Origin of the sequence: Mesorhizobium sp. M0227, assembly GCF_040321855.1 — a bacterium.
Taxonomy (GTDB): Bacteria; Pseudomonadota; Alphaproteobacteria; order Rhizobiales; family Rhizobiaceae; genus Mesorhizobium.
In genome coordinates this window covers 55,553-109,838 of record NZ_JAMYSJ010000015.1, presented here as the reverse complement: position 1 = coordinate 109,838, position 54,286 = coordinate 55,553, and the positions used below count along the sequence as shown (strand labels likewise).

The 54,286-nt window shown below is 63.4% G+C and carries 60 protein-coding genes (2 of these 60 cut by a window edge); 37 read left to right on the top strand and 23 right to left on the bottom strand.

The window, feature by feature from the left end:
- Window positions 1–636, top strand: partial view of a LysE family translocator gene (locus NKJ00_RS20860; RefSeq protein ID WP_127296353.1) — the 3' portion only. 6 nt of this gene lie to the left of the window's left edge; 636 of the gene's 642 nt are visible here — the last part of the coding sequence; its start codon lies off the left edge, out of view; the stop codon is at window positions 634–636.
- A 6-nt stretch (window positions 637–642) separates the two neighbouring features.
- Here the strand turns inward: NKJ00_RS20860 and NKJ00_RS20855 are convergent, their stop codons facing one another.
- The 6 genes from NKJ00_RS20855 to NKJ00_RS20830 form a co-directional block, all read right to left on the bottom strand.
- Window positions 643–1,122, bottom strand: coding sequence for a hypothetical protein (locus tag NKJ00_RS20855; RefSeq protein ID WP_352612829.1), 480 nt, complete (start codon window positions 1,120–1,122; stop codon window positions 643–645).
- Window positions 1,122–1,532: a hypothetical protein gene (locus tag NKJ00_RS20850; protein WP_352630973.1), complete on the bottom strand. Its 411-nt coding sequence runs from the start codon at window positions 1,530–1,532 to the stop codon at window positions 1,122–1,124. The genes NKJ00_RS20855 and NKJ00_RS20850 overlap by 1 nt, the downstream gene beginning before the upstream one ends.
- A gap of 35 nt (window positions 1,533–1,567) precedes the next feature.
- Window positions 1,568–2,803 (bottom strand): dual-specificity RNA methyltransferase RlmN, encoded by a 1,236-nt coding sequence (gene rlmN, locus NKJ00_RS20845; RefSeq protein ID WP_127321010.1) that lies wholly within the window; start codon window positions 2,801–2,803, stop codon window positions 1,568–1,570.
- 192 nt (window positions 2,804–2,995) lie between these two features.
- Window positions 2,996–3,499, bottom strand: a complete 504-nt coding sequence (locus NKJ00_RS20840) for an invasion associated locus B family protein (RefSeq protein ID WP_023811316.1) — start codon at window positions 3,497–3,499, stop codon at window positions 2,996–2,998.
- A 270-nt stretch (window positions 3,500–3,769) separates the two neighbouring features.
- Window positions 3,770–4,132, bottom strand: coding sequence for a YkvA family protein (locus NKJ00_RS20835; protein WP_023811315.1), 363 nt, complete (start codon window positions 4,130–4,132; stop codon window positions 3,770–3,772).
- Between the two features lie 122 nt (window positions 4,133–4,254).
- Complete coding sequence (locus NKJ00_RS20830; RefSeq protein ID WP_023811314.1) at window positions 4,255–4,551, bottom strand: 4a-hydroxytetrahydrobiopterin dehydratase; 297 nt, start codon at window positions 4,549–4,551, stop codon at window positions 4,255–4,257.
- A gap of 50 nt (window positions 4,552–4,601) precedes the next feature.
- On the opposite strand from NKJ00_RS20830, the gene NKJ00_RS20825 reads away from it, so the two are divergent.
- On the top strand, window positions 4,602–5,120 hold the full coding sequence (locus tag NKJ00_RS20825) for a low molecular weight protein-tyrosine-phosphatase (protein WP_352630970.1): 519 nt from the start codon (window positions 4,602–4,604) through the stop codon (window positions 5,118–5,120).
- Here NKJ00_RS20825 and thpR read toward each other — a convergent pair.
- Complete coding sequence (thpR, locus tag NKJ00_RS20820; protein ID WP_127382293.1) at window positions 5,024–5,620, bottom strand: RNA 2',3'-cyclic phosphodiesterase; 597 nt, start codon at window positions 5,618–5,620, stop codon at window positions 5,024–5,026. The genes NKJ00_RS20825 and thpR overlap by 97 nt on opposite strands.
- A gap of 125 nt (window positions 5,621–5,745) precedes the next feature.
- On the bottom strand, window positions 5,746–6,390 hold the full coding sequence (locus NKJ00_RS20815) for an arylesterase (protein WP_128304279.1): 645 nt from the start codon (window positions 6,388–6,390) through the stop codon (window positions 5,746–5,748).
- Between the two features lie 84 nt (window positions 6,391–6,474).
- Between NKJ00_RS20815 and NKJ00_RS20810 the strand changes: the two genes are divergently transcribed.
- The 4 genes from NKJ00_RS20810 (at window position 6,475) to NKJ00_RS20795 (ending at window position 11,410) form a co-directional block, all read left to right on the top strand.
- Complete coding sequence (locus NKJ00_RS20810; protein WP_023811310.1) at window positions 6,475–7,170, top strand: ABC transporter ATP-binding protein; 696 nt, start codon at window positions 6,475–6,477, stop codon at window positions 7,168–7,170.
- Window positions 7,170–9,719, top strand: a complete 2,550-nt coding sequence (locus NKJ00_RS20805) for an ABC transporter permease (protein WP_023811309.1) — start codon at window positions 7,170–7,172, stop codon at window positions 9,717–9,719. The genes NKJ00_RS20810 and NKJ00_RS20805 overlap by 1 nt, the downstream gene beginning before the upstream one ends.
- A gap of 228 nt (window positions 9,720–9,947) precedes the next feature.
- Entirely contained in the window at window positions 9,948–10,727 is a 780-nt protein-coding gene (locus tag NKJ00_RS20800) for a Bax inhibitor-1/YccA family protein (protein ID WP_023811308.1), read from the top strand.
- Between the two features lie 110 nt (window positions 10,728–10,837).
- Window positions 10,838–11,410, top strand: coding sequence for a GNAT family N-acetyltransferase (locus NKJ00_RS20795; protein ID WP_023811307.1), 573 nt, complete (start codon window positions 10,838–10,840; stop codon window positions 11,408–11,410).
- Between the two features lie 155 nt (window positions 11,411–11,565).
- On the opposite strand, the gene NKJ00_RS20790 is transcribed toward NKJ00_RS20795, so the two are convergent.
- On the bottom strand, window positions 11,566–11,952 hold the full coding sequence (locus NKJ00_RS20790) for a DUF2794 domain-containing protein (RefSeq protein ID WP_023811306.1): 387 nt from the start codon (window positions 11,950–11,952) through the stop codon (window positions 11,566–11,568).
- A gap of 604 nt (window positions 11,953–12,556) precedes the next feature.
- Window positions 12,557–13,357, bottom strand: coding sequence for a DUF1223 domain-containing protein (locus NKJ00_RS20785; protein ID WP_352612834.1), 801 nt, complete (start codon window positions 13,355–13,357; stop codon window positions 12,557–12,559).
- 172 nt (window positions 13,358–13,529) lie between these two features.
- Between NKJ00_RS20785 and NKJ00_RS20780 the strand changes: the two genes are divergently transcribed.
- On the top strand, window positions 13,530–14,201 hold the full coding sequence (locus tag NKJ00_RS20780; protein ID WP_128304276.1) for a ceramidase domain-containing protein: 672 nt from the start codon (window positions 13,530–13,532) through the stop codon (window positions 14,199–14,201).
- A gap of 88 nt (window positions 14,202–14,289) precedes the next feature.
- Here NKJ00_RS20780 and acnA read toward each other — a convergent pair whose 3' ends face one another.
- The gene (gene acnA / locus NKJ00_RS20775; RefSeq protein ID WP_352612836.1) at window positions 14,290–16,980 is read right to left on the bottom strand and encodes an aconitate hydratase AcnA; all 2,691 of its coding nucleotides are present in this window, start codon (window positions 16,978–16,980) and stop codon (window positions 14,290–14,292) included.
- A gap of 280 nt (window positions 16,981–17,260) precedes the next feature.
- Here acnA and ccmA point away from each other — a divergent pair, with 280 nt between their 5' ends.
- From ccmA to NKJ00_RS20755, 4 genes are all read left to right on the top strand, one after another.
- Entirely contained in the window at window positions 17,261–17,866 is a 606-nt protein-coding gene (gene ccmA / locus NKJ00_RS20770) for a heme ABC exporter ATP-binding protein CcmA (RefSeq protein WP_352555580.1), read from the top strand.
- Window positions 17,867–17,891: 25 nt separating this feature from the next.
- Entirely contained in the window at window positions 17,892–18,557 is a 666-nt protein-coding gene (gene ccmB, locus NKJ00_RS20765; protein ID WP_352442575.1) for a heme exporter protein CcmB, read from the top strand.
- Between the two features lie 123 nt (window positions 18,558–18,680).
- Complete coding sequence (gene ccmD, locus NKJ00_RS20760; RefSeq protein ID WP_013528831.1) at window positions 18,681–18,848, top strand: heme exporter protein CcmD; 168 nt, start codon at window positions 18,681–18,683, stop codon at window positions 18,846–18,848.
- Entirely contained in the window at window positions 18,845–19,426 is a 582-nt protein-coding gene (locus NKJ00_RS20755; protein ID WP_352612838.1) for a DsbE family thiol:disulfide interchange protein, read from the top strand. Before ccmD ends, NKJ00_RS20755 begins: the two co-directional genes overlap by 4 nt.
- Before the next feature lie 103 nt (window positions 19,427–19,529).
- On the opposite strand, the gene NKJ00_RS20750 is transcribed toward NKJ00_RS20755, so the two are convergent.
- The gene (locus NKJ00_RS20750) at window positions 19,530–19,697 is read right to left on the bottom strand and encodes a hypothetical protein (RefSeq protein WP_013528833.1); all 168 of its coding nucleotides are present in this window, start codon (window positions 19,695–19,697) and stop codon (window positions 19,530–19,532) included.
- A gap of 364 nt (window positions 19,698–20,061) precedes the next feature.
- Here NKJ00_RS20750 and NKJ00_RS20745 point away from each other — a divergent pair, with 364 nt between their 5' ends.
- The gene (locus NKJ00_RS20745; protein ID WP_352612840.1) at window positions 20,062–20,982 is read left to right on the top strand and encodes an SMP-30/gluconolactonase/LRE family protein; all 921 of its coding nucleotides are present in this window, start codon (window positions 20,062–20,064) and stop codon (window positions 20,980–20,982) included.
- Between the two features lie 73 nt (window positions 20,983–21,055).
- A complete protein-coding gene (locus tag NKJ00_RS20740; RefSeq protein WP_352612841.1) occupies window positions 21,056–21,262 on the top strand; it encodes a tautomerase family protein in 207 nt (68 codons plus the stop codon).
- Window positions 21,263–21,538: 276 nt separating this feature from the next.
- On the opposite strand, the gene NKJ00_RS20735 is transcribed toward NKJ00_RS20740, so the two are convergent.
- The 8 genes from NKJ00_RS20735 to NKJ00_RS20700 form a co-directional block, all read right to left on the bottom strand.
- Window positions 21,539–22,069, bottom strand: coding sequence for an NADPH-dependent FMN reductase (locus NKJ00_RS20735; protein ID WP_352612843.1), 531 nt, complete (start codon window positions 22,067–22,069; stop codon window positions 21,539–21,541).
- Between the two features lie 39 nt (window positions 22,070–22,108).
- Entirely contained in the window at window positions 22,109–22,729 is a 621-nt protein-coding gene (locus NKJ00_RS20730) for a pyridoxamine 5'-phosphate oxidase family protein (protein ID WP_352612845.1), read from the bottom strand.
- Window positions 22,730–22,780: 51 nt separating this feature from the next.
- Window positions 22,781–23,455, bottom strand: coding sequence for a septation protein A (locus NKJ00_RS20725; protein WP_023811294.1), 675 nt, complete (start codon window positions 23,453–23,455; stop codon window positions 22,781–22,783).
- Between the two features lie 61 nt (window positions 23,456–23,516).
- Window positions 23,517–25,328 carry a signal recognition particle-docking protein FtsY gene (gene ftsY / locus NKJ00_RS20720; RefSeq protein WP_023811293.1) on the bottom strand — a complete coding sequence of 604 codons (1,812 nt, stop codon included), beginning with the start codon at window positions 25,326–25,328 and terminating at the stop codon, window positions 23,517–23,519.
- 12 nt (window positions 25,329–25,340) lie between these two features.
- Window positions 25,341–26,654, bottom strand: a complete 1,314-nt coding sequence (gene mtaB / locus NKJ00_RS20715) for a tRNA (N(6)-L-threonylcarbamoyladenosine(37)-C(2))-methylthiotransferase MtaB (protein WP_352555106.1) — start codon at window positions 26,652–26,654, stop codon at window positions 25,341–25,343.
- Window positions 26,654–27,538 (bottom strand): diaminopimelate epimerase, encoded by an 885-nt coding sequence (dapF, locus tag NKJ00_RS20710; RefSeq protein ID WP_023811291.1) that lies wholly within the window; start codon window positions 27,536–27,538, stop codon window positions 26,654–26,656. The genes mtaB and dapF overlap by 1 nt, the downstream gene beginning before the upstream one ends.
- 96 nt (window positions 27,539–27,634) lie before the next feature.
- Window positions 27,635–27,796: a DUF1328 family protein gene (locus tag NKJ00_RS20705; RefSeq protein ID WP_023811290.1), complete on the bottom strand. Its 162-nt coding sequence runs from the start codon at window positions 27,794–27,796 to the stop codon at window positions 27,635–27,637.
- A 77-nt stretch (window positions 27,797–27,873) separates the two neighbouring features.
- Entirely contained in the window at window positions 27,874–28,893 is a 1,020-nt protein-coding gene (locus NKJ00_RS20700) for an MBL fold metallo-hydrolase (RefSeq protein ID WP_128304268.1), read from the bottom strand.
- A 260-nt stretch (window positions 28,894–29,153) separates the two neighbouring features.
- Here NKJ00_RS20700 and NKJ00_RS20695 point away from each other — a divergent pair, with 260 nt between their 5' ends.
- From NKJ00_RS20695 to NKJ00_RS20625, 15 genes are all read left to right on the top strand, one after another.
- Entirely contained in the window at window positions 29,154–29,693 is a 540-nt protein-coding gene (locus tag NKJ00_RS20695) for a protease inhibitor Inh/omp19 family protein (protein WP_023811288.1), read from the top strand.
- A gap of 53 nt (window positions 29,694–29,746) precedes the next feature.
- The gene (gene zapE / locus NKJ00_RS20690) at window positions 29,747–30,949 is read left to right on the top strand and encodes a cell division protein ZapE (protein ID WP_128304267.1); all 1,203 of its coding nucleotides are present in this window, start codon (window positions 29,747–29,749) and stop codon (window positions 30,947–30,949) included.
- Window positions 30,950–31,695: 746 nt separating this feature from the next.
- Window positions 31,696–32,664, top strand: a complete 969-nt coding sequence (gene mdh / locus NKJ00_RS20685; RefSeq protein ID WP_013528846.1) for a malate dehydrogenase — start codon at window positions 31,696–31,698, stop codon at window positions 32,662–32,664.
- A 43-nt stretch (window positions 32,665–32,707) separates the two neighbouring features.
- Window positions 32,708–33,901, top strand: coding sequence for an ADP-forming succinate--CoA ligase subunit beta (gene sucC, locus NKJ00_RS20680; RefSeq protein WP_128304265.1), 1,194 nt, complete (start codon window positions 32,708–32,710; stop codon window positions 33,899–33,901).
- A 4-nt stretch (window positions 33,902–33,905) separates the two neighbouring features.
- Entirely contained in the window at window positions 33,906–34,277 is a 372-nt protein-coding gene (locus NKJ00_RS20675; RefSeq protein ID WP_127296324.1) for a cupin domain-containing protein, read from the top strand.
- Between the two features lie 64 nt (window positions 34,278–34,341).
- Complete coding sequence (locus tag NKJ00_RS20670) at window positions 34,342–34,572, top strand: hypothetical protein (protein ID WP_023811284.1); 231 nt, start codon at window positions 34,342–34,344, stop codon at window positions 34,570–34,572.
- Window positions 34,562–34,981: a PIN domain-containing protein gene (locus NKJ00_RS20665; protein ID WP_127296323.1), complete on the top strand. Its 420-nt coding sequence runs from the start codon at window positions 34,562–34,564 to the stop codon at window positions 34,979–34,981. Before NKJ00_RS20670 ends, NKJ00_RS20665 begins: the two co-directional genes overlap by 11 nt.
- Window positions 34,982–34,995: 14 nt before the next feature.
- A complete protein-coding gene (gene sucD, locus NKJ00_RS20660; protein WP_023811282.1) occupies window positions 34,996–35,898 on the top strand; it encodes a succinate--CoA ligase subunit alpha in 903 nt (300 codons plus the stop codon).
- Between the two features lie 149 nt (window positions 35,899–36,047).
- Complete coding sequence (locus NKJ00_RS20655) at window positions 36,048–39,035, top strand: 2-oxoglutarate dehydrogenase E1 component (RefSeq protein WP_128304263.1); 2,988 nt, start codon at window positions 36,048–36,050, stop codon at window positions 39,033–39,035.
- Window positions 39,036–39,082: 47 nt separating this feature from the next.
- Window positions 39,083–40,363: a 2-oxoglutarate dehydrogenase complex dihydrolipoyllysine-residue succinyltransferase gene (odhB, locus tag NKJ00_RS20650; protein ID WP_023811280.1), complete on the top strand. Its 1,281-nt coding sequence runs from the start codon at window positions 39,083–39,085 to the stop codon at window positions 40,361–40,363.
- 59 nt (window positions 40,364–40,422) lie between these two features.
- Complete coding sequence (locus NKJ00_RS20645) at window positions 40,423–40,941, top strand: hypothetical protein (RefSeq protein ID WP_352630964.1); 519 nt, start codon at window positions 40,423–40,425, stop codon at window positions 40,939–40,941.
- Window positions 40,938–41,693 (top strand): SDR family oxidoreductase, encoded by a 756-nt coding sequence (locus tag NKJ00_RS20640; protein ID WP_352630961.1) that lies wholly within the window; start codon window positions 40,938–40,940, stop codon window positions 41,691–41,693. The genes NKJ00_RS20645 and NKJ00_RS20640 overlap by 4 nt, the downstream gene beginning before the upstream one ends.
- Window positions 41,694–41,753: 60 nt before the next feature.
- Window positions 41,754–43,184 carry a dihydrolipoyl dehydrogenase gene (gene lpdA, locus NKJ00_RS20635; RefSeq protein ID WP_352630992.1) on the top strand — a complete coding sequence of 477 codons (1,431 nt, stop codon included), beginning with the start codon at window positions 41,754–41,756 and terminating at the stop codon, window positions 43,182–43,184.
- A 41-nt stretch (window positions 43,185–43,225) separates the two neighbouring features.
- Entirely contained in the window at window positions 43,226–43,531 is a 306-nt protein-coding gene (locus tag NKJ00_RS20630; RefSeq protein ID WP_352630959.1) for a hypothetical protein, read from the top strand.
- A 302-nt stretch (window positions 43,532–43,833) separates the two neighbouring features.
- Window positions 43,834–44,313, top strand: coding sequence for a DUF2867 domain-containing protein (locus NKJ00_RS20625; protein WP_352555115.1), 480 nt, complete (start codon window positions 43,834–43,836; stop codon window positions 44,311–44,313).
- Window positions 44,314–44,323: 10 nt separating this feature from the next.
- Here the strand turns inward: NKJ00_RS20625 and NKJ00_RS20620 are convergent, their stop codons facing one another.
- Together NKJ00_RS20620 and NKJ00_RS20615 are read right to left on the bottom strand one after the other, a co-directional pair.
- Window positions 44,324–45,394 carry a TraB/GumN family protein gene (locus NKJ00_RS20620; RefSeq protein ID WP_352630989.1) on the bottom strand — a complete coding sequence of 357 codons (1,071 nt, stop codon included), beginning with the start codon at window positions 45,392–45,394 and terminating at the stop codon, window positions 44,324–44,326.
- A gap of 123 nt (window positions 45,395–45,517) precedes the next feature.
- On the bottom strand, window positions 45,518–46,456 hold the full coding sequence (locus tag NKJ00_RS20615; RefSeq protein WP_352630957.1) for a tyrosine recombinase XerC: 939 nt from the start codon (window positions 46,454–46,456) through the stop codon (window positions 45,518–45,520).
- A 129-nt stretch (window positions 46,457–46,585) separates the two neighbouring features.
- Here NKJ00_RS20615 and rimM point away from each other — a divergent pair, with 129 nt between their 5' ends.
- Both rimM and trmD read left to right on the top strand, forming a co-directional pair.
- A complete protein-coding gene (gene rimM, locus NKJ00_RS20610; protein WP_352630954.1) occupies window positions 46,586–47,185 on the top strand; it encodes a ribosome maturation factor RimM in 600 nt (199 codons plus the stop codon).
- On the top strand, window positions 47,182–47,886 hold the full coding sequence (gene trmD / locus NKJ00_RS20605; protein ID WP_352555118.1) for a tRNA (guanosine(37)-N1)-methyltransferase TrmD: 705 nt from the start codon (window positions 47,182–47,184) through the stop codon (window positions 47,884–47,886). Before rimM ends, trmD begins: the two co-directional genes overlap by 4 nt.
- Here trmD and NKJ00_RS20600 read toward each other — a convergent pair.
- Window positions 47,868–48,620: a sulfite exporter TauE/SafE family protein gene (locus tag NKJ00_RS20600; protein ID WP_352555119.1), complete on the bottom strand. Its 753-nt coding sequence runs from the start codon at window positions 48,618–48,620 to the stop codon at window positions 47,868–47,870. The genes trmD and NKJ00_RS20600 overlap by 19 nt on opposite strands.
- 327 nt (window positions 48,621–48,947) lie before the next feature.
- Here NKJ00_RS20600 and rplS point away from each other — a divergent pair, with 327 nt between their 5' ends.
- The 7 genes from rplS to leuC form a co-directional block, all read left to right on the top strand.
- The gene (rplS, locus tag NKJ00_RS20595; RefSeq protein WP_023811269.1) at window positions 48,948–49,496 is read left to right on the top strand and encodes a 50S ribosomal protein L19; all 549 of its coding nucleotides are present in this window, start codon (window positions 48,948–48,950) and stop codon (window positions 49,494–49,496) included.
- A gap of 140 nt (window positions 49,497–49,636) precedes the next feature.
- Window positions 49,637–50,071 (top strand): organic hydroperoxide resistance protein, encoded by a 435-nt coding sequence (locus tag NKJ00_RS20590; RefSeq protein WP_023811268.1) that lies wholly within the window; start codon window positions 49,637–49,639, stop codon window positions 50,069–50,071.
- Window positions 50,068–50,571 carry a MarR family winged helix-turn-helix transcriptional regulator gene (locus NKJ00_RS20585; RefSeq protein ID WP_128304256.1) on the top strand — a complete coding sequence of 168 codons (504 nt, stop codon included), beginning with the start codon at window positions 50,068–50,070 and terminating at the stop codon, window positions 50,569–50,571. The genes NKJ00_RS20590 and NKJ00_RS20585 overlap by 4 nt, the downstream gene beginning before the upstream one ends.
- Window positions 50,572–50,747: 176 nt before the next feature.
- Window positions 50,748–51,545 (top strand): transporter substrate-binding domain-containing protein, encoded by a 798-nt coding sequence (locus NKJ00_RS20580; RefSeq protein WP_128304255.1) that lies wholly within the window; start codon window positions 50,748–50,750, stop codon window positions 51,543–51,545.
- Window positions 51,546–51,755: 210 nt separating this feature from the next.
- Window positions 51,756–52,568 carry an amino acid ABC transporter permease gene (locus NKJ00_RS20575; RefSeq protein WP_352555122.1) on the top strand — a complete coding sequence of 271 codons (813 nt, stop codon included), beginning with the start codon at window positions 51,756–51,758 and terminating at the stop codon, window positions 52,566–52,568.
- Window positions 52,569–52,622: 54 nt separating this feature from the next.
- Window positions 52,623–53,258: a class I SAM-dependent DNA methyltransferase gene (locus NKJ00_RS20570; protein ID WP_352630950.1), complete on the top strand. Its 636-nt coding sequence runs from the start codon at window positions 52,623–52,625 to the stop codon at window positions 53,256–53,258.
- Window positions 53,259–53,529: 271 nt separating this feature from the next.
- Window positions 53,530–54,286: the 5' portion of a 3-isopropylmalate dehydratase large subunit gene (gene leuC / locus NKJ00_RS20565; protein WP_127297674.1), read on the top strand. The gene runs 653 nt beyond the window's last position; 757 of the gene's 1,410 nt are visible here — the first part of the coding sequence; the start codon lies at window positions 53,530–53,532; the stop codon falls past the right edge of the window.

The following is a 54,286-nucleotide window of genomic DNA, read 5'->3' as shown; positions in this document are numbered from 1 at the left end:
TTCATTCCAGACACCACCACGCTGATCCAGTTCGCCATCGCCACGGTCATCCTGGCGATCACGCCGGGGCCGGACATGACCCTGTTCGTCTCGCGCACGCTGAGCCAGGGCCGTGCCACCGGCTTTGCCTCGATGGCTGGCGCGCTGTGCGGCACGCTCATCCACACCACGCTGGTGGTGGTCGGCGTCTCGGCGCTGATCGTCGCCTCGCCGATGGCTTTCTTCGTGCTGAAGATCTTCGGCGCCGGCTATCTCGTCTTCCTGGCCTGGCAGGCAATCACCAGGGGCTCGGCATTTTCGCCGGAGAAGAAGACAGGCCCCGAGATTTCGCTGTTGCGCAGCTGGGCGGCGGGCCTCGGCGTCAATCTGCTCAACCCGAAGATCATCCTGTTCTTCATGACCTTCCTGCCGCAGTTCGTCTCCGCGCATGATCCGAACGCACCGGGAAAGCTGTTTTTCCTTGGGCTGATGTTCATCGTGCTGTCGGTGCCGGTGACGGTGCCGATGGTGCTGGCGGCGGAAAAGTTTTCGGCGGCGATGAAGGCCAGCCCGCGCGTCACGCGGGTGGTCGACTATCTGTTTGCCGGCGTGTTCTCCGCCTTCGCCCTCAAGATCCTGACGGCCCAGGCGAAGTAGGCGCCGTCATCCTGTCCGGCCATCCTCTTTTGAGCCTGGTTCGCCTTGCCACCAGCTTGCGGCCCAGCGCCCGGCGCTGAGCCAGTAAAAGATACCACCGACCATGCCGCTGCCGATCACGGCCATGATGGCGCTGGTGTCCCTGACGATGAAGGCGGTGTCATCGCTGCGGTCGGCAAGCCCGAGGAAAACACCGGCAACCACCGCGCCTGCCAGCGCATAGAACAGCCAGTCGCGCCGGCCCAGGATTTCGGCAAGCAGGATGACGACAGAGGCCGGCATCAGGGCGAAATAGGCGACGAACAGGGCGGCGAAGGGAATTGAGAAATACAGGGAAGCCGTCGCCGTCGGGTGCGCATGTTCCGGCGTGTAGCCGAGCGATGCCAGGAACAGGATGTTGAGGAAGGCACTCGCCGCCAGCGAGGCGACGGCATAGCCGAACAGGATGACAGTGAAACGGACGAGGTAGCCGACGAGACGCGCCATCAATCTCTGCCCAGAGTCTGTCGCGTGCCGGATCTGCGTCCAGCCAGAAGCCAGTAGACCGAACCGGCGGCAATGCCGGCGGTGGCGAGAAAACCCAGAAAGCCCGGATTGAAAACAAAGCTGCTGGCCGAGCGCGGCATGGATACGCCAAAGGCGATGGACGTGATCGCGCCGGTGGCGGCGAAGTAGAACCATCCCCGAAGTGAAAACCGTTCGGCGATAAAGAGCGCCGGGCCGACGATCAACAGCGCGCCGATCATTACGGTCAACACGGCGAGCGGGAACGAGCCCAGCCAGTCGAAGGCCAAAATGATGGACCAATTGCCGTCTTCGATGCCTTCCAGAAGAGCGATCAGCAGCACCGGCACCAGGATCGAAGTTAGCACCGCGGCGACATAGCCGACCGCCATGATGGCGAAGCGTCTTAGCCAGGCGAAGGGGCGGCTCACGCCTCGCCGTGCCCCGCAATCATCATCGCTTCCAGCGCCAGCCGGTCGACCTTGCGCATGCGCTCGGAGTCGGATTTGAGCTGGCCGCAGGCGGCGAGAATGTCGCGGCCGCGCGGCGTGCGGATCGGCGAGGCATAGCCGGCATTGTTGATGTAATCGGCGAATTTCTCGATCGTCTCCCAGTCCGAGCACTGATAGTTGGTGCCCGGCCACGGGTTGAACGGGATCAGGTTGATCTTGGCCGGAATGCCCTTGAGCAGCTTGATCAGGCCCTTGGCGTCCTCGATGGAATCGTTGACGTCCTTCAGCATCACATATTCGAAAGTGATGCGCTTGGCGTTCGACAGGCCGGGATAGGCGCGGCAGGCGGCGATCAGTTCGTTGAGCGGATACTTCTTGTTGATCGGCACCAGCAGGTCGCGCAGATCGTCATTGGTGGCATGCAGCGAGATCGCCAGCATGACGCCGATCTCCTCGCCGGTGCGGAAGATTTCCGGCACGACGCCGGAGGTCGACAGCGTGATGCGCCGCTTCGACAGGGACAGGCCGTCACCGTCGGAAGCGATCAGCAGCGCCTTCTTCACCGCCTCGAAATTGTAGAGCGGCTCGCCCATGCCCATCATGACGATGTTGGACACTTTGCGGCCTTCGGCCGGCACGATGGCGCCGTCGGGCGTGTCGCGGTCAGGGAAATCGCCGAGCCGGTCGCGGGCGGTGAGTAGCTGGGCGAGGATCTCTTCAGCCGTCAGATTGCGCACCAGCTTCTGCGTGCCGGTGTGGCAGAACGAGCAGGTCAGCGTGCAGCCCACCTGCGAGGAGATGCACAGCGTGCCGCGACCCTCTTCGGGAATATAGACCGTCTCGATCTCGACCGGCCGGCCGGCGCCGCGCGGCGGGAAGCGGAACAGCCATTTGCGCGTGCCGTCGGCGGAAATCTGCTCCTCGACGATCTCGGGCCTGGCGACGGTAAAATGCTTGTCCAGCTCGGCTCGCAGATCCTTGGAAATGTTGAACATGCCGGCGAAATCGGAGACGCCGCGCACATACATCCAGTGCCACAGCTGCTGGGCGCGCATTTTCGCCTGGCGCTCGGGCACAGTGCCTGATGCAACCAGAGCCTCGGCGAGTTCGACCCGCGTCAGGCCGATCAGCGACGGCTTTTCGGGCTGTGCCGCGCGGGCACGCAACGCGTCGCGGGCGCCGTCAGTGGTGAGATCGAATGAAAGGGTCATGGTTGCACTGATATAAGCGGTTTGCGGCCGATTTCACGCATCGTGCCGGAAAGGAAGCGCGGCGCATAGCACAGGTTGAAGGCAGAGTCATGCGGAGTGCGATGATGCACCCTCGCCAGAGATCCACCAACAGACCCAAAAACGAAAGGCCGGGCTTTGCGGCCCGGCCTTTCACTCAAAACAAAGCCTAGCCTATTTGCACTTGGCAATCGACGTCAGCGCCGCCGAAATACCTTTCAGGGAGAAGACATAGGAGGTGGGATTGCCGCGGCCGGACTTCGCCGTCACCTTCATGTCGGTGCCGGTCTTCATGGCGGCGATCAGCACCGGCTCCTCGGCGGCATTCTCGACCCAGGCCGATTTGCCGCGGGTGAACATCGAAAACGTCTTCTTATCGATGGTCACGGTGGCCTTGGAGCCGTCCTGGAAGTTGTAGCCGGCAATGAATTGCGGCTCGTACGACACTTGCTGGCCGGGCCGCTGGCTGACGAAGAAGAACATGTCGCCATGGTCGAGCGTCGGCGGCTGCTTGTCGGTCGGCACGGTCAGGACATAGCAGACCTTGCCGCCCGATGCCTGGTAGCTGTAGGTGCCCCAGGCATTGTGCTGGCCGATCTTGGTCGCCGACTGCGCCAGCGCCGGGGCTGCCACGGCCACCAGGACCAGACTCGAAACTATAGCAATCAATCCGCGCATCGCTTTTCCCGTATTCCAAATGGTGCGGAGGCAGGCCGGCTTGGCGTCCTGCCCGTCGCTTCATTTTGATTTAATCTGGGTTACCAAACGGTGAATTTCCGAAGAGAAAAGGACCCTCACCCCGAGGAAACCGCCGCCATTCCCGCGCCGCCGCCTTGCGAGCGGCTGGCGCGACATCCCTTTGGCGACTTGGAGGCCACGAAAGCGGCAAGAGTTTGACTTTTTACGCTGCCGCGGAAAGCCGGCTTCAACGGCGTTCCGTGCGCGTGTTTAGCCCTTGTCGGCCATGGCGTCCCTGGCCGCCTGCCGGTGCGCAGTGGTGATGTGGGCACTGACGGCGGTGATCGCGGCGGTGAGCACGGCGATGTCGTCGGTGAAGCCAAGCCCGAAGACGAAGTCGGGGATGACATCCACCGGCAGCACGAAATAACCGAGCGCGGCCAACAGAATGCCTTTGGCGCGCAGCGGCGTGTTCTTGTCCATGGCGCAGTAGTAGGCGGCCACGACCTCTTCCATGAAGGGGATCTGCCGCGCGGCCTTCTTGGCTGTGCGCCAGAATTTCTCGCGCACTTGGCTCTCGTCTGCCAGCTTGCTGCCAAAGCCGAAGAAATCAAAACCGGATTGTTGCGCCATCAGTTTCTCCTTGCGAGCGCCCATGCGCTTCCGGCGCATGCCCGCGGGGAAAATGTGGTGAAACCCGACCCCCGCTACAAGATGCCGGTGCCGATTTGGGCCTCCCGAGGCGATACCAGGCCTCAGGCGCCGGCAAAACGGTTCATTTTCTTGGCTAGATCGATATCGAGCGCGGTGACGCCGCCGGCGTCGTGAGTGTTCAGGGTCACGTCGACTGTCTTGTAGACATTCGACCAGTCGGGATGATGGTCCATCGTCTCGGCGGCAAGCGCGACGCGGGTCATGAAGGCGAAAGCCTCGGAGAAATTCGCGAAGGTGAATGTGCGCTTGATGGAAGCGCCGTCTTCCGCCAGCGCCCAGCCGTCGAGACCGGTCAATGCGGCTTCAGCGGCTTGCCTACCCAGTTTCTCTCTCGCCATGTCCATATCCTGTGCTATTCGAAAACGACCCTCACCATAGCGACGGATCGATGAGCGCGAAGCCCATAAATTCCATTCTCTTCGTCTGCCTCGGCAACATCTGCCGGTCGCCGCTGGCGGAAGGTGTCTTCCGCGCCGTTTGGGCCGAGCGCGGGTCGGCCCGGGATATCCTGCTCGATTCAGCGGGAACCAGTGACTGGGAGGCCGGCTCTGCCCCCGATCGACGCGCGATCGCGGTCGCCATGCGGCACGGCGTCGACATTTCCGGGCAGAGGGCGCGCAAGGTCACGCCGCAGGACCTCCACCGTTTCGACCTGATCCTCGGCATGGACCGGTCGAATGTCGCCGACCTGAAGGCGCTGGCGCCGGCGGCCGTGCAGGACCGCATCCATCTGTTCCTGGAGTTCGCGCAGGGAAAGTCACGCGACGTGCCGGATCCTTATCATGACGAGGCAGAAGCCTTCGCTTCCGCCTATCGCATGATCCGCGAGGCGTCGGAGGCGCTGGCGACAAGGCTGGAGGCGCGGGCGTCCGTGCCTGACAGCGGCCAGGCTTCCTCGACGATGTAGGGTCCGCCGCCGACCGAATCGCGCGACGACATCAGCACGAAACGGCCGATGCGGAACGGCAGCGTCGAGAAATTGCCGCGCGCCGACAGATATTGGGCGACGTCCAGCGGAGTCGAATTGCGTAAGCGCGCCAGCGTCACATGCGGCATGAACTTGCGCGGATCGGCCGGGATGCCTAGCCGCTGGCAGATGCGGTCGATCTCGCCCTGAAGGGCAGCCAGACCGGGCGAGGCGGAAGCACCCGCCCACACCGCATGCGGCTTCTTCTGGCCGAAAGCGCCGACGCCGGACAGCGCCAGCGAGAAGGAAGGGCGGTGGACGCGGTCGAGCGCGTTGGCGATCTCGTCGGCGACATGGCCGGGGACATCGCCGATGAAGCGCAGCGTCAGATGGTAGTTTTCGACATCGATCCAGCGGGCTCCCGGCAAGCCGCCCCGCAGCAGGGACAGCGAAAGGGCAGCGTCACGCGGAATTTCGAGGGCGGTGAAAAGACGCGGCATGAAGAGCCTCCCTTCCTCGAATCGAACTGTCACCTATAGCGAATCATCGATAGTCAAACGGAGCAAGAGGTTTGTTGGCCACAGTCCCTGTTAAAAGCTTGCCGGGCGGAAACAGTTCCAATCCGCTAGGAATCGCCCGGCACTGCCGCGATCACCTTCTCTACCGTCGGCAGGATGCGTTCGACCATCTGGTCGACGCCTTTTGCGCTCGGATGCAGGCCGTCCTCGAGTTGCATGCCGGGCTGGCCGGCGACGCCGTCGAGAAAGAACGGGTAGAGCACGACTTCGTATTTCTTCGCCAGGTCCGGAAAAATGGCGTCGAACGCATTCTGGTAGTCGGGACCGAGATTGGGTGCGGCACGCATGCCGGCCAGAAGCACGGCAATCTTGCGCTGCTTCAGCTTGCTCAGCATCTCGTCGAGGTTCTTCCTGGTGATGTCGGGCGAAACGCCGCGCAGCATGTCGTTGGCGCCGAGTTCGAGGATGACAAGCTGCGTGCCGTCCGGCACCGACCAGTCGAGCCGAGCCAGGCCGCCGCTCGTCGTGTCGCCGGAGACGCCGGCATTGGCGACGATCACATCCTGGCCCCTGGCGCCAAGCGCGGCCTGCAGCCTGTCGGTAAAGCCCTGGTCCGGGCCAAGACCGAAGCCCGCCATCAGGCTGTCACCGAAGCCGACGATCTTGAACGGCTCGGCGCTCGCCGACGACATGGCGCCGCTGATGGCGAGGAAAACCATCAAGCCTGCGGCAATACTGCGTTTGAAAGACATGCGGCAGGCCCCATATGAGCTAGGAATTCTTCAGTCGACGGCTTCCGGCAAGCAGAGCCTTTCCAGATATAGGACGATTTCATTTTGACAGAAGCCGTCATCGCGCTGAAAGATGTATCCCTGACCCTTGGCGAGGGCGCTTCATCGGTCCATGTGCTGAAGGGTGTCAGCCTTGATGTGGCGACGGGCGAGGCGACCGGCATCGTAGGGCCTTCGGGTTCCGGCAAGTCGACATTGCTGATGGTCCTGGCAGGCCTGGAAAGGGTCGATTCGGGTACGGTCCGAATCGCCGGTGAGCTGCTCAACGGCAAAAGCGAGGACCAGATTGCTTCGTTTCGTGGCCGAAACATTGGCATCGTGTTCCAGTCCTTTCATCTCATTCCCAACATGACGGCGCTGGAAAATGTCGCGGTGCCGCTGGAACTGGCCGGCCATGCCGATCCGTTTTCGGTGGCGGCGCGCGAGCTGGCGGCGGTTGGCCTCAGCGACCGCGTCACCCACTATCCCGGCGAATTGTCGGGCGGCGAGCAACAGCGCGTGGCGATCGCCCGCGCATTGGCGCCGTCGCCGCGCATCCTGATCGCCGACGAGCCGACCGGCAATCTCGACCAGGCGACCGGGCGGCAGGTCGCCGACCTCTTGTTTGCCAAGGCGGCCGAGCGCGGCATGACGCTGGTGCTGGTGACCCATGATCCGGCGCTCGCGGCGCGCTGTTCGCGCCAGGTTTCGATGCGCTCGGGCCGGATCGAGGCACCGGCCCCCGTCAAGGTGACGGCCTGATGCCGCTGTCCCGGACGTTGAGGCTCGCGGTCCGCTTCTCACTGCGCGAGATGCGCGGCGGCCTGTCCGGCTTCCTGATCTTCCTCGCCTGCATCGCGCTCGGCGTCGCGGCCATCGGCGGCGTCAACTCGGTGGCGCGTTCGATCACCGCCGGTGTCGCCAATCAGGGCCAGACGCTGCTCGGCGGCGATCTTCGCTTCCAGATCAACCAGCGTGACGCCAGCCGGGCGGAGCGCAGCTTCCTTGACGGGCTCGGCACGGTTTCCCGGACCGCCAGCATGCGTTCGATGGCGCGTCTGGCCGACGGATCCGACCAGGCGCTGGTCGAGGCCAAGGCGGTCGACCATGCCTATCCGCTCTATGGCACGCTGGAGACCGAGCCGGCACTGTCGAAACAGGAACTGTTCGGCGAAGAGTTCGGCGTCTTCGGTGCGGCGGCACCCGATCTTCTGTTCGAGCGGTTGCACGTCAAGATCGGCGACCGGCTGAAGCTCGGCACCGCCACTTTCGAACTGCGCGCCAGGCTGGTCGCCGAACCGGACGCCGTGTCCGACGGTTTCGGCTTCGCCCCAAGGCTGATGATCTCGACCGACGGACTGGCGGCCACTGGACTGATCCAGCCGGGCAGCCTGGTCGAGAATGCCTACAAGATCCGGCTGCCGGCAGACGCCGACGAGGTGCGGCTGAAAGCCGTCCAGGACAAGGCCGCCACGGATTTCCCCGAAGCAGGCTGGTCGATCCGCACACGCAGCAACGCGGCGCCCGCGCTGTCGTCCAACATTGAACGTTTCTCGCAGTTCCTGACCCTGGTCGGGCTGACGGCGCTGGTGGTCGGCGGCGTGGGCGTCGCCAATGCGGTACGCGCCTATCTCGACGGCAAGCGCGGCGTCATCGCCACCTTCAAGAGCCTGGGCGCTTCGGGCGGCTTCGTCTTTGCCGTCTATCTCGTGCAGATCCTGATCATAGCCGGATTGGGTATCGTGCTGGGCCTTGTGCTCGGCGCACTGATGCCGTTCGCGGCGAGTGCGGCCTTGCAATCCGTCATTCCGGTGCCTGCCGAAGGCGGCTTCTATCCCGGCGCGCTCGGTATGGCGGCGCTGTTCGGCCTGCTGGTGACGTTGGCTTTCGCGCTGCTGCCGCTCGGCCGCGCCCGCGACGTGCCGGCAACCGCGCTGTTTCGCGAAATGGGGCTGGAAGGCCGCGGCTTGCCGCGCCCCGCTTATGTCGCGGCCGCCATAGGCATCGCGCTGTTGCTTGCGGCGCTGGCCATTCTGTTCTCGGGCGACCAGCGCATAGCCTCGATTTTTGTCGGCGCTACCGTCTTCGCCTTCCTGGTGCTGCGCGTGGTCGGCGCACTGGTGCAATGGGCGGCCAGGAAAAGCCCGCGCGTGCGCTTCGTGGCGCTCAGGCTCGCCATCGGCAACATTCATCGGCCAGGCGCCCTGACGCCATCGGTGGTGCTGTCCCTGGGGCTTGGCCTGACGCTGCTGGTGACGCTGGCGCTGATCGATGGCAATCTCAGGCGGCAGATCTCCGGCAGCCTGCCGGAACGGGCGCCGAACTTCTTCTTCGTCGACATCCAGAGCGCCGATGTCGCGTCTTTCTCGGCGCTGATCGGCAAGGAGGCCCCGCAGGGCGTGCTGGCCAAGGTGCCGATGCTGCGCGGCCGGGTGATGGCGCTGAACGGTGTCGATGTCGACAAGGTGAAAGTGCCGGCGGAAGGCGCCTGGGTGCTGAGGGGGGACCGCGGCCTGACCTATGACACCAGGCAACCGGAGAACGCGACGTTGACCGAGGGCAGTTGGTGGCCCGAAAATTACAGCGGCGAACCGCTGGTTTCGTTTTCGGCGCAAGAAGGCAAGGAGATCGGGCTGAAGCTCGGCGACACCATCACCGTCAATGTGCTGGGCCGCAATGTCACCGCCAGGATCGCCAATTTCCGCCAGGTCGAATGGGAGACGATGGGCATCAATTTCGTCATGGTCTTCTCGCCCAACACATTCGCAGGCGCCCCGCATGGCTGGATGGCGACGCTGACCGAAAAGAGTGCCTCGACGGCCGACGACGCCCGCATCCTCAACGCCGTCACCCGCGCCTTCCCCGCGGTGACGACGGTGCGGGTCAAGGACGCGCTCGATGTCGTCAACCGGTTGGTCGGGCAACTCGGCACGGCGATCCGGGCCGCCGCTGGCGTGGCGCTGATCGCCTCGGTGCTGGTGCTGGCCGGCGCGCTTGCAGCCGGCAACCGGGCGCGCATCCATGATGCGGTGGTGTTGAAGACGCTGGGTGCGACACGCACGACGCTGATATCGGCCTTCTCGCTCGAATATATGCTGATCGGGCTGGCCACCGCCATCTTCGCGCTGGCAGCGGGCAGTGCTGCCGCCTGGTTCGTCGTCGCGCGCATCATGACATTGCCGTCGCATTTCATGCCGGAGGTGGCGGTGGCAACCATTCTGTTTTCGCTGGTGGTCACGGTCGGCATTGGTCTCGCCGGCACCTGGCGGGTGCTCGGCCACAAGGCAGCACCGGTGCTGCGCAATTTGTGACGACAGGCCCGGAAATGGGCATCCTGGATTAAATCTTGGTAAGAAAGCCCTCCGAAAAGCCGAGGAATCGGCACTTCGCCCTCTCACGAACCGTTACATCCGGTTACGGTCTTGTTCTTGACGCGAATAACCATCATATTTCGCCACAGGCATGCTGGAGCCCTGCCAGCGGCGCCTGGGTCCGGAAGGACCTGACACCGGACGGGGTGGAAGCAATAGAGGACTACAATGGCTGATCCCATTCGCAACTACCAGACGCGCGCCGTGCCCGGCGTCAGCGTCGGTGCCGACATCGATCAGGGCCTGCGCGCCTACATGATCAAGGTTTACAATCTGATGGGGCTTGGCCTCCTCATCACTGGTCTTGCCGCTGTCGGCACGATCATGCTGGCCACCACCACCGATCCGGCTTCGGCTGTCGCGACGCTGCCAAGCGGCGAGATGCTGACCTCGTTCGGCTACGCGATCTTCGGTTCGCCGCTGCGCTGGGTGGTGATGCTGGCGCCGCTGGCCGCCGTGTTCTTCCTGTCGTTCAGGATTCAGTCGATGAGCGTCGCTGCCGCGCAGACCACGTTCTGGGTCTATGCCGGTCTCGTCGGCCTGTCGCTGTCGTCGATCTTCCTGGTCTACACCACGGCAAGCATCTCGCAGACCTTCTTCGCCACCGCCGCCGCTTTCGGCGCGCTGTCGCTGTTCGGCTACACCACCAAGCGCGACTTGACGGCAATGGGCTCGTTCCTGATCATGGGCGTGTTCGGCATCATCATCGCGTCGGTGATCAACATCTTCCTGCAGTCGTCGGCGCTGTCTTTCGCCGTGTCGGCGATCGGCGTGCTGGTCTTCGCCGGCCTCACCGCCTATGACACGCAGAAGATCAAGGAGATGTATTTCGAGGGCGATGCTACCGATGTCGCCGGCCGCAAGGCGATCATGGGCGCGCTGAGGCTCTATCTCGACTTCATCAACCTGTTCATGTTCCTGCTGCAGTTCATGGGCGACCGCCGCTAGTACAGCAGCGCTTGGACCATCGAGTTCCAGAAGGGCGGCCCAACGGCCGCCCTTTTCTTTTGTCTTGGCCTTTGCTGTTATTGCGAGCAGAGAAACGACATGCATAAACAATGAGCAATATTACGATCCGGCCTGTCACGGTGGCCGACCTCGACAGCGTCACGGCCATCTATGCCGACGCGGTGACCCAAGGCACGGCGAGCTATGAGCTGGAGCCGCCGAGCCGCGCGGAGATGGGTGTTCGATTCGACAGCCTGATGGCCGGCGGCTTTCCTTACCTGGTGGCGGAGAAGGACGGCACTGTTCTCGGCTACGCCTATGCCGGCGCCTTCCGGCCGCGCCCGGCCTATCGCTTCATCGTCGAGGATTCGGTCTATGTCGCGCCCGAGGCCAAGGGCCAGGGCGTCGGGCTCAAGCTGATGCAAAGCCTGATCGAGGCAGTGACGACGGCGGGCTTTCGCCAGATCATCGCGGTGATCGGCGATGGCCGTCCCGACAGTGCCTCGGTGCGGCTGCACGAAAAGCTCGGCTTTCGCTATTCGGGACGCCTCGAAGGTTCCGGCTACAAGCATGGGCGCTGGCTGGACACGGTGTTCATGCAGCTGTCGCTGAATGGCGGTGCCTCGGCGCCGCCCGATCCGAGCTCGCTGCCGGAGCGGAAGTTTCGTCTTAAAGGGGACTGAAGCGAGGAATCGGGGAACTGAAGAACTGAACAACTGAAGAACTGAACAACTGAAGAACTGAAGAACTGAAGAACTGAAGAACTGAAGAAGAAGGCGGTTACATCAGGCGTCGAGTGCCCAATTCTTCAATTCTCCAGTTTCTTCAATTCCGTAGCTCAAGCCTCTACAACCTTGAGCTTGCTGTCGAACACACCAAGCACGCGGCCAAGTTCCTGACCGCGTTTCAGGATGCGGCCGCCGGCGGCGATGACGGCAAAAGCGCCCTGCTTGCGGGCCAGTTTCGGATCCTTGACGATCTGGAACAGCGGCACTTCACTGGTGCGGCGGAATACGGAAAACACGGCGCGGTCCGCAAGATGATCGATGGCGTAGTCGCGCCATTCATTGGCAGCGACCATGCGTCCGTAGAGCCTGAGGATCTGGTCCAACTCGCGGCGGTCAAACCGTACCGGCTGATCGAGACGTTCGCGTCGTGCCTCGTGCAGCGGGATCAATATCGCGGATGCGTCCCCATCCCCCGTCCCGCCGCTGTCATCCGTCATGCCTCGATCCTTCAAAATGAATCTTTGCCAACCAAAGTTGGCGTGTTCGCGACTGAATTGCAAGGCCTAGCGAACCGAGCCCCGCGCCGCGCCGTTTTCGTCACGTCCAGTCACTTTTATGAAACGCCGTGTTGGAATTGGTGATGTTCCGCCACATTTCTGCCTTTTTTTATCCGCGCTCATGCCCCAATGTCCGACGAATTTACCGGTGTTGCCTGAGACGGTTCGGTCCGGCACCGGCTCGTAAACCCCAAGCCCCCCGCCCACGGGTCTGCGTCGGATCGAACCAACCTCGGCTCTTCCTCGGAAGAACCGGGTGCGACGATCCCAAAACCTAAATGACCGACGTCAGAAGCAAGCTGACGTCGGTTTTTTATTGGGTGGTGAGTCGAGTGCGGTTTCACCGAGCGTCGCGTCCCCCTCACCCGGATTGCCAACCGAATTGCGAAGGGGCAATTCGGGACAATCCGACCTCTCCCCGAGGGGAGAGGAGATCGCGGCGGCGCTTTACCTCTTCTCCCCTCGGGGAGAAGGTGGCCGCGAAGCGGCCGGATGAGGGGCCTCCCATCCACAGTCCTAGCGAAGATGGGGGCGCCGGCGTCCGTTACGGCTTGTGGATGAACGCGGCGCCGAGAATAGGACCGGGCATGCCGTCCTTGCCGACCGACTGCAGCAGCACGGCGCAGCCGCCCTTTTTGGCAATCTCGCTCATCGGCAGCTCGTAGCGCTGTGCCTTGCCATGCCACATGCCAGCGGTCTGAATCCCGGTGACGGCGTTCCAGTAGGTCATCTTGCGGCCGGTATTCTCGCCCTCGCCGACCTTGACCGTCTGCGGCGGGTCGAAATAGACGATGACGACATGGGCGTCGCTGGGGCCGTTGCCGGCATCACCGGCGTCGATCGTCACACGGTCGCTGGTGCGGCTGACCTTGACGGCGACGCGCATGCCTTCGCCGTTCTTGGCCATGCGGGCGAGCGCGCCATCGACCTCGCCGCGGCTGGCGCCGTTGACGTGGACACGGCCGTTGATGACGGCCTGCGGCGTATAGACGGAGCGGCTGCCGAAGGCGCGCATGTAGTCGTATTGCCGCTCGGTGTTCTCCTTGCGTGCCAGCGTGTCCTGCCAGCCGAGATAGTCCCAATAGTCGACGTGATAGGCGAGCGCGACGATATCTTCCTTAGCGGCAAGTTCGGAGAACAGCGTATCGGCCGGCGGGCAGGAACTGCAGCCCTGGCTGGTGAACAGTTCGACCACGCCCAATGGCCTGTCGATCTGGAGCCTGTCGATCTGGACCCGGTCGGCATGGGCGCGATCGGATTCGCCGGCATGCCCGGCGCCGGCAGACGCCGAGAAGGCCAGCGCAAGAGCTGCCAGCCACAATGATTTTCGCGAGGCCATGGCCATTCCGATTCCCGCCGGTGGTGCCGGCTTTATCTTGATTGCTAAAATATGTGGCAGAACCGGAAGTCAACGGGAAGTCACGTTGCGGTGAAATTTTGCCATTGCAGCCGACCGCAACCCCGCAATAGGAAGGATCTGCGCTTCAGGATAGAAACCGATTCGGGCGGCAATCACGATGTGGCAAACGTTTTTGGCGCCGGTCGACCTCTATTGCGAGCGGACCGGCCCGGAATTCTGGTCCGAACCCGTCAACGCCCTGACCAACCTCGCCTTCATCGCCGCCGGCCTGTGGGGCGTGCGCGAGGTGCGAAGGCTGGGCACCGGCGCCTTCGCCGAGGTGCTGGCCTGGTGGGTGGTGGCGATCGGCATCGGTTCGACGATCTTCCACACCTTTGCCACCAAGGGCACGGTCTGGGCCGACGTGCTGCCGATCGCCGGCTTCACGCTGGCCTACACGCTGTTCAATTTACGCCGCTTCCTCGGCATGCGATGGGGCAAGGCCATCGCCATCTTCATTGCCTTCTATGTGCTTGCCGGGGCGATAACCCTTGCCGTGCCGGACTGGCTGCGCCAGGCGTCGAACGGTACGACGGGCTATCTGCCGCCGTTCCTGGCGCTCGCCTTCTTCGGTGTCTGGGTGACGGTGAGCGGCAATCGCGCCGGCTGGTATAATCTGGCGGGCTCGGCGATCTTCGTCGTGTCCGTCATCTGCCGGATGATCGACCCGGTGGTCTGCGGCAGCTTTCCGCTCGGAACGCACTTCCTCTGGCACATCCTCAACGGCGTGATGCTCAGCGTGCTTTTGGCGGCAGCGGCGCGGTTTGGGAAGCCGAAGGTAGGGGAATAGGGGAATAGGGGAATAGGGGAATAGGGGAATAGGGGAATAGGGGAATAGGTCTTCACCTTCCCTACTCCCTTACTGCCCTACTCCCTTACTAAGCAGCAAGATCGCGCAGCACGTATTGCAGGATGCCGCCGTTCTTGAAGTAATCGAGCTCATCCAGCGTATCGATGCGGCAGATGATCGGCACATTCTTCACCGTGCCGTCGCCATAGGTGACCTTGGCGATCATCGTCTGGCGCGGTTTGATGGTGCTCAAGCCGTCGATCTCGACCAGCTCGTCTCCCTTGAGGTTGAGCGATGCCCATGAGGTGCCTTCCTCGAAGACGAAGGGGATAACGCCCATGCCGACCAGGTTCGAGCGATGGATGCGCTCGAAGGACTGGGCGATGACCGCGCGGACACCGAGGAGATTGGTACCCTTGGCAGCCCAGTCGCGCGACGAGCCGTTGCCGTATTCGACGCCGGCGAAGACAACCAGCGGCACGCCTTCCCTTTTGTACTCCATCGCCGCGTCGTAGATCGATTCCTCTTCCTTCGACGGGTAGTGGATGGTGTAGCCACCCTCGCGGCCGTTCTCGCCCAGCATGTGGTTGCGGATGCGGATGTTGGCGAAGGTGCCGCGCATCATCACCTCGTGATTGCCGCGCCTTGTGCCGTACTGGTTGAAGTCGGCGACGCCGACACCGTGATCGGTGAGGTATTTGCCGGCCGGCGAGGCCGCCTTGATCGAACCCGCCGGCGAAATGTGGTCGGTGGTGATCTTGTCGCCGAACAGGCCAAGCACGCGGGCGCCCTTGATGTCGCCGATCTTGCCGAAACCTGATGTCATGCCAGCGAAATAGGGCGGGTTCTGCACATAGGTCGAGTTGTCGTCCCAGGCATAGGTCTGGCCTTCCGGCGCCTTGACGTTCTGCCAGTACTCGTCGCCCTTGAAGACGTCGGCATATTTGCGGGCGAACAGCTCGCGGGTGACGTTCTTCTCGATGAACTCCTGGATCTCGGCCGAGCTCGGCCAGATATCCTTGAGGTAGACCGGCTCGCCGTTCTTGTCCTCGCCGAGCGGCTCGGTGGTCAGGTCCTTTGTGACGGTGCCGGCCAGCGCGTGCGCGACGACCAGCGGCGGCGAGGCCAGATAGTTCGCCTGCACGTCGGGCGAGACGCGGCCTTCGAAGTTGCGGTTGCCGGACAAGACCGCGGCAGCGATCAGGCCCTTGTCGTTGATGGTCTTCGAGATCGGCGCCGGCAGCGGGCCGGAATTGCCGATGCAGGTGGTGCAGCCGAAACCGACCAGGTTGAAGCCGATCTGATCGAGTTCCTTCTGCAGGCCGGATTTCTCCAGATACTCGGCGACCACCTGGCTGCCCGGCGCCAGCGAGGTCTTCACCCATGGCTTCTGCTTCAAACCGAGGCGGTTGGCGTTGCGGGCCAGGAGGCCGGCGCCGATCAGCACACTCGGGTTCGAGGTGTTGGTGCACGAAGTGATGGCGGCGATGACGACGTCGCCATGACCGAGATCATGGTCGGCGCCTTCGACTGCGTAGCGTTTGGAGATTTCGGCGGCCTTCTTGTATTCGGTCTCCATCGCCTTGGCGAAACCTTCCGGAATGCCTTCCAGGGCGACGCGGCCCTCGGGCCGCTTGGGTCCGGCCATCGACGGCACGACGGAGCCAAGTTCCAGCTCGAGCAGATCGGTGAACACCGGATCGGTCGAGCCGGTCTCACGCCACATTCCTTGAGCCTTGGCATAAGCCTCGACCAGCGCGATGCGGTCCTCGCTGCGGCCGGACATTGTGAGGTAGCGGATGGTTTCCGAGTCGACCGGGAAGAAGCCGCAGGTGGCGCCATATTCGGGCGCCATGTTGCCGATGGTGGCGCGGTCGGCCAGCGTCATGTTGGAGAGGCCCGGCCCGAAGAACTCGACGAACTTGCCGACGACGCCCTTCTTACGCAGCATCTGGGTGACGGTGAGCACGAGGTCGGTGGCGGTGACGCCTTCTTTGAGCTTGCCGGTGAGGCGGAAGCCGATCACCTCAGGCAAAAGCATGGAGACAGGCTGGCCGAGCATGGCCGCCTCGGCCTCGATGCCGCCGACGCCCCAGCCGAGCACGCCAAGGCCGTTGATCATGGTGGTGTGCGAATCGGTGCCGACGCAGGTGTCGGGATAGGCTGTCGTTTCGCCGTCCTCGGTGTTGGTCCACACCACCTGGCCGAGATATTCGAGGTTGACCTGATGGCAGATACCGGTGCCGGGCGGCACGACGCGGAAGTTGCGGAACGCCTGTTGGCCCCATTTGAGGAATTTGTAGCGCTCCTCATTGCGCTCATATTCCAGCTCGACATTGCGGGCAAAGGCCATCGGCGTGCCGAATTCGTCGACGATGACGGAATGGTCGATGACGAGGTCGACCGGCACCAGCGGGTTGATCTTCTGCGGATCGCCGCCGAGCGAAGCCATGGCGTCGCGCATCGCGGCAAGGTCGACCACGGCCGGAACGCCGGTGAAATCCTGCATCAGCACGCGGGCCGGGCGATAGGCGATCTCGACACCGGCGGTGCCCTTGTCGGTCAGCCAGCCGGCCACCGCCTGGATCGATTCCTTGGTGACGGAGCGGCCGTCTTCGTTGCGCAGCAGGTTTTCCAGCAGCACCTTCATCGAATAGGGCAGCTGCGAGATGCCGGTGAGGCCGTTCTTCTCGGCCTCGATGAGGTCGAAATAGGCATACTCCGCGCCGCCTGCGGTCAGCGTGCGGCGGCAATTGAAACTGTCGAGGGATTTTGACACGTGCGATCCTTGTCTGTTCAGCCTGAAAGGGAACGGACGCCGATGGCATGCAATCACGCGCAAAGGTGCGGGTACGGCCATTTCCGCTGTCCGTTCCCAAGCAACCCGAGCCGTTCAAGGCGGCGCGTGCGCTGGTTCGGCGCTAATTCTGTTCCCGTGCCGACCGCTGGCACGGATGCACCGCATATAGAGAATTTTCTGGAATAGTTCTAGACAGTTGGAAAGCAAATTTGTGCGATGCGGCAGCGGCCGCGACACATGGTTTCAGGGCAGGCGAGGAATGCGGCTGATCGCCGAAAATCTGTGCGGCGAGCGAGGCGGCGAGGCGGTGTTTTCCGGCATCGATTTTGCCTTGGAGGAGTGTCGGGCGCTCATCGTCACGGGGCCGAACGGATCGGGCAAGTCGACCCTGCTGCGGGTCATCGCCGGGCTGCTGCCGGTGGCGCAAGGCAGCGTGAGGATCGAGGGTGGCGGCGAAGCGTTTCCGTCTGTTGCCTCGGCCTGTCACTACCTTGGCCACCAGAACGCAATGAAACCGGCGCTCAGCGTGGCGGAGAATTTGCGCTTCTGGCGCGACTTCAACGGCGACGGACAGCTCGGCGTCAAAGAGGCGCTGGAAACGGTCGGGCTCGGTGGCATCGGCCACCTGCCATTCGGCTATCTATCGACCGGGCAACGGCGCCGGGCGGCGATCGCGAAACTGCTGGTCAGCCACCGGCCATTGTGGTTGCTGGATGAGCCGACAGCAGGGCTGGACAAGGCGTCGGAGGCGCGGTTTGCGGGGTTGATGGCCAAGCATTGCACGGATGGCGGGATGATTGTCGCGGCGACGCATCTGCCGCTGGGGATCGAGGGGATGGAGTTGAGGATGGGGGAAACGGGTTGATGATGGCGCGCGAGCATCTCATACCATGCTAGCCCTCTTCCTGCGCGACATCCGCCTCAACATCCGTGCGGGCGGCGGGGCGCTGACCGGGGTCATCTTCTTTCTCGCCGTCATCGCCACCATCCCGTTCGGAGTAGGGCCGGACCTGAAGCTGCTGGCCCGCATCGGGCCGGCCATCCTGTGGATCGGCGCGCTGCTGTCCTGCCTGCTCGGTCTCGACCGGCTGTTCCAGGCCGACCGCGAGGATGGCTCGCTCGATCTCCTGGTGCTCGGCAATGATCGCCACATGCTGGCCTTGACGGTGCTGGTGAAATGCCTGGCGCATTGGGCGGGCAGTGTGCTGCCGCTGGTGGTCGCCGCGCCCCTGCTCGGGCTGTTCATGAACATGGAGCCGCTCGGCATCGGCGCCACGGCGCTGACGCTGCTGGTCGGCACCCCGGCAATCACGTTCATCGGCGCCGCCGGTGCTGCGGTGGCAGTGGCGCTGCCGCGTGGCGGGCTGCTGATCTCGGTACTGGTGCTGCCGCTGACCATTCCGGTGCTGATCTTCGGCGTTTCGGCAAGCTATGGGGCGACCGCCAATCCCGATCCGTTTCTGCAGCCCTTCCTCATTCTTGCCGCGCTAACCCTGTTTCTTGGCGTGCTGGGTCCGGTCTCGGCGGCGCTGGCGCTGCGCCATGGCACGGATTGACGCGGCGTATGACTGCGGCGCGGCGACCGATTGCGAAGCCGACGGAGCGAGGCTAAGGAAAAGCATGTCTAGACTGGGCGACATGATCGGCTTGGAAGGCCGCACTTCAGCGGGGCCTGCCGCGTGAGCGCGCATGCACTCTACGTGACCGCCGCCTATGGCATCACTGCCGTGGTGCTGGCCGGATTGATCGGCTGGATCCTGCTCGACCAGCGGGCGCGCAAGCGTGAGCTTGCCGAACTGGAGGCGTCCGGCGTGAGGCGTCGCTCCGACAAGGTCGCAAAGCCATGAGCATCGAAACGGAAACGCCGCCCCCGCGCACTCGTCGCCTGTTCGTGCTGTTGCCGCTGCTGATCTTCCTCGGCCTGGCCGGACTGTTCCTGTCGCAGCTGCTGTCGGGACGCGATGTTTCGGAAGTGCCGTCGGCCCTGATCGGCCTGCCTGCACCGCAAACCAGCCTGCCGGCGCTGGAGGGGTCAAACCTGCCGGGGCTCGATTCGAAAACCTTCGCCGGCAAGGTCACATTGGTCAACGTCTTCGCGTCGTGGTGCGCGCCATGCCGCGAAGAGCACCCGGTGCTTCTGGCGCTGTCGCAGGACAAGCGTTTCACCATGGCGGCGCTGAACTACAAGGACCGGCCCGAAAACGCACGCCGGTTCCTCGGCGATCTCGGCAATCCGTTCCAGGCGATAGGGGTCGACGAAGCGGGCCGCGCGGCGATCGACTGGGGCGTCTATGGCGTGCCGGAAACCTTCGTCATCGGCAAGGACGGCAAGATCGCCTACAAGCATGTCGGCCCGCTGACGCCCGAGACGGCGAGGGATCTCTTACTGCCACAGATCGACAAGGCGCTGGCGGCGTCGAACTGACGTCGCGACGCGCCTATACGCGTAGCTTCGTCATCCTTGGGTCTTCGCAACGCTACGCGTCGCTACGCCCAAGGATGGCGAACGTGATGAGGCGATCGAATACTCAGCCGTAGATCTGCTTGTGGATCTGGTAGAGCATTTCCGAGCGGTCGGCGCGCATGTCGGCCAGATCGCGGCTGGAAAAGCTGTCGATTTCGGCGACCAGGCGGTTGTAGTGCTTGCGCTTGGCAATGCTGTTGCGAGCGCGGGTCATGAGACTGTCGAGGATCATAGCAAGGTTCCTTTTTGGCGCCGCGTTTCGGCGGCCGTTTCTTCCTCCCTTGATCGATACGAAGCATGACATAGTAATTGTGCATTGCGAAAAGAAGATGTTGCAATGCACCATTGCGCTGAACGCATAGCCGGTTAATGCGGCGCTAAAGCGCGTCGCGTTTGAACGGATTCAGGCGACGCGCTTCAGGTCTTTGTTTTTATGCATGTCGTTCTCCCAAAACCGGGGCCACTTTTGGGCGACATGCATTAACGTCATGCGCAGAGCCGGCAAGCGATCTTTTGCATGACACTGTGCGTACCCACATTGCCTTCTGTCCCTCCGGCTGTCTTGATCCGGTGTCATTGATGCCGGGAGGAAAAGCATGGCGGCTGCGGACTATTATGAAATTCTCGATCCGCGCTTCGCGCGCCTGTTCAACGGCAACGCGCAGGTCGAGAAGCTGTTCACCGGATGCCAGTGGGCGGAGGGGCCGGCCTGGTTCGCCGCCGGCCGCTATGTCGTCTGGTCCGACATCCCCAACAACCGCATGCTGCGCTATGACGAGACCGACGGCAATGTCAGCGTCTTCCGGCAGCCGTCCGGCAATTCGAACGGCAACAGCGTCGACCGGCAGGGCCGGCTGATCACCTGCGAGCATTCGGGCCGCCGCGTCAGCCGCACCGAGTTCGACGGCTCGGTCACCACGATCGCGGCCAAATGGAAGGGCAAGCGGCTGAATTCGCCAAACGACGCGGTGGTGAAATCCGACGGTTCTATCTGGTTCACCGATCCGAGCTACGGCATCGATACGGATTATGAGGGCGACAGGGCCGAGAGCGAAATCGGCGCCTGTCATGTCTACCGGGTCGATCCCGGCACCGGCGAGGTCGAAGCCGTCATCACCGACATGGTCCGGCCCAACGGCCTGGCTTTCTCGCTCGACGAGAGCAAGCTTTATGTCGTCGATACCGGCCGCACGCATGGCGCGCAGAATCCGGCGCATATGCGGGTGTTCAATGTCGGCAAGGGCGGCAAGAAGGTTTCGGGCGAAAAAGTCTTCGCCGACTGCACGGCCGGCCTGTTCGACGGCTTCAGGCTCGACGAGGACGGCCGCATCTGGACCAGTGCCGCCGACGGCATCCATTGCTACGATCCGGACGGCACGCTGATCGGCAAGGTCAAGGTGCCGGAAGTCACCGCCAATTGCGTGTTCGGCGGCAACAAGCTGAATTGCCTCTACATCGCCGGCACCACGTCGCTCTACATGGTGCGGCTCATGGTCAACGGCGCCAAGACATACTGAGACTGGAGCACTGGTGGCCGTTCGACGGTTTCATCGAAGCGGGTCGCGAGCACGAACATCCCGGGAGGAAAAAATGCCATTCGTCAACATCCGCATCGTCAAGGAAGTGATATCAGCCGATCCGGCGGGCAAGAAGGCGGACATCGCCAAAAAGGTCACGGCGGCCATCATGGACGCCACCGGGCTGAGCAATAACGATGTCTGGGTGGTTTTCGAGGAGGTCAATGCGCGTGATTGGTATGTTGGGAAGACGGATGTGGAGAAGCTGCGAAAGGGTTGATTTCGAAGGCATGGCGAAGCCCCTTTCCTTCGTCATCCTAGGGCGAAGCAGTCGCGAAGCGACGTCGCGGAGACCCTAGGATCCATGCCGCGACTTTCGAGCAGGGCACAACGGTGCAATACTGTCTTTGGCGGTCCGTGTAGTATCCAACGTTAGGCTGCCCTTCTTGGACCGATGCATTCTCGGCAAAGGTCGCGGCATGGATCCTAGGGTCTGCGCCGCGTCGCTTCGCTCCTTGCTTCGCCCTAGGATGACGAATGCGTGGTGGGTCGGCACTCAACGGGCGCGGATAAAGTCCGCGAAAGCATTCAGCGCATCGCGCATCGCTTGCCGGTTCGCCGGCTCCGCCAGGATGCTCTCGACCTCCGGCGGCTTCTTGCCGAGCAGGGCAATCTCCAGCACATCGTCGCAAAGCGCGAACGACATGGTGCGCATGATCTCGGCCAGTGCGGCGCGGGCGAACAGCGAGCGCGGCGAGGCGTGCACCAGCATGGCGGGCTTGGCGACGGCGGCGTCGCGCGAGACCAGCCAGTCGAGGGCGTTCTTCAGCCCGCCCGGCACGCCATGGGCATATTCCGGACAGGAGACGATCACGCCGTCGGCTCGGGTGACGGCATCGATCAGCTTGGAGGCTTCGAGCGGCGTCCGCTCGCCCTCATCATCGGGATTGAAGATGGGCAGACGGCCAAGCCCGTCATGGACGGTGACGCGGCAGCCGGACGGCGCTTCGCGGGCCAGTGCGGCGATCAGCGCCGAATTGGTGGAAGCCGCGCGCAGGCTGCCGGAAATGGCAAGGATGTTCAGCAAGGTATGGAATCGGTCCAGACGCGAATCGCGTCCGGAAACCTACCACATCGTCTTCTTGTATTCCTCGTCGAGCCAGCGGTCGGTCGCCTCGGCGGAATCGGCAACCGCCAGCTGATCGCGCATGATCTGGCCGAGCGTCGGCAGCGTCGCACGGTCGTACCAGGTTTCCGGCTTCCACAGGTCCGAGCGCATGAAGGCTTTTGCGCAGTGCATGTAGGCGGCCTTGACGCTGACCACGACGACGCTTTGCGGCTCCCTGCCGTCGACGGCGAGGCGTTCGCGCAAATTTGCGTCGACGGTGATGTGGGCATCGCCGTTGACGCGCAGCGTCTCGTTCATGCCGGGAATGAGGAAGAGCAGCCCGACAGAGGGATTGAGGAGAATGTTTTCCAACGTGTCGAGCCGGTTGTTGCCGGGCCGATCGGGAATGGCGATGGTGGTGTCGTCGAGAACGGTGGCAAAGCCCGGCTTGTCGCCCTTCGGCGTCACGTCGGCATTGCCGGCACCGTCGGACGAGCCGATCAGCACGAACGGGCTCTTGCCGATGAAGGAGCGGCAATGGCCGTCAAGTTTTTTCAGCTCCTTGCGGATAGAACCGTCGGTCGGCCGTGGCGTCTTGTAGATCGTCCTCAACTGGTCGCGCGTGGTGATGAATTCCATGTCCCTCTCCCCAGAACGGTTCATTGTTTCACGAACGCAGAACCGCTTTTTCTACTTTCCGGTTCTCTCTTCTTTGCCGGCCTTGTCCTCGAGTGAATGACGCAAGATCAGCGGCATCTGGCTGAAGGTGAACAGAAGCGTGATCGGCATGATGCCCCAGACCTTGAAAGTAACCCAGGCGTCGGTGGAAAAATTGCGCCACACCACCTCATTGACGATGGCCAGGAACAGGAAGAACAGGCCCCAGCGGAAGGTCAGTTTCCGCCAGCCTTCGGCGTCGAGGCTGAAGGCCGAATCGAAGACATAGCCAAGCAGCGACTTGCCGAAGTAGAGCCCGCCGAGCAGCACGCCGCCGAACAGCGTGTTGACGATGGTCGGCTTCATCTTGATGAAGATGTCGTCCTGCAGATAGAGCGTCAGCGCGCCGAAGATGAAGACGACGACGCCCGACACCATCGGCATGATCGGCAAGGTGCGGGTGAGCAGCCACGAGGCGATCAGGGCGATTGCCGTGGCGGCCATGAACAGCCCGGTGGCGACGAAAATCGGCCCGCCGAACTCGGCCAGAACAGGGAATTTCTGCACCAGCCATCCGCCGCGCGCATTGGCGAAGAAGAACACCATCAACGGACCCAGCTCCAGCACTAGCTTGAGCAGCGGATTGACGCCTTCCTTCTTCTGCTTCTGCGGGTCCGACGGATCGCGTTCGAGAATGGGTGGGTTCATGGAATCTCTTTCTTGCGCATGATCTGATCCAAAAAGTCTGCAACTTTTTGGGACATGCTTGTTAAGCTACTCCAGCGATCGCCCTGGCGAATTCGCTTGCCGAGAAAGGTTCGAGGTCGTCGACCTGTTCGCCGACGCCGATGAAATAGACCGGCAATTTGTGCTTTGCCGCGATCGCCACCAGAATACCGCCGCGCGCCGTGCCGTCCAGCTTGGTCATCACCAGGCCGTTGACGCCGGCGATATTGCGGAAGATCTCGACTTGGTTGAGCGCGTTCTGGCCGGTGGTGGCGTCGACCGTCTGCAGCACGGTGTGCGGTGCTTCCGGGTCGAGTTTGCCAAGCACGCGGACGATCTTTTCGAGCTCCGCCATCAGTTCAGTCTTGTTCTGCAGGCGGCCGGCGGTGTCGATGATCAGCACGTCGGAACCGGCCTCCTTGGCCTTCTCGAAGGCGTCATAGGCCAGTCCCGCGGCATCGGCGCCGATCTTTGAGGCGATCACAGGCGATTTCGTCCGCTCGCCCCAGATCTTCAGTTGCTCGATCGCGGCGGCGCGAAAGGTGTCGCCGGCGGCGAGCATCACCGACAGGCCACCATCGGTGAGCTTGGCGGCCAGCTTGCCGATAGTTGTGGTCTTGCCGGTGCCGTTGACACCGACCACCAGGATGACATGCGGCTTGTGTGAAAGGTCGAGCTCCAGCGGCATGGCGACATGGGCCAGCACTTTTTCCACCTCGGCCGCCATGATGGCGCGGACCTCGGTGTCGGAGACGTCCTTGCCGTAGCGGCTGGCGGCCAGCGCGTCGGTAACGCGCAAGGCCGTCTCCATGCCGAGATCGGCACGGATCAGCACATCCTCAAGGTCCTGCAAAGTCTCTTCGTCCAGCTTGCGCTTGGTGAAGACGCCGGCAATGTTGCCGGTGAGCTCCTTGGAGGAGCGGGCAAGCCCGTCCTTCATGCGCTGGAACCATGAGCGCCTCGGTGCCGGCTCCGGCGCCTTCTGTGGCTCGGCCTTCTGCTCGACCTTCTTGGTGACGGTCACCTTGCCGGGTGCGGCTTTTGGCTCCGGCGCGGGTTGTGGAAGAGACTGCGGCTCGGGCGCAATTTCCGCAATGACCGGCTGCGATTCGATCGGCGCCGGCTGGCGAATGGGAGGTGCGATTTCGGCAGGCGGGGCTTCGGGCGTCGGTGCTGAAACTTCTTCCTTCTCCCCGTCTTCAGACGGAGAGAAGGTGCCAGCAGGCGGATGAGGGGCGGCGCTGACCTCTGATAATGGCTGAGCAGGGGCCGGCCCCGGTGTCGGCACCTCGATCGGGGCTGGTGTCTCGGCCGGAACCTCGGCAGGCGTCGGCACTTCGACCGGTTCCGGTTCCGGCTGCTGTTCCGGGCGTGACGGGACGATCTCCGGCTCGGCCGGCGCGGGTGGCGGGACCTCCTGCGGCTGCGGTTCGGGAGCAGGCTCCGGAACGGCGGGAGGTGTTGGTATCTCCTCGGGCGCCGGCGGCTCGGCAGGCGTCTCGGGCGCGGGTTCTTCTTCCGGCTCGGGCTCCGGCAGGGGTTCCGGCTCGGAGGGAATAGTCGGCTCCGGTGCTGGCGGAATGGCCGGTGCCGGCTCGGGCACCGGCTTCTCGACAGGCGCCGATTCCGGCGCGGGGATCACTTCCGGCTCGACCGTCGTCGGCGTCGGCGCAGTTTCCGCCTCGCGCTCCAGCTCGTCACGCTTCAAGAACTCCGGAACGACCTGCTCGGCCGCCGGCTTCAGCGCCTCGAGCGCTTCCCATTTGATCGGCGGCAGCGGGGCGGTCTCGTCGACCCGCTCCTCGACCACCTCTTTCTTGCCGAACGAAAATATCTTCTTGAAAAAACCAGCCATGCTTTGCGTTTCTCAGGCCGCGCGGGCGGCGAGGGGCGCCGCGATCAGCCTGCTACCATCGTGGCCTGATATATCGGCCTCGACGATCTCACCCGGTGCGCCCGTGCCGAGTGCGGCAAGCGTAAAACCCTCGGTGCGGCCAAGGCCGTCGCGCTCGATCAGGATCGACTGACGCGTACCGGTGAGCGACGACAGATGCCTGATATACGCAACTTCACCGGCGGCGCGCAGCCGGGCGGCGCGCTGCTTGACCAATTCGCGGCGGAGCTGGGGCATGCGCGCGGCAGGCGTGCCTTCGCGTGGGCTGAACGGGAAGACGTGGAGATGGGTCAGGCCACACTCCTCGACGATTTTTTCCGAGTTCTCGAACATTTCGTCGGTCTCGGTCGGGAAGCCGGCGATGATGTCGGCGCCGAAGACGATACCGGGGCGCAGCTTGCGCACATCCTCGCAGAAGCGGATCGACTGGTCGCGCAGATGCCGGCGCTTCATCCGCTTCAGGATCATGTCGTCGCCCGACTGCAGCGACAGATGCAGATGCGGCATCAGCCGCGGCTCGGTGGCGATGGCGTCGAGCAGATCGTCGTCGGCCTCGATCGAATCGATGGAGGACAGCCGCAGGCGCTTCACGTCCGGCACCTGTTTCAGGATTGTTTTCACCAGCCTGCCGAGCTTCGGCGCGCCCGGCAGATCGGCGCCGAATGATGTCATGTCGACGCCGGTCAGAACGATCTCGGCATAGCCGTTGCCGGCGAGCCGCTTGACCTGCTCGACCACGGCGCCCATCGGCACCGAGCGCGAATTGCCGCGGCCGTAGGGAATGATGCAGAAGGTGCAGCGGTGGTCGCAGCCATTCTGCACCTGGACGAAGGCGCGTGCCCGGCCCTCGATGGCGTCGACCATGTGGCCTGCGGTCTCACGCACCGAAAAGATATCGTTGACGCGTGCCTTTTCGGTGTCGTTGACGCCGAAATCCGGCAGTGCGCGATAGGAGTTGGCCTTCAGCTTCTCTTCATTGCCGAGCACGAGATCGACCTCGTCCATGGCGGCGAATTTTTCAGGCTCGGTCTGCGCGGCGCAGCCGGTGACGATGATGCGCGCCTGCGGGTTGTCGCGGCGCGCCTTGCGGATCGCCTGCTTGGCCTGGCGCACTGCTTCGCCTGTCACGGCGCAGGTGTTGAAGATCATGGCGCCACCTTCCAGCGCGCCCAGACCGGCACTTTCAGCCTCGCGCCGCATCACCTGCGATTCATAGGTGTTGAGCCGACAGCCGAAGGTGACGACATCGATGCCCTGGGACATCGGGCTCTTGGGCAGAGCGGACATCAGGCCGCGCTTTCGGTGTCGCGGGCCCATGTCCCGTTCGACGGGTCGAAGCTGCCGGAAAATTCCCATTCGGCGGCGCCCGTCAGGACCACGTGGTCATCGTCGCGCCATTCGACATGCAGCATGCCGCCGCCGGGGGTCAACAGACTGACGCTGCGGCCGGTCCGGTTGGTGCGGGCAGCGGCCACGACGGCGGCGCAGGCGGCCGAGCCGCAGGCCTTGGTCAGTCCGGCGCCGCGCTCCCAGGTGCGGATGATCATCGTTTCGGGCGAAGTAACCTGAGCGATGGTGATGTTGGCGCGCTCGGGGAACATCGGGTGGTTCTCGAGCAGCGGGCCGAAGCGGTCGAGCTCATAGGACCAGACGTCATTGTCGACCCAGAAGATGGCGTGCGGATTGCCCATCGAGACGACCGAGGGTGAATGCAGCACCGGCGCGTCGATCGGGCCGATCTGCAGCTCGATCATCCGGGTGTCGCGGAACTCCTCGGCCAGCGGGATATCCTGCCAGCCGAAGCGCGGCGTGCCCATATCGACCGAGATCGAACCGTCGGCGTGCTCGCGCGCATTGAGGATGCCTGCCACGGTTTCGAAGGTGAAGATCTTCTGGCCGGTCTCGGCGGCGAGCGCCTGGACGACGCAGCGCATGCCATTGCCGCAGGCCTGGGCGCTGGTTCCATCGGAATTCAAGATGTCGATGAAAAAGGCGGTGCCCGGCGTCCTGGCGTCATGGATCGCCATGATCTGGTCGAAGCTGGTCGCGGCATCGGCATTCAGCGCAATCGCCGCCGCCGCCGTCACCCGATCGGCACGGCCACGCATATCGGCAACGATGATCTCGTTGCCGATGCCGTTCATCTTGGCGAAAGGGGCGGTGCTGGCCATTGCTCCGAAAAATTCCGTATCCGTTTGGCGCTATATGGCGGAAACGGGCAGGAATTACCAGTGCGCAGCCGCTTGGTCACGGCGAAAGCGCCGGACTTACGTGACGGCGAAAATGCCCAGCACCATCAGCAGGAAAATGATCAGAACGATGCCGATAAGGATGCGCGCACCGGTGGCGGCGGCACCTGCCAGCGCCGGCATGCCGAGCAGACTCGCCGCCGCGGCGACGATCAGGAGAACGACGATCCATTTGAGCATGGCAATGCCTCGCAAACCGGCAGATTTTTCAACCACATGAAAACGCGGTTGCCGCGCTGGGGTTCCGTCGAAACCGATCAGGGCGCTATGTGCTCCGGCACATCCCAGACCTCACCCGGCCGCAAGGCGCGAAAGCGCTCGCGGGGGATGCCTTGATCGTCAAGCGCCTCGGTCAATTTGCGCGCCGGCTCGTCGATCGGCTCGTCGGTGAGCTGGAAAGTGCCCCAGTGGCAGCCGGCGGCATGGGCGGCATTGCACAGCGCCATGCCTTGCACCGCCTCCCAGGGGTTCTGGTGCTGCGGCGCCATGAACCAGCGCGGCTCATAGGCGCCGATCGGCAGGATGGCGAAGCGGAAACCGCCATGTTTCTCAGCCATCAGCCGGTAGTTGATGCCATCGTGGAAGCCGGTGTCGCCGGCGAAATAGAGCTTGCTGTCAGGCGTTTCGACGACGAAGCCGGCCCACAGCGCCATGCGCCGGTCGCGGGCGCCACGCGCCGACCAGTGATGCACCGGCTCGACATGGACGGCGGCGCCATTGCCGATCTCGACCCTGTCGCCCCAGTCATGCGCCGACAGTCGCATGCCGGGCACGGCGGCTTCGATGATGGCGTCGTTGCCGAGCGGAGTGAGCACCAGCGGGTCGTGGCCGGCCTTCAGCCGCTTCAACGTGGCGAGGTCGAGATGGTCATAGTGGTTGTGGCTGACCAGAACGAGGTCGATCGGCGGCAGGTCGGCAAAGGCGATGCCTGGCGCATTGATGCGTTTTGGTCCGGCGAAGGAAAGCGGCGACGCGCGCAGCGACCACACCGGATCGGTGAGGATGTTCAGACCGGCCGTCTGGACCAGCAAGGTGGAATGACCAACCATCGTCACTTCCAGCGCGGCGCCCTCGACCCTTGTCGCCGGTTTTGCCTGCGGAAGGGGGCTTGCATCGCTCGCCGGCCATTTCGAGCGCTGGCCATTCAACTGCCATTTCAGCAGGTCGGCGAAACGGCCGGGTGGCTGGCCGTCGGGATTGAAGAACAATGCGCCGTCGAAATGGTCGCTGGGCGGGCCGCTGTAATAGAGATTGGCGGCAGTTTTTCTCGCGGCCAATTTGCGGCTCCAGCAGGGTTTCGTTTTTCAGACATAGGCGCTAAGGCGGTTCGCGCAAGCGTCCACCGACGAAGTGTTGACCGGAATTCCCAAGCGACGCGCGACAAGCGGTCAGCCGTCGATTGCGATAAATTCGCGACAATTCTTGCTGCAAACTGTATTTTAACCATATCGGGTTGAAATTTCGCCACCTTCTCCATCTTGGTGGGGGTGAGATTGTGCGGACGGCTTCCCCCCAGCCGGATCCGACGGAGGTTGGAATGACTTTTTCGAAAACCGGTCTGGTGGCCGTATCGCTGGCGGCGCTCGTTGCGAGCGGCTGTTCGACCTCACGTTTTTCCTCGATGGATGACCAGCAGCCGGCACCGCTGGAGGCCGCGCCCGCCGGCAAGGTGACGGCGAACCAACTGCCGCCGCCGGCATCGCCCGGCACCACCGACCCTTCGCAATTCCCGACCGCTCCGGCGAACACGCAGGTCGCCGCGCTGCCTTCGGATGGTTCGGCGCCGGCCGGCGCTTCGGACGTGACCGCCGCCAGCGTCGCCGGTGTCTGGAACGCCAGCGTTGCGGGCCAGAGCTGCAAGGTGGCGACACCGCAGACCAAATTCGGCGCCGGCTTCCGCGCCGGTCCGCTGCATTGCCCGGCGCCGATGGACGGCATCAAGTCGTGGAACGTCGCCGGCAAGCAGCTGACGCTCTATGACGAGAGCGGCGGTGCGCTGGCGCGGCTCTATTCCTCGGGCGGCTCGAAATTCGATGGCCAGACTTCCAACGGCCAGCCGATTTCGCTTACGAGATAGTTTTTGTTTTACGCAATTCCGGTTCCCGGAATTGCTCCAGAACGACGTGACCGATGCATCTGCGTGACGGCCTTCAGACCCATGCGACCGTCAGGCAGCGCTACGACCATCTGGTGGAAACCGGTACGATCGACCGCGATCCGGCGCAGGAACGCATTATTGCGGCGCTCGACCGGCTGACCGATGAGATTTCGGCCAAGCGGCTGGCGCATAAGTCGAGCGCGCTGGGCTGGCTGTTCGCCCGCAAGCGCCAGACGCATGAGGCCGTCAAAGGCCTCTACATCCATGGCGGCGTCGGCCGCGGCAAGACCATGCTGATGGACATGTTCTTCGACTTGCTGCCGGTGCGGCGCAAGCGCCGCGTCCACTTCAACGACTTCATGGCCGACGTGCAGGACCGTATCCAGAAGCACCGGCAGGCGCGCAAGAATGGCGACGTCAGGGAAGACGATCCGATCCCGCCGGTGGCCAAGGCCCTTGCCGAGCAAGCCTGGGTGCTGTGCTTCGACGAGTTCTCGGTCACCGACATTGCCGACGCGATGATCCTGTCCAGGTTGTTTTCGGCGCTGTTTGCCAGCGGCGTGGTGCTGGTCGCCACCTCGAATGTGGCGCCGGAAAACCTCTACAGCGACGGGCTGAACCGCCAGCTTTTCCTGCCCTTCATCGGCATATTGGAGCGGCACACACAGGTGCTGGCGCTCGATGCCGACAAGGACTACCGGCTGGAAAAGCTCGCCCGGACACCGGTCTATGTGACGCCGGCCGACGCGGCGGCGGACCAGCTACTCGACGAGGCCTGGCAAGCCATGACGCGGGGCGCGCCGACCGCCGAGACGTCGCTGGCCCTCAAAGGGCGGCAGGTGATCGTGCCGCGTGCGGCGGGCGATGCGGCGCGGTTCTCCTTCGCCGATCTCTGCGAGAAGCCGCTTGGCGCGCGTGATTTCCTGGCGATCGCCGGGCGCTTCTCAACCATTTTCATCGACCACGTCCCGGTGCTCGGCGAAGGCAAGCGCAACGAGGCCAAGCGCTTCATCCTGCTGATCGACACGCTCTACGACCATCGTATGCGGCTGGTGGCGAGCGCCGAAGCGCCGCCGCAAGCACTTTATGCAGCCAAGCGCGGCGTCGAAGCCTTCGAGTTCGAGCGCACGGCATCGCGGCTGATCGAGATGCAAAGCCGCGACTGGCTGGAGGATTGGGCGGAGCGGCAGAAAGGAAAGCCGGCGGTGTCGGAAGCGTCGCAGGCGCAGGCCTAAAGAAAAGCGATTGGCAGCTTAGCGCCCCGCTCATTCCTGCTTCGTTGAAGATTGGCGAAATCGCGTGGCAATGGATCTCCCCCTCGAGGGGGCGATGGCCGGCAGGCCAGGGGGGTTGGTTCGACCGGGCGCGGCACAGATGGCGCCAGCGCGTCACGCGCGGCGACCCCCTCTGTCGCCTTCGGTGACATCTCCCCACTTGCGGGCAGGGCTATCGCACATGGATTCTTGCGAAGAAGAACCCCCACCCTAACCCCTCCCCACAAGGGGGAGGGAACGCTGCCGCGTGCCTTTAATTCTTCTTGGCGCCGAAAAGACAGGCGATGCTCCTGGGTCAGCGCCAACGGAAGTCTCCCTCCCCCTTGTGGGGAGGGGTTAGGAGTGGGGGTCCGTGCCGGGCAGACATCTCAGGAAATCCATATGCGATAGCCTGCCCTCAAGGGGGAGATTTGGCGACCGCCATCACAAGGGCGTCATCGCCTGCATCCAGCCTTACGATTTCCATCTTCGTCGGCTATTTCTTCCCAAGTCGGCTTACAAACTTTGACGTTTACGTAAATCCCAAATGATCTAACCGATTGAAAATACTGACACCAAAATAATCGTTTGAATTTTTTCCGTGCCGGGGCTATTGGGTGCGGCGAAAATTCGCGGTTCCCCGCAGCATTCCGGCCTCTTCTTCGACGCCGCCATCAAATCACCAGAGATTTGAGACGTCGTCACCGACAAAGGGAAAACATCCTCACATGGCACGCAACAAGATAGCGCTTATCGGCTCTGGCATGATCGGCGGCACGCTCGCTCACATGATCGGCCTCAAGGACCTCGGCGACGTGGTGCTGTTCGATATTGCCGAAGGTATCCCGCAGGGCAAGGGGCTCGATATCGCGCAGTCGTCGCCTGTCGATGGCTTCGACTCCAGGCTCACCGGCATCAACGACTATGCCGGCATCGAAGGGGCCGACGTCTGCATCGTCACCGCCGGCGTGCCGCGCAAGCCCGGCATGAGCCGCGACGACCTTTTGGGCATCAACCTCAAGGTCATGGAACAGGTCGGCGCCGGGCTGAAGAAGTACGCGCCGAAGGCCTTCGTCATCTGCATCACAAACCCGCTCGACGCCATGGTCTGGGCGCTGCAGAAGTTCTCAGGCCTGCCCAACAGCCATGTCGTCGGCATGGCCGGCGTGCTTGACAGCGCGCGCTTCCGCTATTTCCTGGCAGAGGAATTCAAGGTCTCGGTCGAGGACGTCACCGCCTTCGTGCTCGGCGGCCACGGCGATTCCATGGTGCCGATGATCCGCTATTCGACGGTATCGGGCATTCCGCTGCCCGACCTCATCAAGATGGGCTGGACCTCGAAGGAGAAGCTCGACCAGATCGTGCAGCGCACCCGCGACGGCGGCGCCGAGATCGTCGGCCTGCTCAAGACCGGTTCGGCCTATTACGCGCCGGCCGCTTCGGCGATCTCGATGGCCGAAGCCTATCTCAAGGACAAGAAGCGCGTGCTGCCCTGCGCGGCGTATCTCTCCGGCCAGTATGGCGTCAAGAACACCTATGTCGGCGTTCCCGTGGTGATCGGCGCCGGCGGCGTCGAGCGCATCATCGAGATCGAACTCAACAAGAGCGAGCAGAAGATGTTCGACTCCTCTGTGGCGACGGTGCAGGGCCTGACCGAGGCCTGCGTCAAGATCGCGCCGCAACTCGCCTCCAAATGAATCTCCAGCAAGTGAACCCCCAGTCGATCCGGAGACCATCCAGATGAACATCCATGAGTATCAGGGCAAGGCGCTGCTGAAGAGCTTTGGCGCGCCGGTGGCCGAAGGCGTGCCGGTGTTCAAGGCGAGCGAAGCGGAAGCCGCCGCCAAGGCGCTGCCGGGCCCGCTCTATGTGGTGAAGAGCCAGATCCATGCCGGCGGACGCGGCAAGGGCAAATTCAGCGAGCTCGGCCCGGACGCCAAGGGCGGCGTGCGGCTGGCGAAATCGGTGGCCGACGTCATCGCCAACGCCAACGAGATGCTGGGCAACACGCTGGTGACCAAGCAGACCGGTCCGGCCGGCAAGCAGGTCAACCGCCTCTACATCGAAGACGGCGCCGACATCGAGCGCGAGCTCTATCTGTCGATCCTGGTCGACCGTTCGGTCGGCCGCATCGCCTTCGTCGTCTCGACCGAGGGCGGCATGGACATCGAAGCGGTCGCCCATGACACGCCCGAAAAGATCATCACCGTCGCCATCGATCCGGAAAAAGGCGTCACGGCAGCCGACCTGAAGGCGCTCAACGGCGCGCTCAAGCTCGACGGCGATGCGGCCAAGGACGGCGATACGCTGTTCCCGATCCTCTACAAGGCCTTCGTCGAGAAGGACATGAGCCTGCTCGAGGTCAACCCGCTGATCGTCATGAAGAACGGCCGGCTGCGCGTGCTCGACGCGAAAGTGTCGTTCGACAACAACGCGCTGTTCCGCCACCCCGACGTGCTCGAACTGCGCGACACAACCGAAGAGGACGAAAAGGAAATCGAGGCGTCGAAATACGACCTCGCCTATGTCGCGCTCGACGGCAATATCGGCTGCATGGTCAACGGCGCCGGCCTCGCCATGGCGACGATGGACATCATCAAGCTCTATGGCGCCGAGCCGGCCAACTTCCTCGATGTCGGCGGTGGCGCGTCCAAGGAGAAGGTGACGGCGGCGTTCAAGATCATCACCAGGGATCCGGCGGTCAAGGGTATCCTGATCAACATCTTCGGAGGCATCATGAAGTGCGACATCATTGCCGAGGGCGTCATTGCCGCGGTCAAGGAAGTCGGGCTGGAAGTGCCGCTGGTGGTGCGCCTGGAAGGCACCAATGCCGAGCTCGGCAAGAAGATCATCAACGACAGCGGCCTCAACGTGGTGTCGGCCGATGATCTCGACGACGCAGCCAAGAAGATCGTGGCGGCGGTGAAGGGCTGAGCGGATGCCTCCGCGCAAGATAAACCTCGTCGAGGCGGCCGATCGGACCATCAGCAAGGTTTTCGATCCGCATATCGCCGGCGACGTCAACGACAGCCAGGCGAAGGTCGCCAAGTTCGGCGAGATGTTCGACTGGCATGCGCATGACAATGAGGACGAAGCCTTCCTCGTGCTGCGCGGGCGTATCGCCATCGATTTCCGCGACGGTCCGGTCGAGCTCGGCGAGGGCGATTTCATCGTCGTGCCGCGCGGTGTCGAGCACCGGCCGCGTTCGCTGACCGCGGAACCCGTGGTGCTGATGTTCGAGCCGGCAACGACGCTCAACACCGGCAATGCCAAAAGCGACCTCACCGTCGCCGACCTGAAGCGGCTGTAACGAACTTGCGACTGCCACACAGTTACACATATACTGTGTGAAGCAGGCGCAGGAGAAAAGAGAAATGAAGAACATCACTCTGGCAGTCGAAGACGAGGTCTTGGAGCAGGTCAAGCTGACAGCCGCCGAACAGCGAACGACCGTCAACGCCATGGTGCGGGAGTTTTTCTCGGCAGTGGCCGCCAAGCGGTACGCCAAGGACGAGGCACGGCAGGCCCTTCTGCGGCTCGCCCGCGAGGCGGCAGGCGACATGGGTGGCAAGAAATGGAACCGGGAAGCTCTCTATGATCGCTGACTGCTTCCTCGACACGAACATCCTCGTCTATGCCGCCATCGGACACAAGGCCGAGCGCGCGAAGTATGAGCGCGCCGTGGAGTTGATCGCCAAGGAAGACTATTCGACCTCCGCACAGGTGCTGCAGGAGTTCTATGTCAACGTGACCAAGCGAGCTGAGGTCACACTGGCGCCGGCGAAGGCGGCCGAATGGGTCGCCGCGATCTCCATGAAGCCCTGCCAGGATCTGGATAGCGCCGTTGTAATGCGGGGCATCGCGAACGCGCAACGCTACCAGATTTCATATTGGGATGGCGCCATCATCGCCGCCGCCGAGCGCCTTGGCGTCAAGATACTCTACACCGAAGACCTCAACCACGGGCAGTCTTATGGCTCCGTGGTCGCCATGAACCCCTTCCGCAATCACTGATCAGGTCGCAAAAAATGTCCATTCTCGTCGACAAGAACACCAAGGTGCTGGTGCAGGGCCTGACCGGCAAGACCGGCACGTTCCACACCGAACAGGCGCTGGCTTATCACGGCACGAAAATGGTCGGCGGCATCCACCCGAAGAAGGGTGGCGAGACGTGGACCGGCGCGAAGGGCGAGAGCCTGCCGATCTTCGCCACCGTCGCCGAGGGCAAGGAAAAGACCGGCGCCAACGCCTCCGTCGTCTATGTGCCGCCGGCGGGTGCCGCCGAGGCCATCCTGGAAGCGATTGAGGCCGAGATCCCGCTGATCATCTGCATCACCGAAGGTATCCCGGTGATGGACATGATCAAGGTCAAGGCGCGGCTCGACCGCTCGACGTCGCGGCTGATCGGGCCGAACTGCCCGGGCGTGCTGACGCCCAACGAATGCAAGATCGGCATCATGCCCGGAAACATCTTCCGCAAGGGCTCGGTCGGCGTTGTTTCGCGGTCGGGAACGCTTACCTATGAGGCAGTGTTCCAGACCACCAATGTCGGCCTCGGCCAGACCACCGCCGTTGGCATTGGCGGCGACCCCGTCAAGGGCACCGAATTCATCGACGTGCTCGAAATGTTCCTCGCCGATGACGAGACCAAGTCGATCATCATGATCGGCGAGATCGGCGGTTCCGCCGAGGAAGACGCCGCGCAGTTCCTCAAGGACGAAGCCAAGCGTGGCCGAAGCAAGCCGATGGCCGGTTTCATCGCCGGGCGCACGGCGCCGGCCGGCCGCACCATGGGCCATGCGGGCGCGGTCATCTCCGGCGGCAAGGGCGGCGCGGAAGACAAGATCGCGGCGATGGAATCGGCTGGGATAAAAGTATCGCCCTCGCCGGCGCGGCTAGGCACGACGCTGGTCGAGGCGATCAAGGGTTAAGGCAGTAAGGGAGTAGGGCAGTATGGCAGTAGGGGAATAGGAAGAACGGGACGAGCGGCGGCAACCGCCTGCTTTCCCTACTGCCTTACTCCCCTACTGCCCTACTCCCCTCCAAAAACAGGAGACGGAGCCAGGCTCCGCGGACAAAAATGGCAAGACAAGATCAGGCCAACGACCAATTTTCGCTCACCTCATTCCTCTATGGCGGCAACGCCGATTACATCGACGCGCTCTACGCCGCCTATGAGGACGATCCAGCTTCGGTCAATCCCGAATGGCAGGAGTTCTTCGCCGGGCTGAAGGACGATTCCGGCGATGTGCGCAGGAACGCCAAGGGCGCCTCATGGGCCAAGCCCTCCTGGCCGCTGCAGGCGAATGGCGAACTGGTGTCGGCGCTCGACGGCAATTGGGGCATCGTCGAGAAGACGATCGAAAAGAAGGTCAAGGACAAGGCGGTCACCAACGGCGTCGTCCTGTCCGATGCCGACGTGCACCAGGCGACGCGCGATTCGGTGCGCGCCATCATGATGATCCGCGCCTACCGCATGCGCGGCCATCTGCACGCCAATCTCGATCCGCTCGGCATCGCCAAGCCGCTCGAGGATTACAACGAGCTGTCGCCGGAGAACTATGGCTTCACCGAAGCCGACTATGACCGGCCGATCTTCCTCGACAATGTGCTCGGGCTTGAATTCGGCACCATCCGGCAGATGCTGGAAATCCTGACCCGAACCTATTGCTCGACGCTCGGCGTCGAGTTCATGCATATTTCGGACCCCGAGGAAAAGGCCTGGATCCAGGCCCGCATCGAGGGCGCCGACAAGGAGATCACCTTCACCGCCACCGGCAAGAAGGCGATCCTGCAGAAGCTGGTCGAGGCCGAAGGCTTCGAGCAGTTCATCGACGTCAAGTATAAGGGCACCAAGCGCTTCGGCCTCGATGGCAGTGAAGCGCTGATCCCGGCGCTGGAGCAGATCGTCAAGCGCGGCGGCCAGCTCGGCATGAAGGAGATCGTGCTCGGCATGGCGCATCGCGGCCGGCTGAACGTGCTCTCCCAGGTGATGGCCAAGCCGCACCGCGCCATCTTCCACGAGTTCAAGGGCGGCTCGGCCGCACCCGACGAGGTCGAGGGCTCGGGCGACGTCAAGTACCATCTCGGCGCCTCGTCGGACCGCGAGTTCGACGGCAACAAGGTGCATCTGTCCCTGACTGCCAATCCCTCGCATCTGGAAATCGTCGATCCGGTGGTGATGGGCAAGGCGCGCGCCAAGCAGGATTACCTGTTCGGCCGCAGCCGCGAGGAGATCGTGCCGCTGGAAGAGCGCGCCAAGGTGCTGCCGCTCTTGCTGCATGGCGATGCCGCCTTCGCCGGTCAGGGCGTGATCGCCGAGATCCTCGGCCTGTCCGGCCTGCGCGGCCACCGCGTCGCCGGCACGCTGCACTTCATCATCAACAACCAGATCGGTTTCACCACCAACCCGCGCTTCTCGCGCTCGTCGCCCTATCCATCAGACGTGGCCAAGATGATCGAGGCGCCGATCTTCCACGTCAATGGCGACGACCCGGAAGCCGTGGTGCACGCCACCAAGGTGGCGATCGAATTCCGCATGAAGTTCTTCAAGCCTGTTGTGGTCGATATGTTCTGCTATCGCCGCTTCGGCCACAATGAGGGCGACGAGCCGGCCTTCACCCAGCCGATCATGTATCGTAACATCCGCACCCACAAGACGACGGTCCAGATCTATGGCGACCGGCTGATCGCCGAGGGCCATATTAGCCAGGCCGAGCTCGACCAGCTCAAGGCCGACTGGCGGGCGCATCTGGAATCGGAATGGGAAGTCGGCCAGCACTACAAGCCCAACAAGGCCGATTGGCTGGACGGCGCCTGGTCGGGCCTGCGCACCGCCGACAACCAGGACGAACAGCGGCGCGGCAAGACCGCCGTGCCGGTGAAGACGCTGAAGGAAATCGGCAAGAAGCTGACCGAGGTGCCGAAGGATTTCGAGGCGCACAAGACGATCATCCGCTTCCTCGAAAACCGACGTCAGGCGATCGAGTCGGGCGAAGGCATCGACTGGTCGACGGCCGAGGCGCTGGCCTTCGGCGCCATCCTGCTCGACGGCAATCCAATCCGCCTGTCGGGGCAGGATTCCGAACGCGGCACCTTCTCGCAGCGCCATTCCGTGCTCTACGACCAGCGCGACGAGACCCGCTACATCCCGCTCAACAATCTGTCGGCGGCTCAAGCCGGCTACGAAGTCATCAACTCGATGCTGTCGGAAGAGGCGGTGCTGGGCTTCGAATATGGCTACAGCCTGGCCGAGCCGAAGGCGCTGACCTTGTGGGAAGCGCAGTTCGGCGACTTCGCCAACGGTGCCCAGGTGGTGTTCGACCAGTTCATCTCCAGCGGAGAGCGCAAGTGGCTCAGAATGTCGGGCCTCGTCTGCCTGTTGCCGCATGGCTATGAAGGCCAGGGTCCGGAACACTCTTCGGCCCGGCTCGAACGCTTCCTGCAGCTTTGCGCCGAAGACAACATGCAAGTGGCCAACTGCACGACGCCGGCCAACTACTTCCACATATTGCGCCGGCAGCTGAAGCGCGACTTCCGCAAGCCGCTGATCCTGATGACGCCGAAGTCGCTGCTGCGCCATAAGCGGGCAGTGTCGACGCTGCCGGAAATTTCGGGCGAAAGCTCGTTCCACCGGCTTTTGTGGGACGATGCGCAGCTGCTTTCCGGCCAGGCGATCAAGCTGGTCAAGGATTCAAAGATCCGCCGCGTCGTGCTGTGTTCGGGCAAGGTCTATTACGACCTCTATGAGGAGCGCGAGAAGCGCGGCATCAACGACATCTATCTGCTGCGCGTCGAGCAGCTTTATCCGTTCCCGGCCAAGGCGCTGATCACCGAACTGTCGCGGTTCCGAAATGCCGAGATGGTGTGGTGCCAGGAGGAGCCCAAGAACATGGGCGCCTGGTCGTTCATCGACCCGTATCTGGAATGGGTGCTGGCGCATATCGACGCCAAGCATCAGCGGGTGCGCTACACCGGCCGTCCGGCCGCCGCCTCGCCGGCGACCGGACTGATGTCGAAGCATCTCGCCCAGCTCGCCGCCTTGCTCGAAGACGCGCTTGGTGAATAGAGAATATCTGGGCGAACAACAGAACCGAAAGAAAACGGACAGGCACAATGGCTACCGAAATCCGCGTTCCCACTCTCGGCGAATCCGTCACTGAAGCGACCGTCGGCAAATGGTTCAAGAAGGTTGGCGATACAATCGCCGCCGATGAACCGCTGGTCGAGCTCGAGACCGACAAGGTGACGGTGGAGGTGCCTGCCGCCGCCGCCGGCACGCTGGGTGAGATCACCGTCAAGGAAGGTGAGACGGTCGGTGTCGGCGCGCTGCTCGGTTCGATTTCGGCAGGTGGCGCGGCCGCCGCTCCGGCTACCAAGCCGCAGGCGGTGTCGCAGGCCTCGTCGCCGGATGCCGCATCGACCGGCAAGCAGGCCGCGGCCGAGACCGCCAAGATTGCCGGCGACGCCGGCCCGGTCGAACCGCGCACCATGCCGCCGGCACCGGCCGCGGCCAAGCTGATCGCCGAAAGCAATCTCTCGGTCGACCAGATCTCCGGTTCGGGAAAGCGTGGCCAGGTGCTGAAAGGCGACGTGCTCGACGCCATCTCCAAAGGCGCGCCGTCACAGCCGGCAGAGACGCCCAAGGCGGCACCTGCACCGGTTGCCGTGCGCGCGCCATCCTCCGGCGACGACGCCTCGCGCGAGGAGCGCGTGCGCATGACCAAGCTGCGCCAGACCATCGCGCGCCGCCTCAAGGAAGCGCAGTCGACCGCCGCCATGCTGACCACCTTCAACGAGGTCGACATGTCTGCGGTGATGGCGCTGCGCACCAAATACAAAGACGTGTTCGAGAAGAAGCACGGCGTGAAGCTCGGCTTCATGGGCTTCTTCACCAAGGCCGTCACCCACGCGCTGAAGGAAATCCCTTCGGTCAATGCCGAGATCGACGGCACCGACATCATCTTCAAGAACTATGCCCATATCGGCGTCGCCGTCGGCACCGAAAAGGGCCTCGTCGTCCCGGTCGTGCGCAATGCCGACCAGATGTCGATCGCCGAGATCGAGAAGGACATCGGCCGGCTGGGCATCGCCGCGCGCGACGGCAAGCTGTCGGTCGCCGATATGCAGGGCGGCACGTTCACGATTTCCAATGGTGGCGTTTACGGGTCGCTGATGTCGACGCCGATCCTCAACGCGCCGCAGTCGGGCATTCTTGGCATGCACAAGATCCAGGAGCGGCCTGTCGTGGTCGGCGGCCAGATCGTGATCCGGCCGATGATGTATCTGGCGCTCAGCTACGATCACCGCATCGTCGACGGCAAGGAAGCAGTAACCTTCCTCGTGCGCGTCAAGGAAAGCCTGGAGGATCCGGAACGGCTGGTGCTTGATCTCTGAGGTCTGGTGCTGATCCGGCTGTTGGAATGCGTGCCGGAGGAAGGGATCTGCGCGGCAGAATGACGACCCGTTCCCTTAGCCTTTCCAAGGTGCTTTCGATCGCATCGATCGCGGCCGGCATGGTGCTGGCCACCGCCGGCGCCCATGCAGCCTGTCCGATCGAGCTCGCCGTCTATGGCGACGCCCAGAGCGGCAGCGAAATCGATTTCACGCCGTCCGGCACCTCGGCGACCGTCACCAACAGCTTCCGCATGATCCTCGACAACAATGTGGTGCTCAACGGTATCGTTATGTGGAACGAAGGCGTGTCGCGGCCGAACGGCGCGCTGATGTACAAATGCCCCGAAGGCGACGTCACCGGCGAGGAGCTTGCTGCCTGCACGCCCTGGCATGGCGTCATCTACACGTCGGATGACAAGGGCAACATCGGACTGCTGCCGGCCGAAGGGGTCGAAGCGCCGAAGACGCTGATCCTGCCGGACCTCGGGCCGGCGTTGCGCCAATCCTCGGCCTATGGCGGCAGCGGGTTTTCGAAAGTGCCGTGGGATGTGTTTGTCTTGAAGGGGTGCCAGGAATGAGCGAGGCGAAAAAGGTGCTGCTGGTCACCGGCGGCAGCCGCGGCATTGGCGCCGCGGTCTGCCGGCTAGGATCGAAGGCCGGCTACCGCGTGGCGGTCAACTATGCCTCGAACCAGGCTGCCGCTGACGCAGTGGTCGCCGAGATCAAGGCCGGCGGCGGCGAGGCCTTAGCCGTCAAGGGCGATGTCGGCAGCGAGGCCGATATCGTGGCCATGTTCGAGGCCGTCGACCGCGCCTATGGCCGGCTCGATGCCTTCGTCAACAATGCCGGCATCGTCGACGTCAAGGCGCGTGTCGACGAGATGGACGTCGCGCGGCTGGAGCGCATGATGCGCATCAATGTCGTCGGCTCGTTCCTGTGTGCCCGCGAAGCGGTGAAGCGCATGTCGACCCGTCATGGCGGGGCGGGCGGATCGATCGTCAACATCTCGTCAGCGGCAGCGACATTGGGCTCGCCGGGCGAATTTGTCGACTATGCAGCCTCCAAGGGCGCCATCGACACGTTCACCGTCGGGCTCGCCCGTGAGGTCGCACTGGAAGGCATTCGCGTCAATGCGGTGCGGCCCGGCCTCATCGATACCGAGATCCATGCCTCCGGCGGGCAGCCGGACAGGATAGAGCGGTTCCGCGATATACTGCCGATGAAAAGAGCGGGCACTGCGCATGAAGTCGCCGGCGCGGTTCTCTATCTTCTCTCCGACGCCGCGTCCTATACGACGGGCGCGATCCTGAATGTAAGCGGCGGCCGCTGAGCGCTCTCAAGCAGATCGAGCATGATGTTATCCGAAAACCGCGTCACACTTTTCGGCATCATGCTCAAACAGAAGGACAGTATCATGGCTTATGACGTCGTTATCATCGGATCGGGACCGGGCGGCTATGTCTGCGCCATCAAGGCGGCGCAGCTCGGGCTCAAGGTTGCGGTGGTCGAGAAGAACGCGACCTTCGGCGGCACCTGCCTCAACATCGGCTGTATTCCGTCGAAGGCGCTGCTCCATGCCTCCGAGATGTTCGCCGAAGCCGGCCATTCCTTCGACGCGCTCGGTATCGAGATACCAGCGCCGAAATTGAACCTGACGAAGATGATGGCGCACAAGGATGCGACGGTGTCGTCGAACGTCAACGGCGTCGCCTTCCTGTTCAAGAAGAACAAGATCGACAGCTTTCGCGGCACCGGCAAGGTGGTCGCGGCCGGCAAGGTCTCGGTGACCGGCGAGGACGGCAAGGTCGAGGAGATCGAGACCAAGAACATCGTCATCGCCACCGGATCGGACGTCGCCGGCATTCCCGGCGTCAAGGTCGACATCGACGAGAAGGTGATCGTGTCGTCGACCGGCGCGCTGTCGCTGGACAAGGTGCCCGGCCATCTGGTGGTGGTCGGCGGCGGTGTCATCGGCCTCGAGCTCGGCTCGGTGTGGGCGCGGCTCGGCGCCAAAGTTACCGTGGTCGAATTCCTCGACACCATCCTGGGCGGCATGGACGGCGAGGTCTCCAAGCAGTTCCAGCGCTTGCTTTCAAAGCAGGGCTTCGAGTTCAAGCTCGGCGCCAAGGTCACCGGCGTCGCCAAGGCCAAGAAGGGTGCCGCGGTCACCTTCGAGCCGGTCAAGGGCGGTGCCGCCGAGACGATCGAGGCCGATGCCGTGCTGATCGCCACCGGGCGCCGCGCCTATGCCGACAGTCTCGGGCTCGGGGAAGCCGGCGTCGAGGTCGACGAGCGCGGCCGGGTCAAGACCGATGGCCATCTCGAGACCAATGTCCCGGGCATCTATGCCATCGGCGATGTCATCGCCGGGCCGATGCTGGCACACAAGGCCGAGGACGAGGGCGTGGCGGTAGCGGAAACCATTGCCGGCCAGGCCGGCCACGTGAACTATGACGTCATTCCGAGCGTCGTCTACACCAGCCCGGAAATCGCCTCGGTCGGCAAGACCGAGGAAGAGTTGAAGAAGGCCGGCATCGACTACAAGGTCGGAAAATTTCCGTTCAGCGCCAATGGCCGGGCGCGCGCCATGCTGCACACCGACGGTTTTGTGAAGATCCTCGCCGACAAGCAAAGCGACCGCGTGCTCGGCGTGCATATCGTCGGCTTCGGCGCCGGCGAGATGATCCACGAGGCGGCGGTGCTGATGGAGTTCGGCGGCTCGTCGGAGGATCTCGCCCGCACCTGCCATGCGCATCCGACGATGTCGGAAGCGGTGAAGGAGGCGGCGCTGGCGACGTTCTTCAAGCCGATCCACATCTAAAGGCACTATCCCGATCAAGCCCGAGGATGACGAGCGTAGGGATGCCCATAAAACAAAACGGCCCGCCTTTCGGCGGGCCGTTCGTATTTGATATCGAGCCGATCAGTTGGCCGGTGCCGGCGCTGGGGCTGGGGCCGGCGCAGGAGCCGGTGCGGGCGCTGGTGCCGGGGCAGGCGCCGGTTCTGCAGGCGCCGGAGCAGGCGCGGGTGCTGGCGCAGGTTCGGCCGGCTTCATCGGTTCCGCCGGTGCGGGCGCGGGGGCCGGTGTGCTGGCCGCCGGCGGCTCGGCTGGTGCCGGGTGCTCACCACTTCTTCCGAAAACATAATACGCGACAACCGCCAGAATAACGACGACCAGCGCAATCAGCCAGCCACTACCGCCGCCACCGCTCTGTTTGATGGTGGTGTTGGTGGTGTTGGGATTGAACGGATCGTTTGGATTCGGTGCGTTCGCCATAAAAGTGTCCTCCGTGGATGAAAAATATCAATCAACACCATTCAACGCGCAATCATTGAACTGGTTTCACGCTAGGGTTGGAAAACGCCAAAAACAAGGACAATCCTGCCTTTCCGCAGCCTGAACGGCGTCGTTTCGCCCCGCAGCGCGCCAAGTTGGTGCCTATTATGGGTTTTTCCGGAGGATTTTTGTCGTGACGAATCCCATAGCAGAGTTTGTCCCGAATCACTGCGATGTTCTCGCCGGAGCCCAGTTCGCCGACCGCTATGTGCTGGTCACTGAAGGTCTTTCTTTAACGGCACTCGGCGCGGCGGAACGCGCCCTGGGGCGAACGCCGCCCTGGGTCGGCAGGCTCATGGCGCTGCGCAACCTTGCCGTCAAGCCGTTCCGGCTGAAGACGGGCCTGGAAACTGCGGTGTTGCCGTCGGGCCGGATCGGGATATTTCCGCTAATCAGCCAGTTTCCCGGCAAGGTTGTGCTTGGCCTCGACGACCGGCATCTCGATTTCCGTGTCATGGTCGAAGTCAGGAATCTCGGCAGGGGCCGACAGGAGGTGGCCGCGACGACGATCGTCAAGACGCACAATTGGCTCGGGCGCGCCTATCTCGCGATCATCATGCCGTTTCACCGGATCATCGTTCCGGCGATGCTGGCCCAGATCCTGGCGAAGTAAACTGAAGTAGCTAAAGTCCAACAGGCGTGACGGTGTAACCGGCCTTGCGGAAGTCCTCGACGAGGCCTTCGGGGCCGGGAAGGTGGAGGGCGCCGACCGCCATGAAGACGTTGCCCCTGGCAAGGATCGGTTCGGCATGCTCGACCATCACCTTGTTGCGGCTGGTGATCATGGTTTCCTCGAACGCCGCATAGCCCGCGGGGTCGTCCGTGCCATCCGGCATGGCCACGCGAAACAGCGGCCAGAACATGCCGGTGTCGCCGCGCTGGTAGAGCACGATCATGGTTTCGTTGATGTCGTTGATCTTATCGCCGAGCTTCAGCGTGTCGACGAGACCCTTCATGTGAAACGCCAGCGGCAGCGAGGCCATGGCTCGCAGCTGGCTTTCAGCCGTCTCCAATCCTTCCACCGGCTTGCCGGAAGCCTTTGCACCCTCGGCCAGCTTGACGTCGAGCACCGGTGCGCCGCCGGACTGGCGGGCCAGCTCGCAGGCCGGCAGTGCGATCATGGCCGAGAGCATCCACGGCTTCATCTTGGCAACCGTAGCCGGAGGAATGCCGCGTGCGTCGAGCGCGGCGTTCATGGCCGCCGCATCGTCGGGCGACAGCAGCGACGCCAGCGTCGTCGAATCGGTGAACATCATCAGGTCCGGCTCCTGGAGCATCGCGACCATCATCTTCTGCTTGTCGAGCACGTCGGTGGTTTCGATGACGATGGTGCCGGCGGCGTCATAGGCTTTCTGCGCGTCGGGAGGCAGCGTGGTGACGCGCGGGTCGGTCATATGCATGGTGCCGAACAGGAAGGACGGCTTTTCGCCGGGCTTTTCCAGCCTCCACAACAGGCCCTTGCCGTTCGGTGTCGCTGCGGCTTCCGCTTCGATCTTGCGGTAGGTCGCCGGATCGTTCTTCTGCAAGGCCGACAGCATGTCGGCGCCGGTGCAGGTCGGGATTCCGGCATGCGCGTTGCCGGCCGCGAACAGCAGCACGGCGAGGAACGACAGGAAGAACAAAACATTGAGCGCGACGAGCAGCTTCAGCGACACGGAAGCTGCACGGTCGGCGATGGCGATGACGCGTTTCATGGTTCTGTCTTCATGTTTGACCATGATCTTTTCCGAAAACCGGGTCCCACTTTTCGGGATCATGGTCAGTTCTAGAACCGAAAAGCGGCAAAACGGTTAATTGGTACTGCGAAATTGAAGGGTTCATGCCCGTGGATGGGCTGATTCGTAAATCTCGAGCAGCCTCGCGGTGTCGACGCCGGTGTAGATCTGCGTCGTCGACAGGCTGGCGTGGCCGAGCAGTTCCTGGATGGTGCGCAAATCGCCGCCGCTGCCGAGCAGATGCGTGGCGAAGGAATGGCGCAGCGCATGCGGCGTCGCGGTATCGGGCAGGTTGAGCGCCGAGCGCAGTTTGGCCATGTCGCGCTGGACGATGGCCGGGTTGAGCGGGCCGCCACGGGCGCCGCGAAACAGCAGGCCCTTGGGGTCGAGATGATAGGGGCAGAGCCTGCGGTATTCGGCGATTGCCCTGAGCGCCACCGGCAGCACCGGCACCAGTCGCGTCTTGCCGCCCTTGCCGGTGACGCGCAGCACCGTGTCGTCCGCCGACGCCAGATCGGCGCCCGCCAGACCGAGCGCCTCGGAAATGCGCAGGCCGGAGCCGTAGAGCAGTGTCAGCACAGCGGCGTTGCGGGCCGCGATCCAGGGTTCTTCCGCCAATTGGCCTTCGATGGAAACAATATGCTTGGCGTCGCTCGCCGTCAGCGGCTTGGGCAGCGATTTGGGCTGGCGCGGTGCGCGCAGGGCTGCCGCACCCGCCGCATTGGCAAGGCCGCGCCGCTCGAGGAAACGCAGCAGCGAGCGGATGCCGGCGAGACCCCGGCCCAGCGTGCGGGCACCGGCGCCGGCATTGCGCCGCGCCGCGAGGAAGCCGCGCAGGTCGGCCGGGCGCAGATCGGCGATGTCCGAAATCCCGGGTGAGCCGCCGCAATGGCCGGTGAGGAAATGCAGGAACTGGCGCGTGTCGCGCTCATAGGCTTCCACCGTCTCGGGCGACAGCCGACGTTCTCGCGCCAGCATCTTCAGCCAGCTTTCGCGTGCCGCCTGGAGATCGGGTTTGGCCGGGATCAGGAATTCCTGCATGGCGTGCTTTCGACCTTTGTTTCATGCATGCCCGGCCATTTTCCGGCAGCCGGGTTAGGAAGCGGTGAAGAGCGCGTCATTGAAATGACGATCGGGGAGCGTTAGAGCAAAGCCAAAGGATTTAGCGCCATGAGCAAGCCCCATAACCCTGTCCAGATGGCCGTGATCGGCGCCGCCCATGGCATCAAGGGCGAATTGCGGGTGAAGACCTTCACCGGTGAACCGCTGGCGCTGGCCAACTACGGCCCGCTCTACGCCCGTGACGGCCGCGCCTTCCAGATCATCGACATCAGGCCCGCCAACACCGTCGTCGTGGTCCGCTTCAAGGGCGTTGCCGACCGCAACGCGGCCGAGGCGCTGGCCGGCACGGAGCTGTTCGTCGACCGTTCGATGCTGCCGGACGACGGCGAGGAAGACGAGTTCTACCATGCCGACCTCGTCGGCCTCGAAGTCCGCGACGAGACGGGTGCCGCACTCGGCAAGATCGTCGCGGTGCACAATTTCGGCGGCGGCGACATTCTCGACGTGACGCTGGGCGGGCGCAAGGGCGTGCTGATCCCGTTCACACAGGCTGCCGTGCCGCAAGTGTCGATCGCCGAAGGCTTCGTCCGTGTCGACCCGGCGGCGGCCGGACTTGTCGAGGACGAGGATGGCGACGGCCCGCGAGAGGAAGACTTCGATCCGAAGGGCAGGCCGCGCGGACCGAGCGATGCCGGGGGCAACCGGTGAGTTTTTCCGCTTCGGTGCTGACGCTTTACCCCGAGATGTTTCCCGGCGCGCTCGGCCTGTCGTTGGCCGGCCGGGCGCTCGAGGCCGGCACGTGGTCGCTGGAGGCGATCCAGATCCGTGACTTCGCCACCGACCGCCATCGCACCGTCGACGACACGCCGGCTGGCGGCGGTGCCGGCATGGTGATGCGTGCCGATGTCCTGGCCAGGGCGATCGACCATGCTTCGCCGGAAGGCGACGCAAGGCCACGGCTGTTGATGAGCCCGCGCGGCAAACCGCTGACGCAGGCGCGCGTGCGCGAACTGGCCGCAGGGCCTGGCGCCGTCATCCTGTGCGGCCGCTTCGAAGGCGTCGACCAGCGGGTGATCGACGCGCGGGGATTAGAGGAAGTCTCGATCGGCGACTACATCCTCTCTGGCGGTGAGCCGGCAGCGCTTGTGCTGCTGGATGCCGTGGTGCGGCTGTTGCCCGGTGTGATGGGAAACGCCGTGTCGGGCGAGGAGGAGAGTTTCGAAAACGGCCTGCTTGAACATCCGCATTACACGCGGCCGCAGGAGTTCGAGGGACGCGAGATTCCCGATGTGCTGATTTCGGGCAATCATAAGAAGATCGCCGCATGGCGGCGGGCGCAGTCGGAAGCGCTGACGAAAGAGCGGCGTCCTGATTTGTTGGGCGCCGCCGCTCAGCCTTTCCAAAAGTAATAGAAAGCCAGAAACAGGCCGACGGCGACGACGAAGCCGCGCACCGCGTTTTGCGGCACGCGCTTGGCGATCCAGACGCCGGCATAGCCGCCGAGCGCGCCGCCCGGGATCATGATGATCGCCTGCGGCCAGGCGACGACGCCGCCCGAGACGAAGACGACGATCGCGACAGCGGCGATGACCATGGCCAGCATGTTCTTCAACGCGTTCAGCCGGTGGTAGTCGCCGGCTTGTGTCAGGCCGAGCGTCGCCAGCATCATCACGCCCATGCCGGCGCCGAAGAAGCCGCCATAGATGGCGGTGAGAAACTGCGCCAGGGAGCCGGCGAGCGAGCCCACCGCCGCTTCATGACCGGGCTTCGGCACTGGTTTCAGCCAGGGGCCGGCGGCGAACAGGGCCGTCGCGGCCAAGAGCAGCCACGGCACCAGAGCGCGAAACGAGGGATTGTCGAGCGCCAGTAGGATCAGCGCGCCGGCCAGCGCCCCGATCGCCGAGATCAGACAGAGCAGCAGCGCGCCGCGCCAGAAATGCCTGATATCGGCCGAATAGGCGAGCGTCGAGGTGATGTAGCCCGGAAATTGCGTCACCGAGGAGGTGGCGTTGGCGACGATCGGCGGCAGGCCGACCAACGTCATGGCGCCGAAGGTGATGAAGGTGCCGCCACCGGCGACCGCATTGGCGGCGCCTGACAGAAAGCCCGCCAGAAAGAGCAGGATGGCATCGAAGACAGACATGAATTGCGGCCGCTCAAACTGTGTTATTTCAGGCTTAGAAAGCCTGAACGACCGGCGCAACCCGGCACGGCAGGATTACGATGGTGCCATGCGAGCAGAAAATGCGCTGCCAAGGCGTGACAAAGCGGCGAAATAGCTGTATGTGCCCGCCCGTACCGGCCAGAAAGAATCTGCCGGACCCGTCAACAATGACGGTGTAGTCGCCCCTGCCTGATGTTTCAAAGACAAATGTCTTGGAGACAAAGGGCATAGCCAAGCGGTCAATGGAACTGCAAGGCGAGTGTCGGACGCTCTGACTGTCGGAAGAACAAGAAGTGGACTTTTGAGATGGATATTCTCCGTCAGCTCGAGGCCGAACAGGCCGCCAAGATCGAAGCCAAGCGCAAGCTTCCCGAATTCCAGCCCGGCGACACCGTGCGCGTCCAGGTCCGCGTGACCGAAGGCACCCGCACCCGCGTCCAGGCCTATGAGGGCGTCGTCATCGCCCGCGCAGGCGCCGGCTTCCAGGAGAACTTCACGGTTCGCAAGATTTCCTACGGCGAAGGCGTCGAGCGCGTGTTCCCGGTCTACTCGCCGATGGTTGAAGGCGTTGAAATCGTTCGCCGCGGCAAGGTGCGTCGCGCCAAGCTCTACTACCTGCGCGATCGTCGCGGCAAATCGGCCCGTATTTCGGAAAACACCGGCGTGCGCGCCCGCAAGCTGAACGACGAGGAGCGCGATGCTCTGAACGCCGAGAAGGCCCGCATCGAGGCCGAGAAGGTGGCAGCCGCCGAGGCCCTGGCCGTCGAGAAGGCCGCTCAGGACGCCGCCGAGAAGAAGGCCGCCGCCGAGGCAGCTGAAGCCGCAAAGGCAGCCGAAGCAGCCACCGCCGAATAAGTTTTCCGACGAGCAAGTTTGAAAAGGCGGCTTCGGCCGCCTTTTTCGTTTCCGGGGGGCTGGCTGGCGGGAAAGTCGGCGGTTGACTCGATTTACATCGTGTACTAAACAATCGTACGCGATTTAAATGGAGAAATGAAATGCCTGCATTGTATTCTACCCAAGCCCGCGCCGTCGGCGGCCGTGCCGGCCATGTCCAGAGCGACGATGGCTTGCTCAGCCTCGATCTTGCCATGCCCAAGGAGCTTGGCGGCAAAGGTGGCGCCACCAATCCCGAACAGCTTTTCGCCGCCGGCTATGCCGCCTGCTTCGAAAGCGCCATGCGCTTCATCGCCGGCAAGCAGAAACTGCCGCTGCAGGATGCCTCGGTGACGGCAAATGTCAGCCTGCACAGCAATGCGCAGGGCGGATTTGTGCTCGGCGTTTCGCTGGCAGCGGAAACAAAAGGTCTTGATCAGGCGGCGGCGGAAGCGCTTGTATCGGCGGCGCACCAGGTTTGCCCCTATTCCAACGCCATCAAGGGCAACATCGAGGTGGCGCTTTCGGCTAAGGCGCTTCCGGCAAAGGCAGCATGAACACAAAACAGACGGACGATACCACGCAGGCCTCGGCGGATTTCGCCGGGGTGCCGAAACTCGACGAACAGATCTGCTTCGCCCTCTATTCGGCTAGCGGGCTGATGACACGGCTCTACCGGCCGTTGCTCGAACCGCTCGGCCTCACCTATCCGCAATATCTGGCGATGATGGCGCTGTGGGAGCGAGCGCCACGCACGGTGGGTGGACTCGGCGAGGTGCTGGGTCTCGATTCGGCGACGCTGACACCCCTGCTCAAACGGCTGGAGGCGGGCGGCTTCATCACCCGCCGGCGCGACGCTGCCGACGAGCGCCGGGTGCTTCTGGAGCTGACAGCCAAGGGACAGTCGCTACGCGGGCCCGCCAAAGACGTTGCTGTCCAGATACTCTGCCAATTTCCCCGCCTCAGCGCGGTCGAACTGGATGGCCTGCACCGCATCCTGGCCAAGCTCATTGCTGGGCTGCGCGAGACGGACGCCAAGGCACCGGCGGCTGACTGACCGCCGGCCAAGGCACGGATCTCCCGGAATCTTCCGATCGAGAGCATTGGAATCCGATTTCGCCCCAGGCGACACGGCAGAGCGTCTTGCATGACGCTTGCGGAAAGCTAAAGTCGGCGCCGGATTTTCCTGCAAGCCCGGCCATGCCCGGGTCATCAATTCCCGGGGAGTGTGTCATGACCAAATCGAAACTGCTGCTGGCGGGCCTGCTTGCCCTCGTCCTGGCACCCGTTGCCGCCTTCGCGCAGGCGCTGCCCGACCTCGGCGGCAAGAAGGTGGTGGTTGTGACCGAAAACGCCTATCCGCCGCTGCAGTTCATCGATGCCAAGACCGGCAAACAGATCGGCTGGGAATATGACGCGATGAACGAGATCGCCAAGCGGCTCAATTTCACGGTCGAGTACCAGAACACTTCCTGGGACGCGATGATCCAGGCGGTTTCCGACAACCAGTACAACATTGGCATGACCGGCATCACCATCAAGGACGACCGCAAGGAGAAGGTCGATTTCTCCGACCCCTATATGCGCTCGGAACAGTTCATGCTGGTGCGCGGCGATGAGAGCCGCTTCACCGACGCCAAGACCTTCGGCGCCTTCAAGGACGGGCTGGTCGGCGCGCAGGCCGGCACCACGCCCTTCTATACCGCCGTGTACAGCGTGCTCGACGGCAATGAGCAGAACCCGCGCATCAAACTGTTCGAGACGTTCGGCGCGACCGTGCAGGCACTGAAATCAGGCGACGTCGATGTTGTTTTGACCGATGGCACCGCCGGCAAAGGCTATGTCGACGCCTCCGAGGGCAAATTGAAGCTGATCGGCGGGCCGCTCGGTACCGAGGATTTTGGGTTTATCTTTCCGAAGGGTTCGGACCTGGTGAAGCCGGTCAACGCGGCCATCGCGGCGTTGAAGGCTGACGGGACGCTGGATGCACTGAACAAGAAATGGTTTCTTGATTACAAGATGGGGCAGTAGTTCGCTGAACCTCACGCAGACACGGCGCTTGAACACCCCCCTCTGCCCTGCCGGGCATCTCCCCCGCAAGGGGGGAGATCAGCTGTCCGCCCTGCCTTCGCGTACCTCCAGCATTGAAGAAAAGGCGCGGGCATTGAAGCTGCCAATCTCCCTCCTTGCGGGGGAGATGGCCGGCAGGCCAGAGGGGGGTGCCTTGGCGCAATCCTTCTGATGCAGGTCCCTTGCTCTTCCTCCAAAGCCGACTTCCCCTGGTGGCTCGTCGTTGCCGTAACCCTCGCCATCGCGGTGGCCGTCTTCGTCGCCACCAGCAACCTCTATACCCAGGTGTTTGCCACGGTCGCCAAGGGCATCGGCGTCACCATCTTCGTCACCGTGATTGCCTTCGTGCTGGCTTCGGCCATGGGTCTCGGCATCGCGCTGATGGGAATGTCCGGCTCGCGCTGGCTGCGCCAGATCGCGCGCTTTTATGTCGAGATCATCCGCGGCGTGCCGATCCTGGTGCTTCTGTTCTGGATCGCCTTTGCCGGTGCACCGGCCTTCGTCGCGGCTTGGAACGCGCTGACCGCGCCGCTGCAAAGTGCCGGCCTGTTCGGCGAGCTTTTGGTGCGCGACGTGTCGCTGCTCTGGCGCGCCATCATGGCGCTGACCATCGGCTATTCGGCTTTCATCTCGGAGGTTTTCCGGGCCGGCATCCAGTCGGTGGAGAAGGGCCAGATCGAGGCGGCGAAGGCGCTTGGGCTGACCCGCGCTCAGCGCTTCCGGCTGATCGTGTTCCCACAGGCGATCCGCACCATCCTGCCGCCGCTCGGCAATGATTTCGTCGCTTTGGTCAAAGATTCCTCGCTGGTCTCGGTGCTCGGCGTTGCCGACATCACGCAGATGGGCAAGGTCTACGCCGCCGGCTCCTTTCGCTTCTTCGAGACCTATTCGATAACGGCCTATATCTATCTCATCCTGACCGTCGGCCTGTCGCTGGCGCTTAGGACGCTGGAGCGGCGGCTGCGCCGCCAGCACGAGGAATAGTTTTTCGGCGAAGACAGCATTACGATCCCCGAGCATTCCCTTTGAGGAGGTCCCATGATCGTCGACAAAGCCAATGCGGCGCTGGATTCCGTCTACACGGCCGACACGCCGGAAGCGCTTGAGGAGGCCTATGCCGCGTGGGCTGCGACCTATGACAGCGAGACCGCCTCGCTCGGCTACCTCCTGCCTTTCCTGATCACCGCCTGGGTGGCGCGCCATGTGCCGGCGGGCGATGGCCCCTTGCTCGATGCCGGCTGCGGCACCGGCCTGTCGGGACCGTCGCTGAAGGCGCTCGGTTACCGCGACATTGCGGGGCTGGACCTCTCGCACGATATGCTGAAGATCGCCGGCAGCCGCAATGCCTACAGCGAACTGAAGCAGGCAATGCTAGGCGACACGTTGCCATGGCCTGACGGCCACTTCCGCGCCTTCTTCTCGACCGGCGTGTTCACCATCAGCCATGCGCCGGCCTCTAGCCTGCACGAGTTGGTGCGCATCACCCGCAAGGGTGGCCATGCCATCTTCACCGTGCGTGACCAGGTGTTCGAAAGTGGCGGCTTTCAAGCCGTGTTCGATGAGCTGGAGCAAGCTGGGAAATGGCGACCGGTCGAGGAAAGCCCGTGGTTCCGCTGCTATGCGATCGCCGAGCCCGAAGCGCTGGTGAGGACGTTTGTGTTTGAAGTGATCTGAGCGGAGAGGTTTGGATTCTGCGAAGACACGCCGCAATTGCCGAAAACCCAAAACATTGGTATGAGCCACGCCATGGAAGAGCTTTTTGGCGATCCGGCCTACAAGGGGTTCGTGCTGCAGGACAGGAAACGCCTGCCGTCGCGCTTTTCCGCGCGCGTGTCCGGGGCGCTGACCAGCCGACTACCCTAGGCCGACCTGTTCAGGTCGTTTTCGCCGGGCCGCAAGTCAGGCGTCTGCTCTTTCCCATTCTCATATCGACGGATTTACGCACATGAGCGCACCGCGCACCCTCTACGACAAGATTTTCGACGACCATGTCGTCGACCGCCAGGACGACGGCACCTGCCTGCTCTATATCGACCGCCACCTGGTCCATGAAGTGACCAGCCCGCAGGCCTTCGAAGGCCTGCGCATGACCGGCCGTAAAGTCCGACATCCGGAAAAGACGCTGGCCGTGGTCGATCACAATGTCTCGACCTCACCCGAGCGCAAGTTCGGCATCAAGAACGAGGAAAGCCGTATCCAGGTCGAGGCGCTGGCCAAGAACGCCAGGGATTTCGGCGTCGAATATTATTCCGAGAATGATATTCGCCAGGGCATCGTCCACATCATCGGTCCGGAGCAGGGCTTTACTCTGCCCGGCATGACCATCGTCTGCGGCGACAGCCACACCTCGACGCATGGCGCTTTCGGCGCGCTGGCGCATGGCATCGGCACGTCCGAGGTCGAGCATGTTCTGGCGACACAGACGCTGATCCAGCGCAAGGCCAAGAACATGCTCGTGCGTGTCGACGGCCAGCTGCCGCAGGGCGTCACCGCCAAGGACATCATCCTGGCCATCATCGGCGAGATCGGCACCGCCGGCGGCACTGGCTATGTCATCGAATACGCCGGCGAGGCGATCCGTGCGCTGTCGATGGAAGGCCGCATGACGATCTGCAACATGTCGATCGAAGGCGGTGCGCGCGCCGGCCTTATCGCCGCCGACGAGACGACCTTCGCCTATGTCAAGGACAAGCCTCGCGCGC

Bases quoted from the DNA above. Each gene is read 5' to 3' on its own strand.
- NKJ00_RS20855 (WP_352612829.1), bottom strand. From the start codon at position 1,122: ATGGCGCGTCTCGTCGGCTACCTCGTCCGTTTCACTGTCATCCTGTTC.
- NKJ00_RS20850 (WP_352630973.1), bottom strand. From the start codon at position 1,532: ATGGCGGTCGGCTATGTCGCCGCGGTGCTAACTTCGATCCTGGTGCCG.
- rlmN (WP_127321010.1), bottom strand. From the start codon at position 2,803: ATGACCCTTTCATTCGATCTCACCACTGACGGCGCCCGCGACGCGTTG.
- NKJ00_RS20840 (WP_023811316.1), bottom strand. From the start codon at position 3,499: ATGCGCGGATTGATTGCTATAGTTTCGAGTCTGGTCCTGGTGGCCGTG.
- NKJ00_RS20835 (WP_023811315.1), bottom strand. From the start codon at position 4,132: ATGGCGCAACAATCCGGTTTTGATTTCTTCGGCTTTGGCAGCAAGCTG.
- NKJ00_RS20830 (WP_023811314.1), bottom strand. From the start codon at position 4,551: ATGGCGAGAGAGAAACTGGGTAGGCAAGCCGCTGAAGCCGCATTGACC.
- NKJ00_RS20825 (WP_352630970.1), top strand. From the start codon at position 4,602: ATGAGCGCGAAGCCCATAAATTCCATTCTCTTCGTCTGCCTCGGCAAC.
- thpR (WP_127382293.1), bottom strand. From the start codon at position 5,620: ATGCCGCGTCTTTTCACCGCCCTCGAAATTCCGCGTGACGCTGCCCTT.
- NKJ00_RS20815 (WP_128304279.1), bottom strand. From the start codon at position 6,390: ATGTCTTTCAAACGCAGTATTGCCGCAGGCTTGATGGTTTTCCTCGCC.
- NKJ00_RS20805 (WP_023811309.1), top strand. From the start codon at position 7,170: ATGCCGCTGTCCCGGACGTTGAGGCTCGCGGTCCGCTTCTCACTGCGC.
- NKJ00_RS20800 (WP_023811308.1), top strand. From the start codon at position 9,948: ATGGCTGATCCCATTCGCAACTACCAGACGCGCGCCGTGCCCGGCGTC.
- NKJ00_RS20795 (WP_023811307.1), top strand. From the start codon at position 10,838: ATGAGCAATATTACGATCCGGCCTGTCACGGTGGCCGACCTCGACAGC.
- NKJ00_RS20790 (WP_023811306.1), bottom strand. From the start codon at position 11,952: ATGACGGATGACAGCGGCGGGACGGGGGATGGGGACGCATCCGCGATA.
- NKJ00_RS20785 (WP_352612834.1), bottom strand. From the start codon at position 13,357: ATGGCCATGGCCTCGCGAAAATCATTGTGGCTGGCAGCTCTTGCGCTG.
- NKJ00_RS20780 (WP_128304276.1), top strand. From the start codon at position 13,530: ATGTGGCAAACGTTTTTGGCGCCGGTCGACCTCTATTGCGAGCGGACC.
- ccmA (WP_352555580.1), top strand. From the start codon at position 17,261: ATGCGGCTGATCGCCGAAAATCTGTGCGGCGAGCGAGGCGGCGAGGCG.
- ccmB (WP_352442575.1), top strand. From the start codon at position 17,892: ATGCTAGCCCTCTTCCTGCGCGACATCCGCCTCAACATCCGTGCGGGC.
- NKJ00_RS20755 (WP_352612838.1), top strand. From the start codon at position 18,845: ATGAGCATCGAAACGGAAACGCCGCCCCCGCGCACTCGTCGCCTGTTC.
- NKJ00_RS20750 (WP_013528833.1), bottom strand. From the start codon at position 19,697: ATGATCCTCGACAGTCTCATGACCCGCGCTCGCAACAGCATTGCCAAG.
- NKJ00_RS20745 (WP_352612840.1), top strand. From the start codon at position 20,062: ATGGCGGCTGCGGACTATTATGAAATTCTCGATCCGCGCTTCGCGCGC.
- NKJ00_RS20740 (WP_352612841.1), top strand. From the start codon at position 21,056: ATGCCATTCGTCAACATCCGCATCGTCAAGGAAGTGATATCAGCCGAT.
- NKJ00_RS20730 (WP_352612845.1), bottom strand. From the start codon at position 22,729: ATGGAATTCATCACCACGCGCGACCAGTTGAGGACGATCTACAAGACG.
- NKJ00_RS20725 (WP_023811294.1), bottom strand. From the start codon at position 23,455: ATGAACCCACCCATTCTCGAACGCGATCCGTCGGACCCGCAGAAGCAG.
- ftsY (WP_023811293.1), bottom strand. From the start codon at position 25,328: ATGGCTGGTTTTTTCAAGAAGATATTTTCGTTCGGCAAGAAAGAGGTG.
- mtaB (WP_352555106.1), bottom strand. From the start codon at position 26,654: ATGTCCGCTCTGCCCAAGAGCCCGATGTCCCAGGGCATCGATGTCGTC.
- dapF (WP_023811291.1), bottom strand. From the start codon at position 27,538: ATGGCCAGCACCGCCCCTTTCGCCAAGATGAACGGCATCGGCAACGAG.
- NKJ00_RS20705 (WP_023811290.1), bottom strand. From the start codon at position 27,796: ATGCTCAAATGGATCGTCGTTCTCCTGATCGTCGCCGCGGCGGCGAGT.
- NKJ00_RS20695 (WP_023811288.1), top strand. From the start codon at position 29,154: ATGACTTTTTCGAAAACCGGTCTGGTGGCCGTATCGCTGGCGGCGCTC.
- zapE (WP_128304267.1), top strand. From the start codon at position 29,747: ATGCATCTGCGTGACGGCCTTCAGACCCATGCGACCGTCAGGCAGCGC.
- mdh (WP_013528846.1), top strand. From the start codon at position 31,696: ATGGCACGCAACAAGATAGCGCTTATCGGCTCTGGCATGATCGGCGGC.
- sucC (WP_128304265.1), top strand. From the start codon at position 32,708: ATGAACATCCATGAGTATCAGGGCAAGGCGCTGCTGAAGAGCTTTGGC.
- NKJ00_RS20675 (WP_127296324.1), top strand. From the start codon at position 33,906: ATGCCTCCGCGCAAGATAAACCTCGTCGAGGCGGCCGATCGGACCATC.
- NKJ00_RS20670 (WP_023811284.1), top strand. From the start codon at position 34,342: ATGAAGAACATCACTCTGGCAGTCGAAGACGAGGTCTTGGAGCAGGTC.
- NKJ00_RS20665 (WP_127296323.1), top strand. From the start codon at position 34,562: ATGATCGCTGACTGCTTCCTCGACACGAACATCCTCGTCTATGCCGCC.
- sucD (WP_023811282.1), top strand. From the start codon at position 34,996: ATGTCCATTCTCGTCGACAAGAACACCAAGGTGCTGGTGCAGGGCCTG.
- NKJ00_RS20655 (WP_128304263.1), top strand. From the start codon at position 36,048: ATGGCAAGACAAGATCAGGCCAACGACCAATTTTCGCTCACCTCATTC.
- odhB (WP_023811280.1), top strand. From the start codon at position 39,083: ATGGCTACCGAAATCCGCGTTCCCACTCTCGGCGAATCCGTCACTGAA.
- NKJ00_RS20645 (WP_352630964.1), top strand. From the start codon at position 40,423: ATGACGACCCGTTCCCTTAGCCTTTCCAAGGTGCTTTCGATCGCATCG.
- NKJ00_RS20640 (WP_352630961.1), top strand. From the start codon at position 40,938: ATGAGCGAGGCGAAAAAGGTGCTGCTGGTCACCGGCGGCAGCCGCGGC.
- lpdA (WP_352630992.1), top strand. From the start codon at position 41,754: ATGCTCAAACAGAAGGACAGTATCATGGCTTATGACGTCGTTATCATC.
- NKJ00_RS20630 (WP_352630959.1), top strand. From the start codon at position 43,226: ATGCCCATAAAACAAAACGGCCCGCCTTTCGGCGGGCCGTTCGTATTT.
- NKJ00_RS20620 (WP_352630989.1), bottom strand. From the start codon at position 45,394: ATGAAACGCGTCATCGCCATCGCCGACCGTGCAGCTTCCGTGTCGCTG.
- NKJ00_RS20615 (WP_352630957.1), bottom strand. From the start codon at position 46,456: ATGCAGGAATTCCTGATCCCGGCCAAACCCGATCTCCAGGCGGCACGC.
- rimM (WP_352630954.1), top strand. From the start codon at position 46,586: ATGAGCAAGCCCCATAACCCTGTCCAGATGGCCGTGATCGGCGCCGCC.
- NKJ00_RS20600 (WP_352555119.1), bottom strand. From the start codon at position 48,620: ATGTCTGTCTTCGATGCCATCCTGCTCTTTCTGGCGGGCTTTCTGTCA.
- rplS (WP_023811269.1), top strand. From the start codon at position 48,948: ATGGATATTCTCCGTCAGCTCGAGGCCGAACAGGCCGCCAAGATCGAA.
- NKJ00_RS20590 (WP_023811268.1), top strand. From the start codon at position 49,637: ATGCCTGCATTGTATTCTACCCAAGCCCGCGCCGTCGGCGGCCGTGCC.
- NKJ00_RS20585 (WP_128304256.1), top strand. From the start codon at position 50,068: ATGAACACAAAACAGACGGACGATACCACGCAGGCCTCGGCGGATTTC.
- NKJ00_RS20580 (WP_128304255.1), top strand. From the start codon at position 50,748: ATGACCAAATCGAAACTGCTGCTGGCGGGCCTGCTTGCCCTCGTCCTG.
- NKJ00_RS20575 (WP_352555122.1), top strand. From the start codon at position 51,756: ATGCAGGTCCCTTGCTCTTCCTCCAAAGCCGACTTCCCCTGGTGGCTC.
- NKJ00_RS20570 (WP_352630950.1), top strand. From the start codon at position 52,623: ATGATCGTCGACAAAGCCAATGCGGCGCTGGATTCCGTCTACACGGCC.